45 protein-coding genes and 7 tRNA genes (1 of these 52 running past the window's edge) are annotated in these 57,671 nt (G+C 60.8%); 42 read left to right on the top strand and 10 right to left on the bottom strand.

Translation table 11 applies throughout. The features are described 5' to 3' along the window. Nucleotides 1–620, top strand: the 3' portion of a protein-coding gene (gene pvdP / locus AC4IHP_RS23190; protein ID WP_490832859.1) for a pyoverdine maturation tyrosinase PvdP. 1,006 nt of this gene lie to the left of the window's left edge; 620 of the gene's 1,626 nt are visible here — the last part of the coding sequence; the start codon falls outside the window, past its left edge; its stop codon occupies nt 618–620. A 1,310-nt stretch (nt 621–1,930) separates the two neighbouring features. Here the strand turns inward: pvdP and AC4IHP_RS23185 are convergent. Genes AC4IHP_RS23185 through AC4IHP_RS23175 form a run of 3 tightly spaced genes read right to left on the bottom strand, consistent with a single transcriptional unit; the run spans nt 1,931 to nt 6,467 of the window. Further along, nucleotides 1,931–3,325, bottom strand: coding sequence for an efflux transporter outer membrane subunit (locus AC4IHP_RS23185; RefSeq protein ID WP_490832858.1), 1,395 nt, complete (start codon nt 3,323–3,325; stop codon nt 1,931–1,933). A 7-nt stretch (nt 3,326–3,332) separates the two neighbouring features. Then, complete coding sequence (locus tag AC4IHP_RS23180; RefSeq protein ID WP_490832857.1) at nt 3,333–5,303, bottom strand: MacB family efflux pump subunit; 1,971 nt, start codon at nt 5,301–5,303, stop codon at nt 3,333–3,335. Next, nucleotides 5,304–6,467: an efflux RND transporter periplasmic adaptor subunit gene (locus tag AC4IHP_RS23175; RefSeq protein WP_490832856.1), complete on the bottom strand. Its 1,164-nt coding sequence runs from the start codon at nt 6,465–6,467 to the stop codon at nt 5,304–5,306. It lies immediately after the preceding gene. Between the two features lie 279 nt (nt 6,468–6,746). On the opposite strand from AC4IHP_RS23175, the gene AC4IHP_RS23170 reads away from it, so the two are divergent. The 10 genes from AC4IHP_RS23170 to AC4IHP_RS23125 all read left to right on the top strand — a co-directional run bounded on the left by AC4IHP_RS23170 (nt 6,747) and on the right by AC4IHP_RS23125 (nt 21,103). Then, a complete protein-coding gene (locus tag AC4IHP_RS23170) occupies nt 6,747–7,229 on the top strand; it encodes a sigma-70 family RNA polymerase sigma factor (protein ID WP_041478511.1) in 483 nt (160 codons plus the stop codon). Nucleotides 7,230–7,362: 133 nt separating this feature from the next. After that, on the top strand, nt 7,363–8,700 hold the full coding sequence (locus AC4IHP_RS23165; protein WP_460117901.1) for a lysine N(6)-hydroxylase/L-ornithine N(5)-oxygenase family protein: 1,338 nt from the start codon (nt 7,363–7,365) through the stop codon (nt 8,698–8,700). A 556-nt stretch (nt 8,701–9,256) separates the two neighbouring features. After that, the gene (gene mgtA / locus AC4IHP_RS23160) at nt 9,257–11,956 is read left to right on the top strand and encodes a magnesium-translocating P-type ATPase (protein ID WP_490832855.1); all 2,700 of its coding nucleotides are present in this window, start codon (nt 9,257–9,259) and stop codon (nt 11,954–11,956) included. Nucleotides 11,957–12,186: 230 nt separating this feature from the next. Then, on the top strand, nt 12,187–12,621 hold the full coding sequence (locus tag AC4IHP_RS23155) for a chemotaxis protein CheY (protein ID WP_490832854.1): 435 nt from the start codon (nt 12,187–12,189) through the stop codon (nt 12,619–12,621). A gap of 125 nt (nt 12,622–12,746) precedes the next feature. Continuing rightward, complete coding sequence (locus AC4IHP_RS23150; protein WP_460117907.1) at nt 12,747–13,379, top strand: response regulator; 633 nt, start codon at nt 12,747–12,749, stop codon at nt 13,377–13,379. 10 nt (nt 13,380–13,389) lie between these two features. Further along, a complete protein-coding gene (locus AC4IHP_RS23145) occupies nt 13,390–16,596 on the top strand; it encodes a transporter substrate-binding domain-containing protein (protein WP_490832853.1) in 3,207 nt (1,068 codons plus the stop codon). A 158-nt stretch (nt 16,597–16,754) separates the two neighbouring features. Continuing rightward, nucleotides 16,755–17,621, top strand: a complete 867-nt coding sequence (locus AC4IHP_RS23140) for a pirin family protein (protein WP_460117911.1) — start codon at nt 16,755–16,757, stop codon at nt 17,619–17,621. A 226-nt stretch (nt 17,622–17,847) separates the two neighbouring features. Next, on the top strand, nt 17,848–19,290 hold the full coding sequence (locus AC4IHP_RS23135) for a mechanosensitive ion channel domain-containing protein (RefSeq protein ID WP_490832852.1): 1,443 nt from the start codon (nt 17,848–17,850) through the stop codon (nt 19,288–19,290). A gap of 83 nt (nt 19,291–19,373) precedes the next feature. Continuing rightward, on the top strand, nt 19,374–20,168 hold the full coding sequence (gene xth / locus AC4IHP_RS23130) for an exodeoxyribonuclease III (protein ID WP_490832851.1): 795 nt from the start codon (nt 19,374–19,376) through the stop codon (nt 20,166–20,168). A 101-nt stretch (nt 20,169–20,269) separates the two neighbouring features. Continuing rightward, nucleotides 20,270–21,103 (top strand): arylamine N-acetyltransferase family protein, encoded by an 834-nt coding sequence (locus AC4IHP_RS23125; protein WP_490832850.1) that lies wholly within the window; start codon nt 20,270–20,272, stop codon nt 21,101–21,103. Here the strand turns inward: AC4IHP_RS23125 and AC4IHP_RS23120 are convergent. Both AC4IHP_RS23120 and AC4IHP_RS23115 read right to left on the bottom strand, forming a co-directional pair. Next, nucleotides 21,100–21,435, bottom strand: a complete 336-nt coding sequence (locus AC4IHP_RS23120; protein WP_490832849.1) for a BrnA antitoxin family protein — start codon at nt 21,433–21,435, stop codon at nt 21,100–21,102. The genes AC4IHP_RS23125 and AC4IHP_RS23120 overlap by 4 nt on opposite strands. 3 nt (nt 21,436–21,438) lie before the next feature. Further along, a complete protein-coding gene (locus tag AC4IHP_RS23115) occupies nt 21,439–21,723 on the bottom strand; it encodes a BrnT family toxin (RefSeq protein ID WP_490832848.1) in 285 nt (94 codons plus the stop codon). 252 nt (nt 21,724–21,975) lie between these two features. On the opposite strand from AC4IHP_RS23115, the gene AC4IHP_RS23110 reads away from it, so the two are divergent. After that, on the top strand, nt 21,976–23,499 hold the full coding sequence (locus AC4IHP_RS23110; RefSeq protein WP_490832847.1) for a nucleobase:cation symporter-2 family protein: 1,524 nt from the start codon (nt 21,976–21,978) through the stop codon (nt 23,497–23,499). A 113-nt stretch (nt 23,500–23,612) separates the two neighbouring features. On the opposite strand, the gene AC4IHP_RS23105 is transcribed toward AC4IHP_RS23110, so the two are convergent. After that, a tRNA-Asn gene (locus AC4IHP_RS23105) sits at nt 23,613–23,688 on the bottom strand. A 219-nt stretch (nt 23,689–23,907) separates the two neighbouring features. On the opposite strand from AC4IHP_RS23105, the gene AC4IHP_RS23100 reads away from it, so the two are divergent. Beyond that, complete coding sequence (locus tag AC4IHP_RS23100; RefSeq protein WP_024012377.1) at nt 23,908–24,138, top strand: hypothetical protein; 231 nt, start codon at nt 23,908–23,910, stop codon at nt 24,136–24,138. Here the strand turns inward: AC4IHP_RS23100 and AC4IHP_RS23095 are convergent. After that, a complete protein-coding gene (locus tag AC4IHP_RS23095; RefSeq protein ID WP_016773917.1) occupies nt 24,135–24,335 on the bottom strand; it encodes a hypothetical protein in 201 nt (66 codons plus the stop codon). The genes AC4IHP_RS23100 and AC4IHP_RS23095 overlap by 4 nt on opposite strands. Nucleotides 24,336–24,564: 229 nt before the next feature. Beyond that, entirely contained in the window at nt 24,565–25,761 is a 1,197-nt protein-coding gene (locus AC4IHP_RS23090) for an amino acid aminotransferase (protein ID WP_490832846.1), read from the bottom strand. Between the two features lie 337 nt (nt 25,762–26,098). Between AC4IHP_RS23090 and uvrB the strand changes: the two genes are divergently transcribed. From uvrB to AC4IHP_RS23035, 11 genes are all read left to right on the top strand, one after another. Further along, nucleotides 26,099–28,114, top strand: a complete 2,016-nt coding sequence (gene uvrB, locus AC4IHP_RS23085) for an excinuclease ABC subunit UvrB (protein WP_016773919.1) — start codon at nt 26,099–26,101, stop codon at nt 28,112–28,114. Between the two features lie 215 nt (nt 28,115–28,329). Continuing rightward, on the top strand, nt 28,330–29,811 hold the full coding sequence (gene gltX / locus AC4IHP_RS23080; RefSeq protein ID WP_397479065.1) for a glutamate--tRNA ligase: 1,482 nt from the start codon (nt 28,330–28,332) through the stop codon (nt 29,809–29,811). Between the two features lie 245 nt (nt 29,812–30,056). Next, nucleotides 30,057–30,132, top strand: a tRNA-Ala gene (locus AC4IHP_RS23075). 79 nt (nt 30,133–30,211) lie between these two features. Next, nucleotides 30,212–30,287, top strand: a tRNA-Glu gene (locus tag AC4IHP_RS23070). 53 nt (nt 30,288–30,340) lie between these two features. Beyond that, a tRNA-Ala gene (locus AC4IHP_RS23065) sits at nt 30,341–30,416 on the top strand. An 80-nt stretch (nt 30,417–30,496) separates the two neighbouring features. Further along, a tRNA-Glu gene (locus AC4IHP_RS23060) sits at nt 30,497–30,572 on the top strand. A 181-nt stretch (nt 30,573–30,753) separates the two neighbouring features. Continuing rightward, nucleotides 30,754–31,293 (top strand): TetR/AcrR family transcriptional regulator, encoded by a 540-nt coding sequence (locus tag AC4IHP_RS23055; protein ID WP_039762033.1) that lies wholly within the window; start codon nt 30,754–30,756, stop codon nt 31,291–31,293. Between the two features lie 30 nt (nt 31,294–31,323). Continuing rightward, nucleotides 31,324–32,157, top strand: a complete 834-nt coding sequence (locus AC4IHP_RS23050) for an alpha/beta fold hydrolase (protein WP_016773922.1) — start codon at nt 31,324–31,326, stop codon at nt 32,155–32,157. Between the two features lie 46 nt (nt 32,158–32,203). Next, nucleotides 32,204–32,641: an acyl-CoA thioesterase gene (locus AC4IHP_RS23045; RefSeq protein ID WP_122610307.1), complete on the top strand. Its 438-nt coding sequence runs from the start codon at nt 32,204–32,206 to the stop codon at nt 32,639–32,641. A gap of 173 nt (nt 32,642–32,814) precedes the next feature. Further along, nucleotides 32,815–33,774, top strand: coding sequence for a tRNA dihydrouridine synthase (locus AC4IHP_RS23040; RefSeq protein WP_490832845.1), 960 nt, complete (start codon nt 32,815–32,817; stop codon nt 33,772–33,774). A 119-nt stretch (nt 33,775–33,893) separates the two neighbouring features. Continuing rightward, the gene (locus tag AC4IHP_RS23035; RefSeq protein ID WP_039762036.1) at nt 33,894–34,337 is read left to right on the top strand and encodes an Hsp20 family protein; all 444 of its coding nucleotides are present in this window, start codon (nt 33,894–33,896) and stop codon (nt 34,335–34,337) included. Nucleotides 34,338–34,386: 49 nt separating this feature from the next. Here the strand turns inward: AC4IHP_RS23035 and AC4IHP_RS23030 are convergent, their stop codons facing one another. Both AC4IHP_RS23030 and AC4IHP_RS23025 read right to left on the bottom strand, forming a co-directional pair. Beyond that, a complete protein-coding gene (locus AC4IHP_RS23030; protein ID WP_490832844.1) occupies nt 34,387–37,665 on the bottom strand; it encodes a PAS domain S-box protein in 3,279 nt (1,092 codons plus the stop codon). A 63-nt stretch (nt 37,666–37,728) separates the two neighbouring features. Then, nucleotides 37,729–38,619 carry a LysR family transcriptional regulator gene (locus AC4IHP_RS23025; protein ID WP_285409039.1) on the bottom strand — a complete coding sequence of 297 codons (891 nt, stop codon included), beginning with the start codon at nt 38,617–38,619 and terminating at the stop codon, nt 37,729–37,731. 139 nt (nt 38,620–38,758) lie between these two features. On the opposite strand from AC4IHP_RS23025, the gene leuC reads away from it, so the two are divergent. The 18 genes from leuC (at nt 38,759) to AC4IHP_RS22935 (ending at nt 57,671) form a co-directional block, all read left to right on the top strand. Continuing rightward, nucleotides 38,759–40,189 (top strand): 3-isopropylmalate dehydratase large subunit, encoded by a 1,431-nt coding sequence (gene leuC, locus AC4IHP_RS23020; RefSeq protein ID WP_041478531.1) that lies wholly within the window; start codon nt 38,759–38,761, stop codon nt 40,187–40,189. Between the two features lie 2 nt (nt 40,190–40,191). After that, nucleotides 40,192–40,836: a 3-isopropylmalate dehydratase small subunit gene (gene leuD / locus AC4IHP_RS23015; RefSeq protein ID WP_024012386.1), complete on the top strand. Its 645-nt coding sequence runs from the start codon at nt 40,192–40,194 to the stop codon at nt 40,834–40,836. Between the two features lie 132 nt (nt 40,837–40,968). Beyond that, entirely contained in the window at nt 40,969–41,736 is a 768-nt protein-coding gene (locus AC4IHP_RS23010) for a class I SAM-dependent methyltransferase (protein WP_490832843.1), read from the top strand. Between the two features lie 55 nt (nt 41,737–41,791). After that, on the top strand, nt 41,792–42,874 hold the full coding sequence (gene leuB, locus AC4IHP_RS23005) for a 3-isopropylmalate dehydrogenase (protein WP_460117937.1): 1,083 nt from the start codon (nt 41,792–41,794) through the stop codon (nt 42,872–42,874). Nucleotides 42,875–42,940: 66 nt separating this feature from the next. Next, nucleotides 42,941–44,053 (top strand): aspartate-semialdehyde dehydrogenase, encoded by a 1,113-nt coding sequence (gene asd, locus AC4IHP_RS23000; RefSeq protein ID WP_071171651.1) that lies wholly within the window; start codon nt 42,941–42,943, stop codon nt 44,051–44,053. A gap of 246 nt (nt 44,054–44,299) precedes the next feature. Further along, on the top strand, nt 44,300–45,310 hold the full coding sequence (locus AC4IHP_RS22995; RefSeq protein WP_122506453.1) for an aspartate-semialdehyde dehydrogenase: 1,011 nt from the start codon (nt 44,300–44,302) through the stop codon (nt 45,308–45,310). 209 nt (nt 45,311–45,519) lie between these two features. Further along, nucleotides 45,520–48,183 (top strand): motility hub landmark protein FimV, encoded by a 2,664-nt coding sequence (locus AC4IHP_RS22990; RefSeq protein WP_490832842.1) that lies wholly within the window; start codon nt 45,520–45,522, stop codon nt 48,181–48,183. Between the two features lie 266 nt (nt 48,184–48,449). Further along, the gene (truA, locus tag AC4IHP_RS22985; RefSeq protein ID WP_181424119.1) at nt 48,450–49,274 is read left to right on the top strand and encodes a tRNA pseudouridine(38-40) synthase TruA; all 825 of its coding nucleotides are present in this window, start codon (nt 48,450–48,452) and stop codon (nt 49,272–49,274) included. A gap of 64 nt (nt 49,275–49,338) precedes the next feature. Next, a complete protein-coding gene (locus AC4IHP_RS22980; protein WP_490832841.1) occupies nt 49,339–49,971 on the top strand; it encodes a phosphoribosylanthranilate isomerase in 633 nt (210 codons plus the stop codon). Nucleotides 49,972–50,170: 199 nt separating this feature from the next. Then, nucleotides 50,171–51,091: an acetyl-CoA carboxylase, carboxyltransferase subunit beta gene (accD, locus tag AC4IHP_RS22975; protein ID WP_016773939.1), complete on the top strand. Its 921-nt coding sequence runs from the start codon at nt 50,171–50,173 to the stop codon at nt 51,089–51,091. Continuing rightward, nucleotides 51,088–52,395 carry a bifunctional tetrahydrofolate synthase/dihydrofolate synthase gene (gene folC / locus AC4IHP_RS22970; protein ID WP_460117946.1) on the top strand — a complete coding sequence of 436 codons (1,308 nt, stop codon included), beginning with the start codon at nt 51,088–51,090 and terminating at the stop codon, nt 52,393–52,395. Before accD ends, folC begins: the two co-directional genes overlap by 4 nt. Next, on the top strand, nt 52,379–53,029 hold the full coding sequence (locus AC4IHP_RS22965) for an SPOR domain-containing protein (RefSeq protein ID WP_460117948.1): 651 nt from the start codon (nt 52,379–52,381) through the stop codon (nt 53,027–53,029). The genes folC and AC4IHP_RS22965 overlap by 17 nt, the downstream gene beginning before the upstream one ends. Nucleotides 53,030–53,127: 98 nt before the next feature. After that, nucleotides 53,128–53,688 carry a CvpA family protein gene (locus tag AC4IHP_RS22960; protein WP_016773942.1) on the top strand — a complete coding sequence of 187 codons (561 nt, stop codon included), beginning with the start codon at nt 53,128–53,130 and terminating at the stop codon, nt 53,686–53,688. A gap of 41 nt (nt 53,689–53,729) precedes the next feature. After that, a complete protein-coding gene (purF, locus tag AC4IHP_RS22955; RefSeq protein WP_003226416.1) occupies nt 53,730–55,235 on the top strand; it encodes an amidophosphoribosyltransferase in 1,506 nt (501 codons plus the stop codon). Between the two features lie 71 nt (nt 55,236–55,306). Then, on the top strand, nt 55,307–56,518 hold the full coding sequence (locus AC4IHP_RS22950) for an O-succinylhomoserine sulfhydrylase (RefSeq protein WP_490832840.1): 1,212 nt from the start codon (nt 55,307–55,309) through the stop codon (nt 56,516–56,518). Next, nucleotides 56,515–57,291, top strand: coding sequence for an SDR family oxidoreductase (locus AC4IHP_RS22945; RefSeq protein ID WP_263469561.1), 777 nt, complete (start codon nt 56,515–56,517; stop codon nt 57,289–57,291). Before AC4IHP_RS22950 ends, AC4IHP_RS22945 begins: the two co-directional genes overlap by 4 nt. 175 nt (nt 57,292–57,466) lie before the next feature. After that, nucleotides 57,467–57,542 (top strand) — tRNA-Val (locus tag AC4IHP_RS22940). A 55-nt stretch (nt 57,543–57,597) separates the two neighbouring features. Continuing rightward, nucleotides 57,598–57,671: transfer RNA gene (locus tag AC4IHP_RS22935), tRNA-Asp, on the top strand.

The raw sequence follows: 57,671 nt of genomic DNA, 5'->3' as shown, positions 1-57,671 counted from the left end.
CGGCGGAGACTTTCCAGAGTAATTTCCTGGTCTGGGAATCGCAGTACCGTGATCCGCGTTATTTGTCGAAATTGACCCTTGGCCAGTTCGGTTCGGAAGTCGAACTGGGCCTGCACGACTGGCTGCACATGCGCTGGGCTTCGGTGGCGCGTGACCCGTCCAACGACATTCCGGTGCCGATGGCGCGCGATCAGGCGGATTTCGCGGCGCGCTGGTATGCGCCGGAAAACGACTTTCTCGGTGATCCGTTTTCCTCCCATGTAAACCCGGTGTTCTGGCGCTTTCACGGCTGGATCGATGATCGCCTGGAAGACTGGTTTCGCGCCCATGAACGCTTTCATCCGGGTGAAGTGAGTCGTTTGGAAGTGAACGGCGTGCCATGGTTTGCAGCGGGACGCTGGGTGGAAGTCGCCGATCCCTGGCTCGGCCCCGACACCCACGGCTGCAGCACCGTACCCGGCCTGCAGGTCGGACGTTCAGTGGAGATGGACCCGGAAACCATGAAGCTGGCGCTGCGCATCACCTTCGGCGACGAAGACAACATGACCGAGCTGTTCCGCAAAGTGCCACAGCGCCCTTGGTATGCACGGCACCTGAAGGTCAAGGGCCGACAGCTTTAGATCGCTTCAACACACACTCTGAATTGATCGCAATCCCTTTGTGGGAGTGAGCCTGCTCGCTAAAGCGGTGTGTCATCCAGTGCATCATTGCCTGACATGGCCTCTTCGCGAGCAAGCCCGCTCCCACAGGGGGCTTCGTTGCGCCGTAGATTTTGATTTACTCGCAGGTCAATTGTGGGAGCGGGCTTGCTCGCGAAAGCGGTGTGTCATTCAGATGCATCATTGCCTGACACGGCCTCTTCGCGAGCAGGCTCGCTCCCACAGAGTGGGCATGGTCGAGCGAGGGTTTTGGCCTGACCCGAATTTCATTGTGGGAGCGGGCTTGCTCGCGAAAGCGGTAGGTCATCCATTACATCTTTGACTGACACGGCCTCTTCGCGAGCAGGCTCGCTCCCACAGAGTGGGCATGGTCGAGGCGAAGTATTTGGCCTGGCCCGAATTTCATTGTGGGAGCGAGCCTGCTCGCGAATGCGGTGTGTCATCCATTACATCATTGCCTGACACGACCTCCTCGCGAGCAGGCTCGCTCCCAAAGAGTGGGCATGGTCGGGGCGAGGGTTTTGGCCTGACCCGAATTTCATTGTGGGAGCGGGCTTGCTCGCGAATGCGGTGTGTCATCCAGCGCATCATTGCCTGACACGGCCTCTTCGCGAGCAGGCTCGCTCCCACAGGGGGGCATGGTCGGGGGCGAGGGTTTTGGCCTGGCCCGAATTTCATTGTGGGAGCGGGCTTGCTCGCGAAAGCGGTGGGTCATCCAGTGCATCATTGCCTGACACGCCACTTCGCGAGCAGGCTCGCTCCCACAGGGGGGCATGGTCGGGGCGAGGGTTTTGGCCTGACCCGAATTTCATTGTGGGAGCGGGCTTGCTCGCGAATGCGGTGGGTCATCCAGTGCATCAATGCCTGACACGGCCTCTTCGCGAGCAGGCTCGCTCCCACAGAGTGAGCATGGTCGGGGCGAAGTATTTGGCCTGACCCGAATTTCATTGTGGGAGCGGGCTTGCTCGCGAATGCGGTGTGTCATCCATTACATCATTGCCTGACACGGCCTCTTCGCGAGCAGGCTCGCTCCCACAGAGTGGGCATGGTCGGGGCGAAGGTTTTGGCCTGACACGAACTTCATTGTGGGAGCGGGCTTGCTCGCGAATGCGGTGTGTCATCCATTACATCTTTGACTGACACGACCTCTTCGCGAGCAGGCTCGCTCCCACAGAGTGGGCATGGTCGGGGCGAGGGTTTTGGCCTGGCCCGAATTTCATTGTGGGAGCGGGCTTGCTCGCGAAGACGTCAGTGCAGTCGACGCGTTGCCCTCAGATCACCTCCCAGCCGCCCCCCAGAGCTTTGTACAAGGCGATGCTCGCCTGCAGGCGCGACAGGCGCAGTTGCACGTTCAGGTCTTGCGCGGCATACAGCGTGCGCTGGGTTTGCAGGACGGTGAGCAGGTCTTCGGCGCCGGCCTGGTAGCGGCTCTGGGCGATGTCGAAGGCGGTCTGTGCCTGATTCAGTTCTTCGCTTTGCCATTGCCGCTGTTCGTCGAGGCCACGGATGCTGCTGAGGGCTTTTTCGACGTCGGCGAAGCCGTTGATGATTGCCCCGCGATAGGTCTCCAGCAGCTCATCCTGTCGCGCCTTGGCCTTGTCGCGTTCGGCGCTGAGGCGGCCGTTGTTGAAGATCGGCGCGGTCAGCCCCGAGGACAGGTTGTAGAACGTCGTGCGCAGCAGGTCAGCGGCCAGATCAGCGCCGCTGCCGAGACTGGCGGTCAGGGTGACTTTCGGCAGCATCGCGGCGCGGGCGACGGTGACATCCGCCTGGGCTGCTGCGAGTCTGGCCTCGGCGCTGGCAATGTCCGGGCGGCGGCTGAGCAAGTCGCTCGGCACGCCACTGGCGATGTCCGGCCAATGCAATTGGGCGAAGGATTGCTTGGGCAACGGCAACGTTTGCACCGGTTGGCCGAGCAGGGCGGCGAGGCTGATCAGTGCTTCGCGGGCCTGTTGTTGCACCAGCGGCAGGCGGCGCTGTTGTTCGGCCACCAGACTTTTCTGCTGGGCCAGTTCCAGCGCGGTGGCGCTGCCGGCGTCGAAACGGGTCTGCACCAGATGCAGCACATTTTGCGCATTGGCCAGATTGAGTTCGGCAATGCGCGCCTGCTCACGCAAGGCCAGGGCCTGGGTGTAACTGTTGGCGACGCCACTGAGCAAGGTCAGCTCGACGGTGGCGCGGTCGAACTCGCTGGCCTGCACACCGAACACCGCACTGTCGCGGGCGGCACGCTTGCCGCCCCAGAAGTCGATTTCGTAACTGGCGCTGAGCTCGGCATCGTAATAATCCAGCGAGCGATTCTCGGGACTGACATCCAGCTGGCTGTAGCCCTTGCCGTGAATCAGCTTCTGCCGGTTGGCGTTGAGCCCGGCCTTGAGCTCGGGCAGCAGCGGGGCGCCGGCAATGGTTGCGCTGGCCTCGGCCTGTCTGACTCGCGCCACGGCGGCGGCGAGGTCGTAGCTGCCCAGGCGCGCCTGTTCCACCAGCCGCTCCAGTTCGGTGCTGCCGAATTGCGTCCACCATTGCCGATTGCTCTGCAGCGCGCCATGGTTGGCGGCGGACTGCCACGCGCTCGGTGGCTGCACGCCGCTGTCCAGGCGTGGCGCCGGGCTGCTGCAGGCCGCCAGTAACAGGCTGGCGGCGAGGAACGTCAGTCGCACTTTCATAGGTCGATCATTCACTGGTAAGGGCCGTGACCGGGTCGAGCCGGGCAGCTTTGCGGGCCGGCATAAAGCCGAAAATGACACCGGTGACCAGCGCACAGGCAAACGCGCCGACCACCGCCAGCGCTTGAAAGGCGATCGCTACGCCGCTGAGCAGCAACACGCCGCCGACCAGCAGCGCCAGGCCGATCCCGGCGATTCCGCCGACCACCGAGAGCATCAAGGCTTCAGTGAGAAACTGACGGAGGATATCGCGCTGACGTGCGCCGGTGGCCATGCGAATACCGATCTCGCGGGTACGTTCGCGTACTGTCATGAGCATGATGTTCATCACGCCGATACCGCCGACCAGCAGGGAAATCGCTGCAATCGCCCCCAGCATCAGCGACAGCGTGCCTTGCGTGCGCGCTTCGGCCTGGATCATCGCGGCATTGTTGGTCAGCTCGAAATCCTTCTTGCCGTGGTGCCGACGCAGCATCGCCTGCTCGATGGCCTGTTCGGCGTCCTTGACCTTGCGCGCATCCTTGGCCGCGATCACCACGTATTGCGGGTTGCGACTGCCGAACAGGCGCGTGCTCGCCGCCGAATAGGGCACGGCGATGCGGTTGTCGCTATCGGAGTCGCCGGAGCTGGCGCCTTTTTCGGCGAGCACGCCGAGGATCTGGAATGGCACGTTTTCGATGAGGATGTATTGGCCGATGGGGTCGGCGACATCCTTGAGCAATTTGTCGCGGACCTTGGTGCCGATCACCGCGACGGCGGCGGCGCTGTCCTCGTCGGCCTGGGTGAAGTAGCTGCCCTGAATCACCGGCCAGTTGAAAATCTGCGGAAAATTGGTGTCATTGCCGCCGACGTAACTGCTGTGGTCGGCGTTGCCAAAGCGCACCCCGGCGGTCGAGCCGTTAACCGGCATGATCCGCTCCACCTCGGGCAGGGCGGACAGTTCGGCAACATCGTCGAGGGTGATGATGCCCTCCGGTGTACGCGGGTTCGGCGCCGAGCCGCTGAGGTAAATGATGTTGGAGCCGAACGCGCCCATTTGCGCCATGACCTGACGCTTGCTGCCTTCGCCGACGGCGAGCATGACCACTACCGAGGCCACGCCAATGACTATGCCCAGCAAGGTCAGCGCCGTGCGAAAGCGATTGATCCACATCACTCGCCACGCCGCTTGTACGGCGTCAACCAGTTCGCCTTTCCAGGCGCCGGTCTGGCTGCTGCCGTTGCTCAGGCGCTGGCGCAGGTCGACCGCTTGCAGCGCCCCGGGATTGGCCGCAGGCGGCGCCGACGCGTGCTCGGCGCTGTCACTGATGATCAGGCCGTCGCGGATTTCGATGATGCGTTTGGCCCGTTGCGCCACTTCGCGGTCATGGGTAATGAGGATCACCACATGGCCCTGATCGGCGAGTTCGTCGAGCAGGGTCATGACCTCAGCGCCGCTGTGGCTGTCGAGGGCGCCGGTCGGCTCGTCGGCGAGGATGATATGGCCGCCGTTCATCAGCGCACGGGCAATCGACACCCGCTGTTGCTGGCCGCCGGAAAGCTGATGCGGACGGTTGCCGGTGCGAGTGCCGAGGCCGAGACGCTCCAGTAGCGCGTGAGCTCGGGCATGCCGCTCGGCGGCCGGGGTGCCGGCATAAATCGCCGGCATCTCGACGTTCTCCTGCGCCGAGCCTGACGGGATCAGGTGATAGCCCTGAAAGACAAAACCGAACGCTTCACGGCGCAGCCACGCCAGTTCATCGCTGTCCAGTTGCGCGACATTTTCCCCGGCGAACAGATACTCGCCGCTGGTGGGGCGGTCGAGGCAACCGAGGATGTTCATCAGTGTCGACTTGCCCGAACCGGAGGCGCCGACGATGGCAACGAACTCGCCGGCGTGGATCGACAGATCGATCCCGCGCAGCACCTCCACCAGTGGGCTGTCATCACCGCCGTAGGCTTTGCGGATCTGCCGCAAGTCGATCAGGGGCGTGTGCATTCAGCCTCCATGACCAGCGGCCGGCGCGCTGAGAATATGTTCGCCCTCGGCCAGACCTTCCAGCACCTGGGTGCGCAGGCGATCGTTGATGCCGGTGCGCACTTCCCGCGTTTGAATATCGCCGTTGGCGGCGACGATCTGCGCCCGCTGCCATTGCGGACGCGAACCCGGTTGCAGGGCGGCAGTCGGCACGGTCAGGGTGTCTTGCGCCTGTTGCGCGACGAAGAATACCTGGGCGGTCATGTCGGTCATCAGGCTGTGATCGGCGTTATCGACGTCGAGCAGCACGGTGTACAGCACCACCCGTTCGCTGCCGCTGCGGCCGCTGGTAGGACTGCCGCCCTGATTCTGTTCGAGCGGACGCGGCGGCACCGGCAGGATCTGCCGCACGGTGCTGCTCCAGCGTCGGGTGCCGCCGCTGAGGGTGGTGAAGTAGGCGGTCATGCCCGGTTTGACGTGGCCGATGTCGGCCTCCGAAACCTCTGCCCAGACCGTCATCGGGGAAAGCCGGGCGATGCGCAGGATCAGCGGGGTCTGTTGTTGCGCATTGAGGGTCTGGCCTTCGCGCGCACCGATGGCGACGACGGTCCCGCCCATTGGCGCATAGATGCGCGTGTAACCGAGTTCGGCCTCGTCACTGCGCAGGCTGGCCTGGGCCTGACGAATCTGCGCCCGGAACATGTCGATGCGTGCCTGGGTCGCACGGACCTCGGCGCGGGCGGTCTGCACGTCTTCCTCGCGGGTGGCGCCGCCGGCGGCGAGTTTCTGCTGGCGCTGGTATTTCTGCTGCGCCAGATCGTGCTGGGCACGTTGCTCCTGCAACTGCGCCTTGAGGTTTTCAATGGAGAAACGCCCGGCATCGAGCTTGGCTTGTTGCGTCGACGGGTCGATTTCCACCAGCAACTGACCTTCCTTCACCGTGTCGCCGGCCTCGACGTGAATCTTCTGAATCTGCCCCGAGGCCTGCGCGCCGACATCCACATAGCGGCGCGGTTGCAGGGTACCGAGCGCCGTCACACTGTTTTCGATATCGCCCCGGCTGACCTGCACAGTGGCGACTGAGTCGCGCCCGGGTGGCAACACTTGCCAGGCAGCAACGGCGATCACGGGAATCAGACAGAGGGCGGCGAACAACGCGCGGCGGGCGGGGCGGGGACGATTCATGCAGGGTTCCGGCCAGTGGTTGCGGTCCGTCGCAAGGCACGACAGACACAGGGGCTGTCCTGTAAACGAGGCATGCGCGATGGAATTTAGCCGCAGACACATCGAGTTACCGCACGCCGGCCAGCACTATTTGTCCGGGATATGGAATCAACTCTTTAAATCTATATGAGAATTACTATAAATTACGCACCTCAAGTTGCCACTATCTTGCTACTGCGTAATCCGCAGGTCTGATCAGTGCGCTCAAGGACAGAAACGGCATCGATGCGGTCGGGAGTCATGTTGGAAAACTACTATCGTGAGCTGGTGTGTTTCCTCAACGCCAGACTGGGCAACCGTCAGGTCGCCGAGGATGTGGTGCATGACGCCTACGTACGCGTGCTGGAGCGCTCCAGCGAAGTGCCGATCGAACAACCCCGGGCCTTCCTTTATCGCACCGCTTTGAACCTGGTTATCGACGATCACCGCCGCAACGCGCTGCGTCAGGTCGAATCGCTGGACGTGCTCGATAACGAAGAGCGCTATTTCACTCCCTCGCCTCACGGCACCCTTGATCACGGACAGCGCCTGGAAATGCTCCAGCGCGCACTGGCCGAGCTGCCGCCGCTGTGCCGCGACAGTTTTCTGCTGCGCAAGATCGAAGGCCTGTCCCATCCGGAAATCGCCCAGACCCTCGGCATCTCCCGGGCGCTGGTGGAAAAACACATCGTCAACGCCATGAAACATTGCCGCTTGCGCATCCAGCAATGGGATGGCCAGTGATCCGCGCCGGTTAAATTTCCTTCCATCGTCCTCGTTCCTACTCAACAGACGACCTGCTGACCTGATTCAGGCCGGTCAGGCCACCCAGGCTTTATTTCCCCGCGTTGAGGGGTTCATCCAGAGGACACTGGAAATGACACAGGCAATTGCATCGCCCATCGTTCACGACCTGATCGGCGTCGGTTTCGGCCCTTCGAACCTGGCACTGGCCATCGCACTGCAGGAGCGCGGCGCCACCCAGGGCGAACTGGATGTGCTGTTCCTCGACAAGCAGGCCACTTACAGCTGGCACGGCAACACCTTGTCGACGCAGAGCGAACTGCAGATTTCCTTCCTCAAGGACCTGGTGACCCTGCGCAATCCGACCAGCCCGTACTCATTCGTCAATTACCTCAAGCACCACGGACGTCTGGTCGACTTCATCAACCTCGGCACGTTCTATCCCTGCCGCATGGAGTACAACGACTACCTGCGCTGGGTCGCCGGGCAGTTCACCGAGCAGAGCCGTTACGGTGAAGAAGTGCAGTTCATCGAACCGGTGTTGCACAACCAGCAGGTTGAAGCGTTGCGGGTAATTTCCCGGGGCAGCGACGGCCAGCAGTTCGTGCGCACCACGCGTTCGGTGGTGGTCAGCGCTGGCGGCACGCCGCGTATTCCGGAGGCGTTCAAAGCACTGAAGGGCGATCATCGGGTGTTCCACCATTCGCAGTATCTGTCGCAGATGGCCAGGCAGCCGTGCGTGAACAATCAACCGATGAGCATCGCCATCATCGGTGGCGGGCAGAGCGCGGCGGAAGCCTTTATCGACCTGAATGATTCATTCCCGTCGGTGCAGGTCGACATGATCCTGCGTGGTTCGGCGTTGAAACCTGCGGATGACAGCCCGTTCGTCAACGAAGTGTTCTCGCCGGAATTCACTGATCTGGTGTTCCAGCAGAACAGCGTCGAGCGCGAGCGTCTGGTCAACGAGTACCACAACACCAACTATTCGGTGGTCGACATCGACCTGATCGAACGCATCTACGGCATCTTCTATCGGCAGAAGGTTTCCGGGATTGCCCGTCATGCGTTCCGCACCTTGACCACCGTCGAGAGCGCCACCGCCACGGCAAACGGCATCGAACTGGCCGTGCGCAACAACGCCACCGGCGAAGTCACGGTACGGATTTACGACGCCGTGGTACTGGCCACCGGTTACGAGCGGCAGATGCACCGCAAGTTGCTCGCGCCGCTGGAGGAATATCTCGGCGAATTCGAAGTCGATCGCAATTACAAGCTGATCACCGACGAGCGCTGCAAGGCCGGCATTTATATGCAGGGCTTCTGCCAGGCCAGCCATGGCCTGAGCGATACGCTGCTGTCGGTGCTGCCGATTCGCGCCGATGAAATCGCTGGCTCGCTGTATGAGCATGGCAAACAGCGCGGGCACAGCCGTTCGGTGGCGGAGCTGTTGTTGGCCACTGCCAGCTGAGTTCTGCTGCGCCTGTCATACCGCTTTCGCGAGCAGGCTCGCTCCCACAATGGTTCTGTGAACGCAGTGCAAAATGTGGGAGCGAGCCTGCTCGCGAAGGGGCCATGGATAGCCCCGCATATCCTGAATCTGAACCCTTCCTGAACACCCCTCACATTCCCCGAATACACCTCTTCCAGCCGTTTCGCTGCGGGCGTAAGCTGCGCGCGTTTTCATCAATTGCGGAGACCCACAGTGGGTACTTGTTCGAGTGACAGTTGTCGGCCGGTCTCGATTACCGGCAGATTCTCGGCAAGATAACGCGCAGCCTCTCCTGCCGTTGTCTCGCCGTAACAGCGAGCAGCGGCATCCCGTGTACGACCCGTTCCGGATCGTGTCTCGACGTCCTTCTCATCGACGCTGAACCAAGCGTGATGGCGACATCAGTCGTCATCGCAGCCTATCGACACGCCTGTTTCTGACCGGCGTGCCATGCCTTGCCGTGCCGGTTTTCCCGGTGCCAGGGCGCGGCGGTACCTGCTCGACGGTTGCCCGGCTGACCACAGGGGACACAGCCATGAAACTCACGCTCAAGGAATTTTTCGCAGGCTTTCTGCGCAGCCGCCACATCGCCCGGCACTTCCGTCGTCTGGCGTTGCTGGATTCGATCAATGACACCAGGGTCAGCCGTGAAGTGCCGCCGACGCTGGCCAACACGCTGGTCGCTGCCGCCGATGCCGAAAGCGCTGCGTTGTTGTCGTCACTGGGCACGCACGGCGAGGGGCTCACCGAGGTCGAGGCCGATGCACTGCGCGCGCAACACGGCCTCAACGAAGTCGAACATGAGCAGCCGCTGCCGTGGTGGACCCATCTGTGGCACTGCTACAAAAACCCGTTCAACCTGCTGCTGACCTTGCTCGCGGTGATCTCCTGGCTGACCGAAGACCTCAAGGCCGCCGTGGTGATTTTCTCCATGGTGGTGCTGTCGACACTGCTGCGCTTCTGGCAGGAGAGCAAATCCAATCAGGCCGCCGATGCGCTCAAAGCCATGGTCAGCAACACCGCCACGGTGCTGCGCCGGGATGCGCCACGGCGGGAATTGCCGATCAGGCAACTGGTGCCCGGCGATCTCATCGTGCTCTCGGCCGGCGACATGATTCCCGCCGATTGCCGCGTGCTCAGCGCCAAGGATCTGTTCGTCAGCCAGGCCGCGATGACCGGTGAGTCGATGCCGGTGGAGAAATTTACCCACCAGACCGATCGCGACACGCGTAACCCACTGGAGCTGGACAACATTCTGTTCATGGGCACCAACGTTGTCTCCGGCAGCGCGATTGCGCTGATTCTCACCACCGGCAACAGCACCTATTTCGGCGCGCTGGCGCAACGGGTCGGCGCGACCGACCGGGCGGTGACCTCGTTCCAGCAGGGCGTCAACAAGGTCAGCTGGCTGCTGATCCGCTTCATGTTCGTCATGGCGCCGCTGGTGCTGTTCATCAACGGTTTCACCAAGGGTGACTGGACCGAAGCGCTGCTGTTCGCGCTTTCGATTGCCGTCGGCCTGACCCCGGAAATGTTGCCGATGATCGTCACCTCGACCTTGGCCAAAGGCGCCGTATTTCTGTCGCGCAAAAAAGTCATCGTCAAACGCCTCGACGCGATCCAGAACTTCGGCGCCATGGACGTGCTGTGCACAGACAAGACCGGAACCCTGACGCAGGACAAGATCTTTTTGGCGCGTAATGTCGATGTCTGGGGCGAAGACAGCGACGAAGTGCTGGAGCTGGCCTACCTCAACAGCTACTACCAGACCGGCCTGAAAAACCTGCTGGATGTCGCCGTGCTCGAGCACGTGGAAATCCATCGCGAATTGAAAGTCGGCAGCGCCTTTCGCAAGGTCGATGAGATCCCCTTCGACTTCAATCGCCGGCGCATGTCGGTGGTGGTTGAGGGGCGCGCTCAGCCACATCAACTGATCTGCAAAGGTGCGGTGGAAGAAGTGCTGGCGGTGTGCAGCCGCGTGCGTCACGGCGAGGTCGATGAAGTCTTGAGCGATGAGTTGCTGGTGCGGATTCGCCAGGTCACCGGCGCTTTCAACGCCGAAGGTCTGCGCGTGGTGGCGGTCGCGGCTCGCTCAATGCCAGCAGGCCGCGAGATTTACAGCCTGGCCGATGAACAGGAATTGACGCTGATCGGTTACGTGGCGTTCCTCGATCCACCGAAGGAAAGCACCGCGCCAGCGCTCAAGGCCTTGGCCGAGCATGGCGTGGCGGTCAAGGTGCTGACCGGTGACAACGAACTGGTGACGGCGAAGATCTGCCGCGAGGTCGGCCTCGCCCAACAGGGTCTGCTGCGGGGCAATGACATTGAGCGCATGAGCGACAGCGAACTGGCCGTGACGGTCGAGACGACCAACGTCTTCGCCAGACTCACGCCGTCGCACAAGGAGCGCATCGTCCGGGTGCTCAAGGGCAACGGCCATGTGGTCGGGTTCATGGGCGATGGCATCAACGACGCGCCCGCGCTGCGCACCGCTGACATCGGCATTTCCGTGGACAGCGCGGTGGACATCGCCAAGGAAGCGGCGGATATCATCCTGTTGGAAAAAAGCCTGATGGTGCTGGAGGAGGGCGTGCTCGAAGGGCGGCGCACCTTCGCCAACATGCTCAAGTACATCAAGATGACCGCCAGTTCCAACTTCGGCAACGTGTTCTCGGTGCTGGTTGCCAGCGCGTTCATCCCGTTTCTGCCAATGCTGCCGATGCACCTGCTGGTACAGAACCTGCTCTACGACATTTCGCAGATCGCCATTCCGTTCGATAACGTCGACGACGAGATGCTGAAACAGCCGCAGCGCTGGCAGCCGGGTGACGTCGGGCGCTTCATGCTGTTCTTCGGTCCGATCAGTTCGATCTTCGACATCACGACTTTCGCCTTGATGTGGTATGTGTTCGACGCCAACACCCCGGATCACCAGACGCTGTTCCAGTCCGGCTGGTTCGTGGTCGGTCTGCTGACCCAGACGCTGATCGTGCACATGATCCGCACGCCGAAGATTCCGTTTCTGCAGAGCCGCGCCGCCATGCCGCTGCTGGTCATGACCGGGGTCATCATGGCGGTCGGCATCTTCCTGCCAATGGGTCCGCTGGCGCATTACTTCAAATTACAGGCGCTGCCGTCGCTGTATTTCGTGTTTCTGCCAATGATTCTGCTGGCGTACATGGCGCTCACCCAAGCCGTCAAAGGCTTCTACATCCGCCGGTTCGGCTGGCAATAACCGCCATGGAATGCTTTCCCCTGTGGGAGCGAGCCTGCTCGCGAAGGCGTCGTGTCAGTCAGTACATCTCTGACTGGTATAGCCCCTTCGCGAGCAGGCTCGCTCCCACAGGGGATATTGGTGCGTCTGGGGCGCCGGATGAATGGCCTGCTTTTTAGGAAAAGTCCTACAGAGTCATCCTCGGCGCTTGCGTAGTCTTGCCCTCCCCAAACCTCACCGGGAGAATGACCATGAGCAACAAAGCGTTGCGCATCCTGATCGCCGACCCGCAGCATTTTCACCGCATGAAGATCGAACGCCTGTTCAACGCGCTCGGCTACTACCGCGTAGCCCCGGTGCAGAATCTCGGCGAATTGTTGACCCTGGTCGACTACGGCTGCGAGCCGTTCGATGTGCTGGTAATCAATGCCGAACTGGCGGCAGGCGCTCTCGACTTGCAGGGCTTTGTCCTCGATAACCAGCAAGTTCGCCATGCTCTGATCTACAACGAACCGTCAGCACCATTGCAGGACGATGCCGGGTTCGCTCAGGAAAACGTGCAGATCAGCCCGGCGCCACTGCCAAATGCACAACTCATCGGGCAGGTGATGGCGGGGGTCGAAGCAGCCGGCGAAGACCACGCCACACCTGACTTGCATTGGTTGTTACGCCATGCCAATGCATAAAAAACCAATCTGCACAACTGTCAGACCTGACAGGTGCTCTTTATGGCCGTCCATGTAACAGTGCCGGCGCAGCCACCGACTCCGGAACAGAATGTTGCGGTGTCTTCGATTTTGCAGGAGTGTCAATGAAGTCAGCGCTGATCGTCGATGATCATCCAGTTGTGCGCGCGGCCATTCGAATCGTCCTGCAGGCTCAAGGCTTTACCCTGATTCATGAAGCCTCCAGTGGCAATGAAGTCGTGCCATTGATTTGCGCGCATGATCCACACCTGGTTGTGCTCGATCTGGGTCTGGGATCGATGGACGGGCTCGAAGTGCTGACGCGAATCCAGATCAAGGCGCCGACGGCGCGCTGCCGGGTGCTGGTATTCAGCATGCATGAGCCCACGCATTATCAAGAGCGCTGCCTGCGTGCCGGGGCGAGGGGTTACGTTACCAAGAGCAATCAGCTGACTCTGCTGCACGAAGCGATCAAGGCACTGATGTCCGGCCACACTTATTTCTCCGCGTTGCCCAATACCAGCGGTCTGTACAACGCCGTGCAACGCACTGAAAAGGAGCTGATCGCTCAGCTGTCCGATCGAGAGTTATGCATTTTCGTGAACCTGGCGCTGGGCAAACCGAACAAATCTATCGCCCAGGAGATGCACTTGAGTCACAAGACCGTCAGCACCTACAAGACCCGCATGATGGCGAAACTTTGCCTGGGGTCACTGGTGCTCCTGCGTGAGTTCGCCAAGCGCAATCACTTGATCTGAGTGCCCCGACATGACGCAGGGACTGCGGATTTTATGGCTGTGGCTGGGGCTCGCAGGCTCGGTCTGGGCGGCTGGCCAGCCGCAGACCCTGGAAGTGCTCGCCCGCCTCGAACCGGGGAGTATTCAGGTCCGCCTCGATGATGCTGAGCGTCAGTGGCTGCGCGAGCATCCAGTATTGCGCATGGGCATCTCCGGTCCGGATTACCCGCCCTTCGAGATCACCCGCAATCAGCATGAGCTGGAAGGGCTGACCGCAGATTACGCCGATCTGCTGGCGCAACTGCTGGGCATCAGGATTGAAGTGCGGCGCTTCGCTGATCGGCCGGCACTGATGGCGGCACTCAAGCGCGGGGATGTCGATTTGCTGGGCACCTCGAACAGTTTCGAGGCGGCGGATCCGGCGTTCATTCTGTCGCGGCCCTACGCTGACGATCAGCCGATGCTGATCACGCGCCACGACGAGAAGGTATCCGCCGAGCTGACGACCAGACGCATCGCCATGGTCGAAGACTACCTGCCGCTGGCCCATGTTCAGGCGTTCTACCCCGGCGCTCAGGTGCAGCTCTATGCTTCAGCCATGGATGCACTCGGCGCGGTCGCCTTCGGTGCTGACGATGTGTACCTGGGCGACTTCATCAGCGCCAACTATCTGATCAACACCAATTATCGCAACGACCTGCAATTGGCCGGGCCGGCGGGGCTCGACGCCAATCCGTTCGCTTTTGCGTTGTTGCGCAGCGACCTGGTACTCAAACGCATCGTCGACAAAGCCTTGCTGGCCGTGCCCATGGAGCGTCGGCAACTGATCGAACAGCGCTGGAGTGTCGGCCTCGCCGAGATGGCCGAGCAGTCCCGGGTACAACTCAGTGCCGCCGAACAGCAGTGGCTCGATCAGCACCCGGTGGTGCGCGTGGGCGCGGTCGAAGACTTTGCACCGTTGGCGTTTTTCGATGGCGACGGGCGCTTCAATGGGCTGGCGGCGCAGTTGCTGAGCCTGATTGCGCAGCGCAGTGGCCTGCATTTCGAGATCGTGCGCGGCAGCTCGCTCAACGACCAGTTCGAGCAACTGCAGGCCGGTGCGCTCGATGTTTTGCCAGTAGTGACACCGAGCACCGAGCGTGAAACGCAACTGCAATTCACCCGCGCCTATCTGAACAATCCGTTTGTACTGGTCAGCGCGGCGAACGGGCAACATCCATTGCCGCTCGACGACCTGGCGGGCAAACGCCTGGCCATCTATCGCGGCCACCCATTGCGTGATTACCTGCTGCAACGCGTGCCCGGTCTGCGTCTGGTCGAGGTCAAAAGCCCCGCCGAAGGCATGGCGCTGATCGCCAGAGGACAGGTCGACGTAACCGTGAGCTCGTTGTTGGTGGCGCGTTTTCTGATTGCCCGGCAGTACCGCGACCGCCTGCGTATTACCGGCACCGTTGGCGATCAGCCGGCGCGCATCGCCCTCGCTACCGCACCTCGCTCGGCGTTACTGCACTCGATCCTGAACAAGGCGTTGCTGAGCATCGCGCCGCAGCAAATGGATGAACTGGTCGAGCGCTGGAGCCACGATGTGGTGGTGGAGGACAGCTATTGGTCGCGCCATCGCCGCGAGATTCTGTTTGGTTTTGCCGGCGCGGCAGGCTTGCTGGTGCTGGCCTTGATCTGGATCGGCTGGCAACGCCGGCAGATTCAGCAGCGCCAGCAATGGTTGTTGCAACTGCAACAGGCCAAGGACGCGGCAGAGGAGGCCAATCGGGCCAAAAGCACTTTTCTGGCGACCATGAGCCATGAGATCCGCACGCCGATGAACGCCTTGATCGGCATGCTCGAACTGGCCCTCAAGCGCGCAGAGGAGGGCGTCACCGACCGCTTGGCAATTCAGGTAGCGTCGAATGCTGGCCAGCAATTACTGGCGTTGATTGGCGACATTCTCGATATCGCGCGCATCGAGTCGGGGCATTTGTCCCTCGCCCCCGAACGAGCCAATCTACGCGAAACGGTGTTATCGGTATGCCGAGTGTTCGAAGGGCTGGCGCGGCAGAAGCGCCTGATGTGGCACATCGAACTTGATCCGCGCGCTGACGTGGATGTGTCGATCGATCCGACGCGATTCAAACAGGTGCTATCGAACCTGTTGAGCAATGCGATCAAATTCACCGAGGCAGGCGAGGTCGGCCTGCGGCTGCAGATTCTGGCGACATCGGACGTGCAAGTGGATGTGCAGGTGCTGATTGAAGACAGCGGCATCGGTATAAGCGTCGAAGATCAAAAGCGCCTGTTCAGTCCGTTCGTTCAAGCGAGCAACAGCCTCCAAGCGGCACGCAGCGGTTCCGGCCTGGGGCTGGTGATCAGCCGCAACCTCTGCGACAGGATGGGCGGCACGTTGTGCCTCGACAGTGACCTGGGGCAAGGCACGCGCGTGGAAATCAACCTGCAATTGCCGCTGCTGACCGCAATCACCACCACTCCGGCAACGCCCGAGGCCGCGCCCCTCACCTGTGTATTGAACGTGCTGGTGGTGGATGATCACCCGGTCAACCGCTTGCTGATGTGCTGGCAACTGAGCGAACTGGGGCATCGCACGGTAGACGTCGGCGATGGCGAACAGGGTCTGGACCGCTGGCGAACCCAGGCCTTCGATGTGGTGATCACCGACTGCAACATGCCGCAACGCAATGGCTATGAACTGGCGCGCAGCATTCGTGATGAAGAGGCCGTCACGGGCCGCAGTCCGTGCCTGATTCTCGGTTTCACTGCAAATGCGCAGATTGAAGAACGCCTGCGCTGTCTGGATGCCGGCATGGATGGCTGTCTGTTCAAACCGATTCGCTTGCATGATCTGGCTGAAGCCCTGAAAGGCGCTCGCCGTTGCGAGCCGCACGAAGATCAACAGCCCGGCACCGAGCCCGTCGAGATTGATCTGAGTGCCCTGGAACAGATGGCCGGTGCCGATCACTCGCTGATCGAACGCTTGCGCAAGCAGGTCGGCAAAAGCCTTCGCGACGATCTGCAAGCTCTGGACCAGTTGCCGATTGCCGATCGCAACGGTTTGCGCGAATTGGCCCACCACATCAAGGGCGGCGCGCAGATGGTCGGGGCCGCGCGGGTTGTTGCGGCATGTGCAGATCTGGAACGGACTTGCCGAGACAGTGAACACGCGGCTGTCGAGAGTGCCATCGACAAGTTGCGCGAAGCCATGCGTGGCCTGGCGCAGTGTCTCTGAGCCAATGCAGTCTGCGGTGGGAGCGAGCCTGCTCGCGAATAGCGCACCGCTAAATCAATTGTTCTACTTATGGAACACTCCAGCCGGTTTTAACCCTCTAGTCGAATATTCGATATGCCCTTAGGCTTAATCCAATGAATTCCCACATTGGAGACCCCATGAAAAACATCATCGGCATCTACACCAGCCCTCGCGGCCATTGGGTCGGCGATGGTTTCCCGGTACGCACGCTATTTTCCTACGACAACCTGGGCAAGCACATCAGCCCGTTTCTGCTGCTCGATCACGCCGGACCTGCCGAATTCACTCCGACCACTGAACAGCGTGGCGTCGGCCAGCACCCGCACCGTGGTTTCGAGACCGTGACCATCGTCTACGACGGTGAAGTGCAGCATCGTGATTCCACTGGCAGTGGCGGCACCATCGGCCCGGGTGATGTGCAGTGGATGACGGCGGCGTCCGGGATCCTCCATGAGGAATTTCACTCGGAAAACTTCGCCAGAACCGGCGGCAAGCTGGAAATGGTCCAGCTGTGGGTCAACCTGCCGGCCAAGGATAAAATGGCCGCGCCGGGTTATCAGACCATTCTCGACCGGGATATTCCGAACATCACGCTCAAGGACGACGCCGGCAGCCTGCGGCTGATCGCCGGTGAATTCGACGGGCACACCGGCCCTTCGCGGACGTTCACGCCGATCGATGTCTGGGATCTGCGTCTGAATGCCGGCAAGTTGCTGACGCTGAGTCTGCATGAAGGTCGCAATAGCGCACTGGTGGTGTTGAAGGGCTCGGTGCAGGTTAACGGTGCGGAATCGGTAGGGGTAGGGCAGTTGGCGCTGTTCGAACGCGACGGTGATCGACTCACTCTCCAGGCCAGCGAGGACGCGGTGGTGTTGCTGCTCAGTGGCGAGCCGATCGACGAACCGATCGTCGGCCATGGCCCGTTCGTGATGAACACCGAGCAGGAAATCCACCAGGCTTTTGCCGACTTCCAGTCCGGACGCTTTGGCCGGATGCACGCCTGACGCTGAGCTTTACTGGCAACTGAAACGCCCCTGTGGGAGCGAGCCTGCTCGCGAATGCTCTGATCAGTCCAAGCGGTAGTGACTGCCAGGACGCCTTCGCGAGCAGGCTCGCTCCCACAGGTTTTTCAGCGTTTTCGAGACGCTGTTCATCCGCCGAAATCAATTGCTCCTACACTGTGCCAATCTGTGCGATCTTCTCGCGATTGGCCCTTGTCGGAGTTGTTTGATGCTGTCTCTGCTGACCGAACATCCGTTGTTTTGCGCATTGATCCTGATCCTGCTCGATCTGGGCCTGTGGCGGCTGATCAGCTCTCGCGGCAGCGAATGGAAACTGCTGGTGCGGGTGCTGATTTTTGCCCTGTTCAGCATTGTTCTGTTCAACGAAGGCCTCAACCCGATGGAGCCGGCGCCGTGGGCTGACAACGTGCCGCTGCATCTGGCGGCGACCGGGTTGCAGATCGGTTGGTGGCTGTTTGGCGCGCGCACCCTGACGGTGTTGATCGGCGCGGTGATGATGCAACGGGTCGGCCACACCGGCAGGCTATTGCAGGACTTGCTTGGGGCAGTGATCTTCCTGATCGCGATCATTGCGGCGCTGGCCTACGTTTTGGATTTGCCGGTCAAAGGCGTGCTGGCAACCTCCGGTGCGTTGGCAATCATTGTCGGTCTGGCCTTGCAGAGCACGTTGAGCGACGTGTTTTCCGGCATCGTCCTCAACACCACCAAGCCCTATCAACTCGATGACTGGATCTCCATCGACGGCACCGAGGGCCGCGTTACCGACATCGACTGGCGCGCCACGCGTCTGCAGACCAGCCAGGGCAGCATGGCCGTGATTCCCAACTCGCTGGCGGCGAAAGCCAAAATCATCAACTTCAGTCGGCCGAGCAATATGTTCGGCGTTTCGGTCAGCGTGCCCGTCAGCCCCCATGCCCGGCCCAGTTCGGTGATCGAGGCACTGGAGCGGGCGATGCAGGGCTGCCGGCAATTGCTCGACACACCGGCGCCCAGCGTGTCGTTGAAGAGTTCTGCCAGCGGCGGAGCTGAATACGAAATCAGCGGGTTTGTTGCCTCGATGGGCGAGAAGCGCGTGGTGCGCAATCAGTTGTTCGACCTGGCCTACCGACATTTGCAGGCCTCCGGGGTCAATCTGCTGTCGAGCAACGAGACCAGCGCCGCGCCACACTTGTCGCGGCCACGAGCACTGCTGGAAAGCTCGCCGATTTTCTCGACCCTGCGCGAGGAAGAAAAAGACACCTTCAGCCAGAACATGACCCTGCAGACTTTCCGCGCCGGCGAAACGATTCTCGCGGGCGGGGAGGTCAGCGATCATTTGTTCATCATTGAATCCGGGGTGGTTTCGGTGACGCTCAAGCGCCATGGTGCGCCCCTGGAGTCCGGGCGCATGGGGCCGGGCGAGGTGATCGGCGAGGCCGGGATTCTTTCCGACACCGCGCTGCCGGCGGACTTTTCGGCGAAGACTTTCTGCGCGCTGTATCGCATCGAGAAGTCCTACCTGAAACCGTGCCTGGACGCGCGTCATGACATCCACGATGCGATGCAGGCGTTGCTCGATTTCCGCCTGCACAAGGCGCAGTCGCTGACCGAGGACGCGCCCGTGGTCGCGCCGAAAAGAGGCTTCCTGCAGTGGCTGCGTAATCGCGTCTGAGCTCTCGCGTTGTCATTCGATGCAACCTGCGCGGCGTTCTCAGGGTCACAATTTCCAATCCCACCGGGCAGGAGTTGCGGACGATGAAAAACCTGCGAATCGCCACCTTCAACGTCAATGGCATGCGGGCGCGGCTGCCGAATCTGCTGGAATGGCTCATGCGCGAGCAGCCGGACATCGTCTGCCTGCAAGAGCTCAAGTCCGTCGACAGCGCATTTCCCGCCGCCGAACTGGAGGCAGCCGGTTACGGCGCGATCTGGCAGGGCCAGGCGTCATGGAATGGTGTGGCGATTCTGGCGCGCGATGCGCAGCCGCTGGAGAGTCGACGCGGTTTGCCCGGCGATGCCGATGACACGCACAGCCGCTATATCGAAGCGGCGGTGCACGGCGTGCTGGTCGGTTGCCTGTATCTGCCCAACGGCAACCCGCAGCCGGGGCCGAAATTCGATTACAAACTGGCCTGGTTCGAGCGCCTGATCAATTACGCAAAAGACTTGCAGAGCAGCGATCACCCGGTGGTGCTCGCCGGTGACTTCAATGTTGTGCCAACCGACATGGACATCTACAACACCCGATCCTGGCTCAAGGATGCCTTGTTGCAACCCGAAAGCCGCGAGTGCTACCAGCGGCTGCTGGATCAGGGCTGGACCGATTCCCTGCGCCACGTGTATCCCGAAGAGCGCCTCTACACCTTCTGGGATTACTTTCGTAATCATTGGCAAACCAACTCTGGTCTGCGCATCGACCATTTGCTGCTCAACCCGGCATTGAGCCCCTATCTGCATGACGCCGGCGTCGACGCCTGGGTGCGCAACGAACCCCACGCCAGTGACCATGCGCCGACATGGATTCGAATCGGCTCGCGGAAAAAGCGCTGAGCGGGCGATTGGCGAAATCAATTGTCGAAAGCTGTGCCTGATCCCGTATACAGGGCAACATCCACGCAGTGTTCTGCGGCCCTATGCATAAGGATCGAGCAATGAGTGCGCCACGGCTGACCACTACCAATCTGTACCTGCAACGTCTGGGTTTCGATGCGCCGCCGCCACCGACGCTGGAAACCTTGCGCCAGATGCAACTGCGCCACACCGCCGAGTTTGTTTTCGAAAATCTGGCAACGGTCAGTGGAGTGCCGGTGTTGATCGACCTGGACTCCATCGAAAGCAAGGTCCTGCGGCAAGGGCGGGGCGGCTACTGCTATGAGCTCAATCATTTGTTCTATGCGCTGCTGCTTGAACTGGGGTTTGAGGCACGCGGGATCAGTGGTCGCGTGGTGATGAATCAGCCGGAAGGCAGTTGGACAGCGCGCACGCATCGCTTGAGCCTGGTCACCATCGAGGACACTCGCTATATCGCCGACGTTGGCTTCGGCGGCATGGTGCCGACCGCACCGCTATTGCTTGACAGTGAAGATGAGCAACCCACCCCGCACGAACCTTACCGCATCGACAAACAAATGGATGGCTACCTGCTGCGCGCCAAAGTCGCGGGCGAGTGGCGGCCGATGTACCTGTTCGATTTGCAGCGCCAGGAACACATCGACTACAGCGTCGGCAACTGGTACGTCTCCACCCATCCCGAGTCACCTTTTGCCCAGCGCCTGATGGTCGCGCGCACCGGCGCTGGCTGGCGCAAGACCCTGAACAACGGCAGTTTCGCCATTCATCATATGGGCACTGACAGTGAGCGGCGCGAGGTGGCGGACGTCGACGAACTGATGGAGTTGCTGCGCCGCGAGTTTGACCTTCAGGTGCCTGATTCACCGCGTGTACGGCAAGCGCTGGCTAGGGTCATCGCGCCGGTGTCTGTCTAGGGCTTTACGTCAGGCTCCAGCACGCGACGGATTTCGCCAATGGCCGCTGATAGCTTTCGCTCGAGACTCTTGAGATCGGTGGCGGTGATGCCTTTCTTGAATTGCCCCGTCAGACCTGAATCGTCAGCGCTTTCCTGCTGGCGTGGGCCATCAAGCAGAGCATGGCGCAGGGTGTTGTTGATCACAGTCTGGTAGCCGAAGCCCTCGGTTTCTGCGGCGGTACGCGCCGCTTCGATCACCGCGTCATCAAGCATGATGGTGATGCGGGTCTTGCCCTTGTTCGGCGCTACTGCGCCGCGTTTACCTGCGCAAAAGTCATATTCGTCTTTCATCGGTCAAGCCTCCTGAAAATACGCGCGCCGTTCGCTGGGTGTGGCGAGACGTGCGGAAATGATTCGAACAACATTGGCTTCGCAATAGCTGTAAGCAACGGCAAGCACACGACCTTTGGCATCGAGGCCGAGGGTGATCCAGCGTTGTTCGTCATGGTCGTTGTCCTCAAGTGTAAGTGCGCGTTCGTCATGGAAAACCGGTTCGGCTTCGGCGAGGCTGATGCCTTTGTGCTTGAGTTTGTTGGCTGCGTTTTTGCTTTTGTCGTACTGAATCTTGAATGACTTCATTATGCATACTTTATATGTATAAAAAAGAGCGCGACTACACCGTCGGTCGCCGTGAACACTTCAGCCTAGTGGGCACTGGCGCGAGCGCAGCGGGGATGTGTTGCCGAATTTGTTGGGGCAAGAAGCGCAGGCTAGAAGGTTGGATGGCTACCTAACCATTATGTGACTGACAAGTTGTATACAACTCTATGGACATTTGTCCTGAGTATTGAATACAGTGTGCGCATAACAAAAACCAGGGAACCCCCCACCATGAAAACGCCCCATGTTTCACACCAACGGCCCGAGGATGAAAACCTCGGGGTCGGCGCGAATATGGCTTACGGCCTGCAACATGTTCTGACCATGTACGGCGGTATCGTTGCGGTGCCACTGATCATTGGCCAGGCGGCCGGTCTGTCGCCGGCGGACATTGGTCTGTTGATTGCTGCTTCATTGTTTGCGGGGGGGCTGGCGACGTTGCTGCAAACCCTGGGTCTGCCGTTTTTTGGCTGTCAGCTGCCGCTGGTCCAGGGCGTATCGTTCTCCGGCGTGGCGACCATGGTCGCGATCGTCAGCAGTGGCGGGGAGGGCGGTTTCCAATCGGTGCTGGGCGCGGTGATTGCCGCCTCGTTGATCGGCTTGCTGATCACGCCGGTATTCTCACGCATCACCAAGTTCTTTCCGCCGCTGGTCACTGGCATTGTGATCACCACCATCGGCCTGACGCTGATGCCGGTGGCTGCACGCTGGGCGATGGGTGGCAACAGCCACGCGCCGGACTTCGGCAGCATGCAGAACATCGGTCTGGCGGCGGTCACGCTGGTGCTGGTGTTGCTGCTGAGCAAGGTTGGCAGCTCGACCATTTCTCGGCTGTCGATTCTGCTGGCCATGGTCATCGGCACGGTGCTGGCGGTATTCCTCGGCATGGCGGATTTCTCCAGCGTCACCACCGGGCCCATGTTCGGCTTCCCGACGCCGTTCCACTTCGGCATGCCGACCTTCCATTTCGCCGCGATTCTGTCGATGTGCATTGTGGTCATGGTGACCCTGGTTGAAACCTCGGCCGACATCCTCGCCGTCGGTGAGATCATCGGCACCAAGGTTGACTCAAAGCGTTTGGGCAACGGTCTGCGCGCCGACATGCTGTCGAGCATGTTTGCGCCGATCTTCGGTTCGTTTACGCAAAGTGCTTTCGCGCAGAACGTCGGTCTGGTGGCGGTGACCGGGATCAAGAGCCGATTCGTGGTCGCTACCGGCGGGTTGTTCCTGGTGGTGCTCGGCCTGCTGCCGTTCATGGGCCGGGTGATTGCTGCCGTACCGACTTCGGTCCTTGGCGGCGCCGGGATCGTGCTGTTCGGCACCGTGGCAGCCAGCGGCATTCGCACCTTGTCGAAGGTGGACTATCGCAACAACGTCAACCTGATCATCGTTGCCACCTCGATCGGTTTCGGCATGATCCCGATCGCCGCGCCGAACTTCTACGATCATTTCCCGAGCTGGTTCGCGACGATTTTCCATTCGGGCATCAGTTCGTCGGCAATCATGGCGATCCTGCTCAACCTGGCGTTCAACCACTTCACGACCGGCAACTCGGATCAACAGTCGGTGTTCGCCGCCGCGGAAGAGCGCACCCTGCGCTACCGCGATCTGGCCGCGCTGCGTGAAGGCGACTACTTCAGCGACGGCAAGCTGCATGATTGCGATGGCAAGGAAGTGCCGGTGATCGAGCCGGATGACCACGACCATGGCCACGGCGCGCCGAAGCTGCAGGTAAAAAGCAGCGAACATGTCTGACAGCTGCTGTTGAAACAGAAAAGGCCGATCTGCCCACGCAGATCGGCCTTTTGGTATTTTTCGAGCACCCACAAAAAAGCCCCTGAACCTTGCGATTCAGGGGCTTTGGTATTTGGCTCCACAACCTGGACTCGAACCAGGGACCCAGTGATTAACAGTCACTTGCTCTACCAACTGAGCTATTGCGGAATTGGTGCGTATGTTACTGATTCAAAAAGAGAAGTCAAGCTCGGCCTGGCAACTTTTGTAATTCAGCGGGACGGACGGCATTTTGTCAGCGATTGGCGGTTACCAGAAAGGCCTCGGAGGTCTACCATGGCAGCCCGGAAGTGGTCACACGCGCTGCCGGCCATTCGCCGCAAAGGTACGCGCCATGAATCAAATCACTCGCAACACCGAGGTGTTCGCATGAGCACTGCACAGATCAGCTTGCCCAAAGGGATCGGCCCGCACGCCGAAAAACTTTTCGATGCAATCACCGGGGCAAGCACCGCCGAAGAACTGAATCGCGCAGGCGGCAAGGCTGAAGGTTTCGTCCTCGGTCTGGAAAGCAGCAAGGCCATCAAGAGCCAGGTCGCCGAATCGCTGTATGTGATTTACGACGATGCTGCCACTCAACGCTCGGCCGAACTGGCTTAACTGCCGAAGGTAATCGTGCCGAGCATGAGCTTGGCATAGGCCGCCGTCGCCGCCAGTTGCACCAGCCACAGGGCCAGGCCACCGAGAAATACTCCGGTGGCGACTTGCAGCACCAGGCTCTTTTCACGCTTGGCCGGAGCGCGCGGGATGAAATCGTCCAGGTCGTCACGGTCAGCGCGCAGGTTGTCGTTTTTCATTTGGATTCTCTTCAATAATCTCGGGTATACACAAAGCCGGTAGGAGCAGCGGAACGCTGCGATCTTTTGATCTTGATCTTAAAAACAAGATCAAAAGATCGCGGCCTCGTTTCACTCGTCAGCTCCTACGGTTGGATTTGTGTGCAGTCTAGAGGTTGCAAGGCGTTTTCTCAGACAAATAAAAACGGGAAGCCGTGCAAGGCTTCCCGTTTTTCATCGCGCGCCGAAATCAGATGACCTGAACGATCGCGTCCGTCACAGCCTTGATGTTGCTCTGGTTCAGCGCAGCCACGCAGATGCGACCAGTGTCCAGAGCGTAGATGCCGAACTCGTTACGCAGGCGATGCACTTGTTCAGTGGTCAGGCCGGAGTAGGAGAACATCCCACGCTGACGACCGACGAAGCTGAAATCGCGACCCGGGGCTTTTTCCGCCAGCAGGGCAACCATCTGCTCGCGCATGCCGCGAATGCGCAGACGCATTTCGGCCAGCTCGGCTTCCCATTGTGCGCGCAGTTCCGGGCTGTTCAGCACCGCAGCAACGATGCTGGCGCCGTGGGTCGGCGGGTTGGAGTAGTTGGTGCGGATCACGCGCTTGACCTGCGACAGCACGCGGGCGCTTTCTTCTTTCGATTCGCTGATGATCGACAGCGCGCCAACGCGCTCGCCGTACAGCGAGAACGACTTGGAGAACGAGCTCGAGACGAAGAAGGTCAGGCCGGACTCAGCAAACAGGCGCACAGCGGCGGCGTCTTCATCGATGCCGTCGCCGAAGCCCTGATAAGCCATGTCAAGGAACGGCACGTGACCTTTGGCCTTGACCACTTCCAGCACCTTGTTCCAGTCCGCCGGGGTCAGGTCGACGCCGGTCGGGTTGTGGCAGCAGGCGTGCAGGACAACGATCGAGCCGTTCGGCAGGGCGTTGAGGTCGTCGAGCATGCCGGCACGGTTCACGTCGTGGGTGGCAGCGTCGTAGTAACGGTAGTTCTGCACCGGGAAACCCGCGGTTTCGAACAGCGCGCGGTGGTTTTCCCAGCTCGGGTCGCTGATCGCCACGACGGCGTTCGGCAGCAGTTGCTTGAGGAAGTCGGCACCGATTTTCAGTGCGCCGGTCCCGCCGACGGCTTGAGTGGTGATGACCCGACCGGCGCTGATCAGCGGCGAGTCGCTGCCGAACAGTAGTTTCTGCACGGCCTGGTCGTAGGCAGCGATGCCATCGATCGGCAGGTAACCGCGCGAAGCGTGTTGAGCGACGCGAATCGTCTCGGCTTCGATCACCGCGCGCAGCAGTGGAATTCGCCCCTCTTCGTTGCAGTACACGCCCACGCCCAGGTTGACCTTGGTGGTCCGGGTATCGGCGTTGAATGCTTCGTTGAGGCCCAGGATTGGATCGCGGGGTGCCATTTCGACAGCGGAGAACAGGCTCATTATTACGGCGGCTCTGAATGGAGAGTGGAGGGACGTGTAGCGCTCCAGCCGAATGCACTAGAGCGGTGCACAAACGGGGAGCTAGTATAGAGGCCATCACCGCGCAATGGCGACAGGCGAATCGGCTTTTGCGGCAAGTTTTTCCGATTATTTCTTGACCGTTAGTCGATTGACTTTGTCAGATTCTTTACCGGATGTAGGACGTTTGCCTTGAAAGGTCAGGCAATCGCCACCACATTCAGCACAATCCAGGTTTTTTCTTGCGCGACATCGGTCGTTTGCGGTCGTCCTCGTGGTGCCCCGTCTGATGCGGAGCGCCGCGATTCCAGAGGTGTGTATGTCGGAATTCCAGCTAGTCACCCGCTTCGAGCCCGCCGGCGATCAGCCGGAAGCCATTCGCCAATTGGTTGAGGGCATTGACGCCGGGCTGGCGCACCAGACACTGCTCGGTGTGACCGGTTCGGGCAAGACCTTCAGCATCGCCAACGTCATCTCGCAGGTACAGCGTCCGACGCTGGTGCTGGCGCCGAACAAGACCCTGGCTGCGCAGCTGTACGGAGAGTTCAAGGCGTTCTTCCCGAACAACGCGGTGGAATACTTCGTTTCCTACTACGATTACTACCAGCCTGAAGCGTATGTGCCGTCGTCCGACACCTTCATCGAGAAGGACGCGTCGATCAACGACCACATCGAGCAGATGCGGCTGTCCGCGACCAAGGCGTTGCTGGAACGCAAGGACGCGATCATCGTCACCACGGTCTCGTGCATCTACGGTCTGGGCAGTCCGGAAACCTATCTGAAAATGGTCCTGCATGTTGATCGCGGCGACAAGCTCGATCAGCGCGCGCTCCTACGGCGCCTGGCCGACCTGCAATACACTCGCAACGACATGGATTTTGCCCGGGCGACGTTCCGAGTTCGCGGTGACGTGATCGATATTTTCCCGGCGGAATCCGATCTGGAAGCGATCCGCATCGAGCTGTTCGATGACGAGGTCGAGAGCATTTCCGCTTTCGATCCGCTGACCGGCGAAGTCATCCGCAAGATGCCGCGCTTCACTTTCTATCCGAAGAGTCACTACGTGACGCCTCGGGAAACCCTGCTCGACGCCATCGAAGGCATCAAGGTCGAATTGCAGGAGCGCCTCGAATACCTGCGCAGCAACAACAAACTGGTGGAAGCCCAGCGTCTGGAGCAGCGCACGCGTTTTGACCTGGAGATGATCCTCGAACTGGGTTACTGCAACGGCATCGAAAACTACTCGCGCTATCTGTCCGGGCGTCCGTCCGGCGCGGCACCGCCTACCCTTTATGACTACCTGCCCGCCGACGCCTTGCTGGTGATCGACGAATCCCACGTCAGCGTGCCGCAGGTCGGCGCGATGTATAAGGGTGACCGTTCGCGTAAAGAGACGCTGGTCGAGTACGGCTTCCGCCTGCCCTCGGCGCTGGATAATCGGCCCATGCGTTTCGACGAGTGGGAAGGGGTCAGCCCGCAGACCATTTTCGTTTCCGCGACCCCCGGCAACTACGAAGCCGAGCACGCCGGGCGTGTGGTTGAGCAGGTGGTGCGGCCGACCGGCCTGGTCGACCCGCAGGTTGAAGTGCGGCCGGCGCTGACTCAGGTCGATGACTTGCTTTCGGAAATCACCAAGCGCGTGGCGATCGAAGAGCGGGTGCTGGTCACCACGCTGACCAAGCGCATGGCCGAAGACCTGACCGATTACCTCGCCGACCACGGCGTGCGCGTGCGTTACCTGCACTCGGACATCGACACCGTGGAGCGCGTCGAGATCATCCGCGACTTGCGCCTCGGCGTGTTCGATGTGCTGGTCGGGATCAACCTGCTGCGTGAAGGCCTCGACATGCCGGAAGTGTCGCTGGTGGCGATTCTCGATGCCGACAAGGAAGGCTTCCTGCGTTCCGAGCGCTCGTTGATCCAGACCATCGGTCGCGCGGCGCGTAACCTCAATGGCCGGGCGATTCTCTACGCCGATCGCATGACCGGTTCGATGGAGCGCGCGATTGGCGAGACCGAGCGGCGCCGCGAGAAACAGATCGCTTTCAACCTTGAGAACGGCATCACCCCGAAAGGCGTGATCAAGGATGTTGCCGACATCATGGAAGGCGCCACCGTGCCCGGTTCGCGCAGCAAGAAGCGCAAAGGCATGGCCAAGGCCGCCGAAGAAAACGCCAAGTACGAAGCCGAACTGCGCTCGCCAAGCGAAATCACCAAACGCATCCGCGCGCTGGAAGAGAAGATGTACCAACTGGCGCGGGATCTGGAATTCGAGGCAGCGGCGCAGATGCGCGACGAGATTGCCAAGCTGCGCGAGCGATTACTGACCGTTTGATCTTCATCGCCTTGCCGGGCCTCTTCGCGAGCAGGCTCGCTCCCACAGAGCAATTGTGTATCCCTGTGGGAGCGAGCCTGCTCGCGAATGGCCTTCACACAATCGGCAGGCCTTAGGGCATCGGCTTAAATACCCTGCCCGCTGGAGCGGGGCGGGTGTCGCCTGTTACCATTCGCCGCTTGATTGTTCTGCTCTTCATTTTTTCGAGACAAGCCATGACCACCGTCCGCACTCGCATCGCGCCATCGCCTACCGGGGACCCCCACGTAGGTACCGCTTACATCGCATTGTTCAACTACTGCTTTGCCAAGCAGCATGGCGGTGAGTTCATCCTGCGCATCGAAGACACCGATCAGTTGCGTTCGACCCGCGAGTCCGAACAGCAGATCTTCGACGCCCTGCGCTGGCTCGGTATCGACTGGAGCGAAGGCCCGGACGTCGGCGGCCCGCACGGCCCATATCGGCAGAGCGAGCGCGGCGATATCTATCAGAAGTACTGCCAGCAACTGGTCGACATGGGCCATGCGTTCCCGTGCTTCTGCACGGCCGAAGAACTCGATCAGATGCGCGCCGAGCAAATGGCTCGCGGCGAAACTCCGCGCTACGACGGCCGCGCACTGCTGCTGTCGAAGGAAGAAGTCGCTGCGCGCCTGGCCGCTGGCGAACCACACGTGATCCGCATGAAAGTGCCGAGCGAAGGCGTCTGCGTGGTGCCGGACATGCTGCGTGGCGACGTCGAGATCCCGTGGGATCGCATGGACATGCAAGTGCTGATGAAGACCGACGGCCTGCCAACGTACTTCCTCGCCAACGTCGTCGACGATCACCTGATGGGCATCACTCATGTCCTGCGTGGCGAAGAATGGCTGCCATCGGCACCGAAACTGATTCTGCTTTACGAGTACTTCGGCTGGGAACAACCAGAGCTGTGCTACATGCCACTGCTGCGTAACCCGGACAAGAGCAAGCTGTCCAAGCGCAAGAATCCGACCTCGGTGACGTTCTACGAGCGCATGGGCTTCATGCCGGAAGCCATGCTCAACTACCTCGGGCGCATGGGCTGGTCGATGCCGGACGAGCGCGAGAAGTTCTCGCTGCAGGAAATGGTCGACAACTTCGACCTCAAGCGCGTTTCCCTCGGCGGGCCGATCTTCGACATCGAGAAATTGTCGTGGCTCAACGGCCAGTGGCTGCGCGATCTGCCGGTGGAAGAGTTTGCCGCGCGCGTGCAGAAGTGGGCGTTCAACTCTGAATACATGATGAAGATCGCGCCGCATGTGCAGGGTCGCGTCGAAACGTTCAGCCAGGTCGCACCGCTGGCGGGGTTCTTTTTCGCTGGCGGCGTTAACCCGGACGCCAAGCTGTTTGAGTCGAAAAAGCTCTCCGGCGATCAGGTTCGTCAGTTGATGCAGTTGATCCTGTGGAAACTGGAAAGCCTGCGGCAGTGGGAGAAGGACAGCATCACCGCGACGATCCAGGCGGTGGTCGAATCCCTCGAGCTGAAACTGCGCGATGCGATGCCGTTGATGTTTGCTGCGATCACCGGGCAGGCCAGTTCGGTGTCGGTACTCGATGCGATGGAAATCCTCGGCCCGGACCTGACCCGTTACCGTCTGCGTCAGGCGATCGACCTGCTGGGCGGCGTGTCGAAGAAAGAAAACAAAGAGTGGGAAAAGCTCTTGGGCGCCATCGCCTGATTGCTTTTGCTTCTTTGTAGGAGCTGCCGCAGGCTGCGATCTTTTGTTCTTGTTTTCAAAAGGCAAAGTCAAAAGATCGCAGGCTGCGCCAGCTCCTCCAGGTCCGCCCGCGTTGCAAACCTCCCGGTTTTACGGGGGAGGGCGGTAAGTGATTGTTATCCCGACAAAAAATTTTGAAATTTTTCAAAAATAAGTTTGACAGGCTTTCGATACGCCCTTAAGATTCGCCCCGTCCTCAGCGATGAGGGGCTATAGCTCAGCTGGGAGAGCGCTTGCATGGCATGCAAGAGGTCGACGGTTCGATCCCGTCTAGCTCCACCAATTTACACTTCAAGGTCTGGCCACACCGGCCTTGAAGCGATCAGCACTCAGCGTTGATCAGTTGTATAGAAGGGTTTGCGTCCCCTTCGTCTAGTGGCCTAGGACACCGCCCTTTCACGGCGGTAACAGGGGTTCGAGTCCCCTAGGGGACGCCAGTTTTACAGAAGTGATGTTGCAAGAGATCACTCCGCCGCGAGGCGAAAAATCCGGGGCTATAGCTCAGCTGGGAGAGCGCCTGCATGGCATGCAGGAGGTCAGCGGTTCGATCCCGCTTAGCTCCACCAATTTTACAGTTCAAGGTCTGGCCACACCGGCCTTGAATCGATCAGCTCTCAGCACTGATCAGTTGTATAGAAGGGTTTGTGTCCCCTTCGTCTAGTGGCCTAGGACACCGCCCTTTCACGGCGGTAACAGGGGTTCGAGTCCCCTAGGGGACGCCACGATTACCCGCTCTGCGGGATTTATAAGGGTCATTCAATTATTGAATGGCCCTTTTGTTTGTCTGGCGTTTGGCCAACTCTCCTTTTTCCTTACACTGCGCTTCAGACCAGCGGTCATATTCATGACTTGCGGAATATTATTATGCGAATAATATTCTAGTCGTAATATTCGGAGGCAACGATGAACGATAAAAAAGCTCAAACCCGCGAACGCATCCTCAAGGCTGCCAGTGCTGCGCTGATACAGCGTGGTCCGGCGGATCCTAGCGTGGGCGAAGTGATGGGCGCAGCCGGCCTGACTGTCGGCGGCTTCTATGCGCACTTCGAAAGCAAGGACGCAATGATGCTCGAAGCGTTCAAACAGCTGCTGGGCCGCCGTCGCGACCTGATTGCCGACATGGATGCCGATCTGACCGGCGAAGAGCGTCGAGCCTTGGTTGCCGCGTTCTACCTGTCGCGCAAACACCGGGATTCAAGCGACGCGGCGTGCCCGATTCCGGCTTCGATTGGTGAGTTGGGGCGTTTGCCGGAATCGTTCCGCATCGCGTTGAACGAGCATCTGGAGCTAATGGTCGCGCAACTGGCGGCCAGCCCCGAAGACACCGACAAGGCTCTGGCCGATGTTGCGCTGATGGTGGGGGGGCTGGCTCTGGCAAGAGCGCTGGGCCCGGGAGAGTTATCCGATCGATTGCTGCGCGCCGCCAAGTCGGCGGTGCGTTGACCTGAAGGCAACACGCCTGAGGAGAGAGCGATGAACGCGTTGAAGTGGGTTCGTGGCGTTAACGGTACCTTGGGCTGGTTTGCACCGAAACTGGTGGCGAGCAAAATGCGTCTGGCGTTCATGACGCCTCGCGCGCTACCGCTGCGGGACTGGGAGCTGCCGCTGCTGGCCAGCTCCGAACGCATCACGTTGCGCTTCGGCCTGTCGGCGCTGCGCTGGGGCCAAGGCCCTACGGTGCTGCTGATGCATGGTTGGGAAGGGCGGCCAACGCAATTCGCTTCGTTGATAAACGCTCTGGTCGATGCCGGCTATACCGTCGTCGCGCTCGACGGTCCGGCCCACGGTCGCTCCCCAGGGCGAGAAGCCAATGTCGTGCTGTTCGCCCGCGCCATGCTCGAAGCCGCTGCCGAATTGCCGCCGCTGCAAGCGGTTATCGGCCATTCCATGGGCGGCGCCAGCGCGATGCTCGCCGTGCAATTGGGCCTGCGCACCGAAACCCTGGTCAGCATCGCCGCACCGTCGCGGATTCTAGGCGTGCTGCGCGGTTTCGCGCGCATGGTCGGCATGCCGCCGCGCGCGCGTTCGGCGTTTATCCGCCAAGTCGAGCAGGACGTCGGCATGCGCGCCGCGACGCTGGACGTGGCCCACTATCAACTGGATATGCCCGGGCTGATCGTGCATGCCGAGGACGACAATTTTGTCTCGGTCAAAGAATCACAATTGATTCACGAAGCCTGGTTCGACAGCCGCCTGCTGCGCCTGGAAAGCGGTGGCCATCAACGCGTGCTGGCCGACCCTCGCGTGATTGATGGCGTGTTATCACTGCTCGCCGGTCGCAGCCTTCAAGCGCGCCAATCGGCCTGAGCTCCGTTACACTGCCCCGGTTGAATATTTTGACCGGGAGTGGGGTATGGGCTGGGATCGGGCAACGCCGTTTACCATTGATCTGCAAGTAGGCGCCGAAGACATCGACGGGCTCGGGCACGCCAATAACGCCGTGTACGTCACCTGGCTCGAGCGCTGCGCCTGGCGCCATTCGCAGCGCCTCGGCCTGGACCTGGTCGAATACCGGCGGCTGGACCGGGCAATGGCGGTTGTGCGCCACGAAATCGATTACCTGGCCGCCGCCTATGAAGGTGATGAATTGCAACTGGCGACCTGGATCGTTGATTGGGATCAGCGCCTGAAAATGACTCGACATTTCCAGCTCAAGCGCCCCAGTGACAACGCCACGCTGTTGCGCGCACAGACCACGTTTGTCTGCATCGAACTGTCGACCGGCAAGCCCAAGCGTATGCCGGCGGAATTTATCGAAGGCTATGGCCCGGCGATCCTGACTCCAGCCTGACCCGGTCTGGTAGGAGCTGCCGAAGGCTGCGATCTTTTGATTTTGCTTTTTGCGAATCAAGATCAAGATCAAGATCAAAAGATCGCAGCCTTCGGCAGCTCCTACAAGGGATCTGCGGTTTTGTGCGATATCCAGTAAACTGCCGCACGTTTTTCTTCAAGTAGTGTTTCCCCATGCAAATTGCTCTGGCGCCCATGGAAGGGTTGGTCGACGACATCCTGCGCGACGTGCTGACCCGCGTTGGCGGCATCGACTGGTGCGTGACCGAATTCATTCGGGTCAACGACCAGTTGCTCACCCCGGCGTACTTTCACAAGTTCGGCCCCGAGTTGCTCAACGGTGCCCGCACTGCGTCCGGTGTGCCGCTGCGGGTGCAATTGCTCGGTTCCGATCCGGTGTGCCTGGCGGAAAACGCTGCGCTGGCCTGCGAACTCGGCTCGGAAGTGATCGATCTCAACTTCGGCTGCCCGGCCAAGACCGTCAACAAATCCCGTGGCGGGGCCGTGCTGCTCAAGGAGCCGGAGTTGCTCAACCAGATCGTCGAGCACGTCCGTCGCGCCGTGCCGGCGCGTATTCCGGTTACCGCCAAGATGCGCCTGGGTTTCGACAGTCCTGACGGTTCGCTGGTCTGCGCCACGGCGCTGGCCGAAGGCGGGGCAGAGCACATCGTCGTACATGCGCGGACGAAAATGGACGGCTACAAACCACCGGCGCATTGGGAGTGGATCCCGCGTGTGCAGGACGTGGTCAAGGTGCCGGTGTTTGCCAACGGGGATATCTGGAGCGTCGAAGACTGGCGTCGTTGCCGCGAAATCAGCGGTGTCGAAGACATCATGCTCGGTCGTGGCCTGGTTTCTCGTCCGGATCTGGCCCGGCAAATCGCTGCCGCTCGGGCCGGCGAGGAGGTCATTGAAATGACTTGGGCCGAACTGATGCCGCTGATTCAGGACTTCTGGCTGCAGGCCAAAGCGCAGATGACCGCCCGGCAATCGCCCGGTCGTCTCAAGCAATGGCTGGCCATGCTGACGCGCAACTACCCGGAAGCCGCCGAGCTTTTCACCGTTCTGCGCCGCGAAACCGAGCCGGATCAAGTCTCGCGTCTGCTCGGATTGCCGCTCGTCGAGGCCGCATAAAAAATCTCAAAATAATCTCTTGAAATCAAAACAGCGGTCCCTATCTAAGGGTTACGCGATGCCGAATTCGGGTCGCGGAGACACAAAACCTTGCTGATTGTTTTCAGGAGATTTGAATCATGAGTACTGCATTTTCTCTCGCGCCACTGTTCCGTTCCTCGGTAGGTTTCGACCGTTTCAACGACCTGTTCGAAACCGCCCTGCGCAACGAGCCAGGCAGCAGCTACCCACCCTACAACGTCGAAAAACACGGTGATGACCAATACCGTATCGTCGTCGCGGCCGCCGGTTTCCAGGAAGAAGACCTGGACCTGCAAGTCGAGAAGGGTGTGCTGACCATCAGTGGCGGCAAGCGTGACACTGACGAAAGCGTCACGTTCTTGCATCAAGGCATCGCCCAGCGAGCCTTCAAGCTGTCGTTCCGTCTGGCCGATCACATCGAGATCAAGGACGCTGCCCTGCGCAACGGCCTGCTGAGCATCGACCTGCTTCGTGTGATCCCGGAAGAAGCGAAAGCCAAGCGCATCCCGATCAATGGAGCGCAGCAGCCCGTCCTGCAATAACGTCGGGCAACAAAAAGGGCGCCAGTGATGGCGCCCTTTTTTGTGTCCGCTATTCGAGCAGTTTTTTCAGATCCTCCAATCCCACCGGCCGGCTGTGCAGATAGCCCTGATACAAATGGCAGTCCAACCCCTGCAAAAACGCCAACTGCTCCGGCGTCTCCACGCCTTCGGCAATCACTTCCAATTCCAAGCTGCGCGCCATCGCGACAATTGCGCGAATAATCTCGGCAACATTGGAGTCGGTGGTCGCATCGCGGATGAACGACTGGTCGATCTTCAGGGTGTCTACCGGCAGACGCTTCAAATAAGTCAGCGACGAATAACCGGTGCCGAAATCGTCCATGGCGAAGCTCACGCCGAGCTTTTTCAAGCGGCGCATTTTGCTGATGGTGTCTTCCAGATTCTGGATGACGATGCCTTCGGTGATTTCCAGTTTCAGCAGCGAGCAGGGCAGGCCGTGGCTGATCATGCTGTGTTCGATGCGTTCGACGAAATCGTTCTGGCGGAACTGTCGGGGGCTGATGTTCACGCACAGGCTGAAGTTGAGCGGGTCGACCAGTTTCAGTGCGATCAATTGTTTGAAGGCGTTGCAGGCTTCATCGAGGATCCACGTGCCGACTTCGAGAATCAGGCCGCTGTCTTCCAGCACTTTGATGAATTCAGTAGGCGATTGCGCGCCGAGCTCGGGGTGATTCCAGCGCACCAGGGCTTCGGCGCCGATGATGCGGTTGTCGCGGGCATCGACCTGTGGCTGAAAGTGCACGTTGAACTCGCCGCGCGACAGCGCAAGACGCAGGTCGGTCTCCATACGCAGGCGTTCGCTCGCCGCTTTCTGCATGGTGTTGTGATACATCTGCGTGGTGTTGCGCCCGGAATCCTTGGCCCGGTACAGGGCGATGTCGGCGCGTTTGAGCAGGTCGGTCGGGGTCGAGCCGTGATCGGGGATCAGCGCGACGCCAATGCTCGGCGTCACTTGCAGGCGCTGGCCATCAAGGAACATCGGCTCCGAAAGCAATTCGCGAATGGTGTCGGCCAGCGCGCGCACTTGTTCGCTGACTTCACTGCGCGAACCTTCGAGGCCGCTGAGCAACACCACAAACTCATCGCCACCGAGGCGCGCCACCGTGTCTTCCATGCGCACGCTGGCTTCGAGCCGCGCGGTAATGATTTTCAGCACGGTGTCGCCGACCGGGTGGCCGAGGGAGTCGTTGATGTGCTTGAAGTGATCAAGGTCGAGAAACAGCAAGGCGCCACGCAGATTGTGGCGCTTGAGCAGGGCGATCTGCTGACTCAGGCGATCCATCAGCAGGGCGCGGTTGGGCAGGTTGGTCAGCGGGTCGTGATAGGCCAGGTGACGAATCTGCGCTTCGGCGTTCTTCAACAGGCTGACATCGCGCGCGGTCAGCAGCAGGCACGCGGTTTCATTGAGGGTGATCGGCTCGACCGAGACTTCCACCGTGAGCAATTCGCCGCGCTTGTTGCGCCCGAGCATTTCCTGATGATGCACGCGGCCCTTGATCTGCAGTTCGGCGAGCAAGGTCGAGCGTTGTTTCTCTTCGGCCCAGATCCCCACCTGATAAACGGTTTTGCCCACCACTTCGTCGGCGCGGTAGCCGGTGAGGCGACAGAAACCGTCGTTGACCTCCAGATAACGCCCGGTGTCGCGCTCGGTGATGGTGATGGCGTCGGGGCTGGAGTGGAACGCCTTGGCGAATTTTTCTTCGCTGGCCTTCAGCGCCGCTTCCGAGCGTTGTTGCTGGGTGATGTCGCGCAGGGTGGTGACGATGCACGGCTGGTCGCCGACGCTGATCTGCCGGCTGGAAATCACGCAGGTCAGCGACTGGCCGTCCTTGTGCTGAACCAGAATGGCCACGTTGCTCAGGCCTTGTTCGCGAATTACCCGTTCGATGCGTTGCAGGCTTTTTGCCGAGGCGTCCCACAGGCCGATCTCTTCGGCGGTGTGGCCAATCACATCGGCGGCGCTCCAGCCAAAGGTCTGGCTGAAGCTCGAGTTGATCTCGATGAATTCTCCGGTTTCCTGGCGCGTGACGCAGATCGGATCGGGGCTGACCTGAAACAGCGTGGCGAATTTCTCTTCCGAGGCCACCAGACGCTGCTCGCGCTCGACCTGATCGGTGATGTCCAGCAACGTGCCGGCCATGCGCAGCGGTGCGCCGTTGTCGTCGCGATAGAGACGCGCGCGGCTTTCCAGATAGCGCGAGCTGCCGTCGGGCAGTTGCACGCGATAGGTCAGTTGATAATTGCCGGCGGGGCCCTCGCGCAGGCTGCGGTAGGCGTCGCGCATGCTGTCGCGCTCCTCGCCCGGCACGCCTTCGAAAAACTCCTCGAATGATTCATGAAATGGGATCGGCTCGAGCCCGTGCAGTTGCGCGGCGCGCGCCGAGCCGTAAAGCATGCCGCTGGGGATGTGCCAGTCCCAGGTGCCGAGTTGCGCTGAATCCAGCGCCAGGTCGAGGCGTTCCTGGCTGTCCTTCAAGGCCAGTTCGGCGGCTTTGCGTTCAGTGGTGTCGAGGAATGTGCTGAGCAGATAGGGCTGGCCTTCGAGTTCGACCTTCTGCGCGCTGAGGATGCCGTCGTGCACCTGGCCGTTGCTGGCGCGGAACTGCACTTCCATGCTGATCAGCTCGCCCTTGGCTTTGGTTTTCTTCACCAGTTCGGCGCGTTGCTCGGGATGCACCCACAGGCCCAGTTCCAGGGTGGTGCGGCCAATTGCGCTTTGCACCGGCCAGCCGAACAGGCTTTCGAAATACTGGTTGGCCTCGCTGATCAGACCGTCATCCTGACGGGTCAGCAGAACCATGTTCGGGCACAGGTGGAAAAGTGTCGCGAAACGTTTCTCCGAGCTGCTCAGGGCCTGCTCGCGCTGGCGTTGGTGGGTGATTTCACGAATCACCCCGATCATTCGGGGCCGGCCGTTCTTGTCTGGCAGCAGGCTGCCGCTGATCTCCAGCCAGTGCAGGCTGCCGTCGGGCCAGCGGATGCGGTGATGCATCGCCTGCTCCAGCGGGGCGCCGGCAATCACCGCGTGGAAGGCACGCACGGTTTTCGCGCGGTCCTCCGGCGGCAACAGGTCGAGGTATTCAAGGTCTGCCGGAAGCGGCTGTCGTGGATCAAACCCGAACAACGCCTGAGTGCCCCGCGACCAACTGATCTGCCCGCGCTCGATGTCCCAATACCAGGCACCGAGCCGCGCGCCGTTGAGCGCGGCGAGCAATTGCGGCGCGCTTTCCCAGCTCTGCTCGGAGTGTCGCGGATCTACAGCCTGGATTCGCGGCATCGGCGGAATTCGGTCAACAGATTTCGGCATTGTCAGCGGGCCTTGAGCTGAGTGGCGTTAGGCACAGGAGCGGCTCTATAGGAGTAGCACAAGTCAGGCCGGAGTCCCTGGCCGATCGATCTGTGCATCCAGCAGGGCCATGAAGGCTCTTGCTGCATTCGATAGCGTCCGTTCGGTGTGCAAGATATAGCCTAGCTGGCGAGTGAGCTGTATGCCCGGCAATGCGATGCTTGCCACCTGTTCGTCGAGCATGGTGCGCGGCAGCACGCTCCAGGCCAGGCCAATGGAGACCATCATCTTGATGGTTTCCAGATAGTTGGTGCTCATGGCGATGTTCGGCGTGAGGCCTTGGGCTTCGAACAAACGCTGGACGATATGATGAGTAAAGGTGTTGCCGCCGGGGAAAACCGCCGGATGACCGGCAATGTCCGCCAGACTGACGACGCCGTTGTTGATCAGCGAATGCTCCGGGGCGACGACGAAATCCAGCGGGTCGTCCCATACCGGCGTGGCTTTGACCAGGGTATGCGGCTCTGGCGCGAGGGTGATGACCGCCAGTTCAGCGCGGCCGTGGAGAATTTCCTCGTAGGCAACTTCCGAATCCAGGAACTGAATATCCAGCGCAACCTGTGGGTAGCGGCGGGTGAACTCCCTTAATAGAGGCGGCAAACGGTGCAGGCCGATGTGGTGACTGGTGGCCAGGGTCAGGCGACCGCTGACTTCACCGGTCAGATTGGTCAGGGCGCGGCGGGTGTCGTCGAGCACATTGAGAATCTGATAAGCCCTCGGCAGCAGGGCGCGCCCGGCCTCGGTCAGGCCGACTTCTCGGCCCAATCGGTCGAACAGACGCACCTTCAATTGCTGCTCGAGTCCGGCAATGCGCTTGCTGATCGCCGGTTGTGTCAGATGAAGGCGTTCGCCAGCGCCGGAGAAGCTGCCGGTCTCGGCGATGGCAATAAAAGCGTTGAGGTTAGCCAAGTCCATGTCGCATTCCAGTTGGTTATCCAAAGCATAAAAAATATGAATTTGAGTTATTTAATCTAACCCCATAGGATCGGCCTCACAAGCCAAAGGGTTATTGATAAGCCCAGGGCATAGAAACAAGCTGATGAGGAACCGTCTGATGGCCGGCAAAACGCTCTACGACAAGCTCTGGGATTCGCATTTGGTCAAGCAGCGCGACGATGGCTCGGCGCTGATCTACATCGATCGTCACATCATCCACGAAGTGACTTCGCCGCAAGCCTTCGAAGGCCTGCGTCTGGCCGGGCGCAAGCCATGGCGCATCGATGCCAACATTGCGACCCCGGACCACAACGTACCGACCACCCCGGAGCGCAAGGGCGGCATCGAAGCCATTGCCGATCAGGTTTCGCGTTTGCAGGTGCAGACCCTCGACGACAATTGCGATGAATACGGCATCGTCGAATTCAAGATGAACGACGTGCGTCAGGGCATCGTTCACGTGATTAGCCCGGAGCAGGGCGCGACCCTGCCGGGCATGACCGTGGTTTGCGGCGACTCGCACACCTCGACCCACGGCGCATTCGGCGCATTGGCCCACGGCATCGGCACCTCCGAGGTCGAGCACGTGCTCGCCACCCAGTGTCTCGTCGCCAAGAAAATGAAAAACATGCTGGTGCGCGTCGAAGGCCAATTGCCGTTCGGCGTGACCGCCAAGGACATCGTCCTTGCGGTGATCGGCAAGATCGGCACCGCCGGCGGCAATGGCCACGCCATCGAATTTGCCGGCAGCGCGATCCGCGATCTGTCCGTCGAAGGCCGCATGACCATCTGCAACATGTCCATCGAAGCCGGCGCCCGCGTCGGCCTGGTGGCGGCGGACCAGAAGACCATCGACTACGTCAAAGGTCGTCCATTCGCGCCGAAAGGCGAGCAGTGGGACATGGCCGTCGAAGCCTGGAAAGACCTGGTTTCCGACGCCGATGCCAAGTTCGACACCGTGGTCGAGCTGGACGCTGCGCAAATCAAGCCGCAAGTCAGCTGGGGCACTTCCCCGGAGATGGTTCTGGCCGTTGATCAGAATGTGCCGGACCCGGCCAAGGAAATGGATCTGGTCAAGCGCGACTCGATCGTCCGCGCCTTGAAATACATGGGTTTGACCGCCAATCAGGCGATCACCGACATTCAGCTCGATCGCGTGTTCATCGGTTCCTGCACCAACTCGCGCATTGAAGACTTGCGCGCCGCTGCGGTGATCGCCAAGGGCCGCAAGGTCGCCTCGACCATCAAGCAGGCGATCGTCGTGCCGGGCTCGGGTCTGGTCAAGGCGCAGGCCGAAGCCGAAGGCCTCGACAAGATTTTCCTCGAAGCCGGTTTCGAATGGCGTGAGCCGGGCTGCTCGATGTGCCTGGCGATGAACCCGGACCGTTTGGAGTCCGGCGAGCATTGCGCGTCGACTTCCAACCGTAACTTCGAAGGCCGTCAGGGCGCCGGTGGCCGTACCCACCTGGTCAGCCCGGCGATGGCAGCGGCGGCAGCGGTGAACGGCCGGTTCATCGACGTTCGTGAATTGATCCAAGGAGCACAGTAAAGATGAAGGCATTTACTCAGCACACTGGTCTTGTCGCGCCTCTGGATCGTGCCAACGTCGACACCGATCAGATCATTCCCAAGCAGTTTTTGAAGTCGATCAAGCGCACCGGCTTCGGTCCGAACCTGTTCGACGAGTGGCGTTATCTGGATGTCGGCCAGCCGTATCAGGACAACTCCAAGCGCCCGTTGAACAAGGATTTCGTCCTCAACGCCGAGCGTTATCAGGGTGCCAGCGTATTGCTCGCCCGCGAGAACTTCGGCTGCGGCTCGAGCCGTGAGCACGCGCCGTGGGCGCTGGAAGAGTACGGTTTCCGCAGCATCATCGCGCCGAGCTACGCCGACATCTTCTTCAACAACAGTTTCAAGAACGGCCTGCTGCCGATCATTCTCAGCGATGCAGAAGTTGATGAACTGTTTAAGCAGGTTGAAGCCGAGCCGGGTTATCAATTGCAGATCGACTTGCAGGCGCAGACCGTGACCCGCCCGGATGGCAAGGTGTACAGCTTTGAGATCGATGCGTTCCGCAAGCACTGCCTGCTCAATGGTCTGGACGATATCGGCCTGACCTTGCAGGACGGCGATGCGATTGCGACGTTCGAGGCCAAGCATCGGGTTAGTCAGCCGTGGTTGTTTCGCGACGCCTGATTTGAGATTGATGTAGTCGGGGCTGGCCCCTTCGCGAGCAGGCTCGCTCCCACCTTGGAGTGCATTCCCCTGTGGGAGCGAGCCTGCTCGCGAAGACGGCAGCGCAAACAACATAGATACCAGGATGTGACCATGACCAGCACCGCCCAACACACTCAGGTCGTACAAAAGCAATTCGGTGAACAGGCCGCCGCCTACCTGAGCAGCGCCGTGCACGCTCAAGGCACCGAATTCGCATTGCTACAGGCTGAGCTGGCCGGGCAGGGCGAGGCTCGTGTACTGGACTTGGGTTGCGGCGCAGGCCATGTCAGTTTCCACGTCGCTCCATTGGTCAAGGAAGTGGTCGCCTACGACCTGTCGCAACAAATGCTCGACGTGGTTGCCGGCGCTGCCGTCGATCGCGGCTTAGGCAACATCGTTACCGTCAAGGGCGCAGCCGAGCGCTTGCCGTTCGCCGATGGCGAGTTCGATTTCGTGTTCAGCCGGTATTCGGCGCATCACTGGAGCGACCTTGGCCTGGCGTTGCGCGAAGTACGCCGGGTGCTGAAGCCAGGCGGCGTGGCGGCGTTCGTTGATGTGTTGTCACCGGGCAGTCCATTGTTCGACACTTACCTGCAAAGCGTTGAGGTGCTGCGCGACACCAGCCATGTGCGCGACTACTCCGCCGCCGAGTGGCTGCGCCAGGTCAGCGAGGCCGGTCTGCAGGTGCGCAGCACCACCCGTCAGCGCCTGCGTCTGGAGTACGGCAGTTGGGTCGAGCGCATGCGCACGCCTGAAGTGATGCGCGCGGCGATCCGCCAGTTGCAGCAGTCGATGGGCAATGAAGTGCGTGAGTATTTTGAGATCGATGCCGACGGCTCGTTCAGTACCGATGTGATCGTACTGATGGCCGAGCGCTAAGAATTTTTCCCGGCGCGCCTTTCAGTGGCGCACCGCTTGAAGACACGAGGAAAGCATGAGCAAGCAGATTCTGATTCTCCCGGGTGACGGTATTGGTCCGGAAATCATGGCCGAAGCGGTCAAGGTGCTGGAATTGGCCAATGACAAGTACAGCCTGGGCTTCGAGTTGAGCCACGACGTGATCGGTGGTGCGGCCATCGACAAGCACGGCGTGCCGCTGGCCGACGAAACCCTCGATCGTGCCCGTGCTGCCGATGCCGTGCTGCTCGGCGCGGTCGGTGGTCCGAAATGGGACACTATCGAGCGTGACATCCGCCCTGAGCGCGGTCTGCTGAAGATTCGTGCGCAACTGGGCCTGTTCGGCAACTTGCGTCCGGCGATTCTGTATCCGCAGCTGGCCGATGCGTCGAGCCTGAAGCCGGAAATCGTTGCCGGCCTGGACATCCTCATCGTCCGTGAGCTGACTGGCGGCATCTACTTCGGCGCGCCGCGTGGCACCCGTACGCTGGACAATGGCGAGCGTCAGTCCTACGACACCCTGCCGTACAGCGAAAGCGAAATCCGCCGCATCGCTCGTGTCGGTTTCGACATGGCCATGGTGCGTGGCAAGAAACTCTGCTCGGTGGACAAGGCCAACGTGCTGGCGTCCAGCCAACTGTGGCGTGAAATTGTCGAAGAAGTGGCCAAGGATTACCCGCAAGTCGAACTGAGCCACATGTACGTCGACAACGCCGCCATGCAACTGGTGCGCGCACCCAAGCAGTTCGACGTGATCGTCACCGACAACATGTTCGGCGACATCCTCTCCGACGAAGCGTCGATGCTCACCGGTTCGATCGGCATGCTGCCTTCGGCCTCGCTGGATTCCAACAACAAGGGCATGTACGAGCCGTGCCACGGTTCGGCCCCGGACATTGCCGGTAAAGGCATTGCCAACCCGCTGGCGACGATCCTGTCGGTGTCGATGATGCTGCGTTACAGCTTCAATCTGCACGACGCTGCCGATGCCATCGAAAAAGCCGTCAGCGTCGTGCTCGATCAGGGCTTGCGCACCGGCGACATCCACTCCGCCGGTTGTACCAAAGTCGGTACGCAGGAAATGGGCGACGCAGTAGTCGCCGCGCTGCGGAATCTGTAATCTCTCGGGCCCGCTGCGAAATTCAATACAAAGCAGCGGCCCACTTTTCAAGAAGGTGTAGTTGCGATGAAACGTGTAGGTCTGATCGGTTGGCGCGGGATGGTCGGTTCCGTGCTCATGCAGCGGATGCTGGAAGAGCAGGATTTCGATCTAATCGAGCCGGTGTTTTTCACCACTTCCAACGTCGGTGGCCAAGGCCCGTCCGTGGGCAAGGACATTGCTCCGCTCAAGGACGCTTACAGCATTGACGAGCTGAAGACCCTCGACGTGATCCTGACCTGCCAGGGCGGCGACTACACCAGCGAAGTATTCCCCAAGCTGCGCGAAGCCGGCTGGCAGGGTTACTGGATCGACGCGGCGTCGAGCCTGCGCATGAACGATGACGCGGTGATCATTCTCGACCCGGTCAACCGCAAGGTCATCGACCAGCAACTGGACGCGGGCACCAAGAACTACATCGGCGGCAACTGCACCGTCAGCCTGATGCTGATGGGCCTGGGCGGTCTGTTCGAGGCCGGTCTGGTCGAATGGATGAGCGCCATGACCTATCAGGCGGCCTCCGGTGCCGGCGCGCAGAACATGCGTGAACTGATCAAGCAGATGGGCGCGACCCACGCCGCTGTCGCCGATCAACTGGCCGACCCGGCGAGCGCGATCCTCGACATCGACCGTCGCGTGGCCGAGGCCATGCGCAGCGAAGCGTACCCGACCGAAAACTTCGGTGTACCGCTGGCCGGCAGCCTGATCCCGTGGATCGACAAGGAACTGCCGAACGGCCAGAGCCGCGAAGAGTGGAAGGCCCAGGCCGAGACCAACAAGATTCTCGGTCGCTTCAAGAGCCCGATCCCGGTCGACGGCATCTGCGTGCGCATCGGCGCCATGCGCTGCCACAGCCAGGCGCTGACCATCAAGCTGAACAAAGACGTACCGATTGCCGATATCGAAGGGCTGATCAGCCAGCACAACCCGTGGGTCAAGCTGGTACCGAACAACCGTGAGATCAGCATGCAGGAGCTGAGCCCGACCAAGGTCACCGGTACCCTGAATGTACCGGTCGGTCGTCTGCGCAAGCTGAACATGGGTTCGCAATTCGTCGGTGCCTTCACCGTCGGCGACCAACTGCTGTGGGGCGCGGCCGAACCGCTGCGCCGCATGCTGCGGATCCTGCTGGAGCGTTGATCGCTTGAAGTTGTGAAAGAGCCCGCGCCTTGTGAGAGGTGCGGGTTTTTTTATGCCAAGGATTTCTCCGGTGTCTGTGCTGCCGTCTTCGCGAGCAGGCTCGCTCCCACATTGAAACGCGGTCTCCTGTGGGAGCGAGCCTGCTCGCGAAAGGGCTGGTACAGCCGCCGCAAATCCCGCAGAAATTGCCTGTGCGCCACCCACCCGGTAAAGTGCCGCTCCCCCCGTTTTGCCAGAGGTAGCTCCATGACCCAGACTTTCGATATCGCCGTTATCGGCGCCACCGGTACTGTCGGCGAAACCCTCGTACAGATTCTCGAAGAGCGCGATTTCCCGGTCGGCAATCTGCACCTGTTGGCCAGCAGTGAGTCGGCCGGCAGCTCGGTGCTGTTCCGCAACAAAAACGTACGTGTGCGCGAGGTCGACGAGTTCGATTTCAGCAAAGTCAGACTGGTGTTTTTCGCTGCCGGCGCTGCGGTGTCGCTGAGCTACGCCGCTCGCGCCCATGCTGCCGGTTGCTCGTTGATCGACCTGTCCGGCGCGTTGCCTGCGGATCAGGCGCCACAAGTGGTGCCCGAGGCCAATGCCGATATTCTCGCCAGTCTGAAAAGCCCATTCCAGGTCAGCAGCCCAAGCCCGTCGGCCACTACGCTTGCAGTGGTGCTGGCGCCGCTGCTTGATCTGCTCGATCTGCAATACGTCAACGTCACCGCCAACCTGGCCGTTTCCGCCCAAGGTCGTGAGGCGGTCACCGAACTCGCGCGGCAGACTGCCGAGCTGCTGAACATGCGTCCGCTGGAGCCGACTTTCTTTGATCGGCAAATGGCTTTCAACCTGCTGGCCCAGGTCGGCACGCCGGATGCCCAGGGTCACACGCTGCTGGAAAAGCGTCTGGTACGCGAGTTGCGCCAGGTGCTGGCAAAACCTTTATTGAAGATTTCTGCCACTTGCGTTCAAGCCCCGGTGTTTTTTGGCGATAGCTTTAGCGTGACCTTGCAGTCAGGCAGCGCTGTTGACCTGGAAAAGGTCAACGCCGCGCTCGAGGCTGCACCGGGCATCGAGCTGGTCGAGGCCGGCGATTATCCGACCGCTGTCGGCGATGCGGTGGGGCAGGACGTGGTCTACGTCGGCCGCGTGCGCAGTGGTGTCGACGACCCGGCGGAACTAAATCTTTGGCTGACGTCAGATAACGTACGCAAAGGCGCGGCGCTCAATGCCGTGCAACTGGCTGAGTTGTTGATAAAAGACCTGCTGTAAAAGATACTTGGCAACAATTTGTCGACTGATTCTAGGTGAGCGCTATGCTTGCCCGAAGCACGTCGATGACGAGTCACCCTCCGGGACTTTCCGGGGCAGCACAGAAATGATCGCGCGCGGCGACCCTCGTCGTCGCGTGCAATGCCTTACGGCAGCGGTATTCAAAAGCTTCTCGCTGGCCGAGGAACGTTCAAACAAAGGATGAGGCTATGGTTCAAGTTCGCAAACTGGTGTTAGCAATAGCGGCCGCCTCGGCGCTGTCCTCCGGTATGGCGCATGCCCTCGGGCTCGGGGAGCTGACCCTGAAGTCGACCCTGAACCAGCCGTTGGTGGCTGAAATCGAGCTGCTCGACGTCAAGGATCTCACTGCCGCCGAGGTGGTGCCGAGCCTGGCTTCCCCTGAAGATTTCGCCAAGGCCGGCGTCGATCGTCAGGCTTTTCTCAATGACCTGACGTTCACCCCGGTGCTCAACGCCAACGGCAAAAGCGTGTTGCGCGTGACCTCGAGCCAACCGCTGTCGGAACCGATGGTGAAGTTCCTCGTGCAGGTGATGTGGCCCAATGGCCGCCTGCTGCGTGATTACAGCGTGCTGCTCGATCCGTCGAAGTTCTCGCCGCAGACCGCTGACGCTGCCGCGCAACCGGCGCCGTCACAGACCATCACTGCGCCAACCACTGGCGCCACCCATCGCAATCAATACACCACCACGCCGCGCGACACCCTGTGGGAAATCGCCGCGAAGGCGCGCAATGGCGGCTCGGTGCAGCAGACCATGCTGGCGATTCAGGCGCTCAATCCGAATGCCTTTATCGACGGCAACATCAACCGCCTGAAAACCGGTCAGGTGTTGCGTCTGCCGGACCCGGTGCAAAGCACCGCGTTGCCGCAATCGGCAGCCATCGCTGAAGTGGCGGCGCAGAACGAAGCCTGGCGTCAGGGCCGTCGTTACGTGGCCAAGCCTGGCACCGGTCAGCAGCAGTTGGATGCGACCAATCGTGGCCGAGGCAACACGGGGGCGGCGCCCAATACTCAGGACAACCTGAGCCTGGTCTCGGCGGAAAGCGCCAAGCCCGGCGCAAAAGGCCCGGCGGGCGACGCCAAGGCACTGAGCAACAAACTGGCAATCACTCAGGAAAACCTCGACACGACCCGTCGTGACAACGAGGAACTGAAAAGCCGCATGGCTGATCTGCAGAGCCAGTTGGACAAGCTGCAAAAACTCATCGAGCTGAAGAACAATCAATTGGCGAAGATGCAGGCCGACGGCGCTGGCGCCGGCGCTGCGCCTGGCGCCAACGGTGCTGTGCCGCCGGTGCCGGCGATCACTGCCGAACTGGCCGCGACACCGCCTGCCACTCCGGCCGACGCCGCAGCGGCCTCACCAACTCCCGAATCGGCCATCGCGCCGCCAGCGGAAACCCCGGTTGAGCCAGTCGTCGAGCCGGTGGTCGAAACCACGCCGCCTGCTGCCGACGATGACAAAGCCTTCAACGAACTGCTGACCAATCCGATCCTGCTCGGCCTGATCGGCGGCGGTGCGGTGGTTCTGCTGCTTCTGCTGTTGCTGTTGGCGCGCCGTCGCAAAGCCCAGCAGGAAGCCGAAAAGCACCTGCGCATGGCCCGCGCTCTGGCTGAAGAGCAAGAGTTCTCCGCTGAGCAGGATCTGCCGGAAAGCAGCTTCTCTGGCCTGGAAACTCCAGCGGCCAGCGTCAAACTCAATACGCCCGCTCCGGCACCTGCGCCAACTCCAGCACCGGTCGTCGCTCCGGTGGTGATGGCTGCGCCGATTGCCGCGCCTCTGGTGGCCCCGGCCGGCGAACGCTCTGATGACGTGCTCGACAAAGCGCAATCGCACATCAATGCCGGTCGCCTGAATCAAGCCGCCGCGCTGTTGGAAGAAGGCGTCAGCCTCGAGCCGGAACGCAGCGATCTGCGCCTGAAGCTGATGGAAGTCTACGGCCAGCAGGGCGACCGCGATGCGTTCGTCGCGCAAGAGCGTCAACTGGTGGCCAACGGCGACAACTTCGCCAAGGTTGAAGCACTGAAAAGCCGCTTCCCGGCCATGGCGGTGGTCGCTGCCGGTGGGCTGGCGGCTGCCGCCGTCGCTGCCGAGCTGGACGCGCAGTACGTCAAGGAATTGTTGCAGGACGAGCCACAAGCGCCTGAGGCTGCCGCTGACGATCTCGACACGGCGTTCGATTTGAGCCTGGACGATCTCGACAACATCACCCCGGTCGATCCTGCGCCAGTGGCCGAGCCAGAAGCGCCGGTCGAGCTCGACGCGTTCCCGGCTGAAGACGATCTGAGCTTCGCCTCGGTGCTGCAAGAGCAGACCGAGATGAAAGACAATCTCGACGATCTGTCGGACTTCGATCTGGACATGGATCTCGGCGCCGAACCATCGCCGGCCACGTTGGCTGAAGATGACTTCCTGCTGGATCTGGACGACGGCGTGAAGGACTTGCACCCGGTCGAAACGCCGGTAGTTGCTGACGTGCCGCAGGACGACCTGGAGCTGCCAGCCGATTTCGACCTGTCACTGGCCGACGAAATGGACAGCAACCCAGCCGCCGAGCCGGACGCCTTCGCGGCCGAGCTGGACGACGTCAATGCCGAGCTGGATCGCCTGTCGCAAAGCATGGCCGAGCCGAGCTTCACCGAAGCGGACGCTGCGTTGGGTGACGATCTGGGCGAAGACGATTTCGACTTCCTCGCCGGCACTGACGAAGCCGCGACCAAACTCGATCTGGCCCAGGCCTACATCGACATGGGCGACGCCGACGGTGCGCGTGACATCCTCAACGAAGTGTTGACCGAGGGTGATGAGAAGCAGCGGGGCGAGGCCAAGGAAATGCTTTCCAACCTGGCATAAGTTCAGCGGTAAACGATAAGCGGCAGCCCGGTGGGGCTGCCGTTTTTGTTTGTGCCGAATTCTGCGGTGTCTGATCGATTGCTTTCGCGAGCAGGCTCGCTCCCACAGGGGGACGCATTGCAAATGTGGGAGCGAGCCTGCTCGCGAAGAGGGCGGTACTGCCGATAGAGAACTCTGGCATCCCCAGCCCACCGCCTTATAATGCCCGCCTTTGCAAATCAGCAGGCTGTCCCATCTTGGCAAACATAGATAACCCGGTCGCCGAAATGGCGCCCGACGGCTTTTACCGTGTAGCGCTGGGCGTTGAGTACAAAGGCTCGCGCTACAGCGGCTGGCAGCGGCAGCTGACCGGCGTGGCAACGGTGCAGGAAGAGCTTGAAAAAGCCCTGTCGAAAGTCGCCAATTCGCCGGTTTCCCTGCAATGCGCCGGGCGTACCGATGCCGGCGTGCATGCCTGCGGCCAAGTGGTGCACTTTGACACTCAAGTTGATCGCTCGCTGAAAGCCTGGGTCATGGGCGCCAACATCAATCTGCCCCATGACATCAGCGTCAGCTGGGCCAAGGTCATGCCGGCGCATTTTCACGCGCGGTTCAAAGCCATTGCCCGGCGTTATCGCTACGTGATCTACAACGACCAGATCCGCCCGGCGCATCTCAACGAAGAAATCACTTGGAATCATCGCCCGCTTGACGCCGAGCGCATGGCCGAGGCGGCGCAGTACCTGATCGGTACCCACGATTTCAGCGCGTTCCGGGCCGGTCAATGCCAGGCCAAGTCGCCGATCAAGAAGATGCATCACCTGCGCGTGACCCGTCACGGCAAGATGATCGTGCTCGACATTCGTGCCAATGCCTTCCTGCATCACATGGTGCGCAATATTGCCGGTGTGCTGATGACCATCGGTGCCGGGGAGCGCCCGGTGGAGTGGATGAAGGAAGTGCTGGAGAGTCGCGAGCGCCGCTCCGGCGGGGTGACGGCGCATCCGTACGGGCTGTATCTGGTACAGGTCGAGTACCACGACGAATTCCCGTTGCCAGAGCGTTTTATCGGGCCACATTTCCTTACGGGTTTCTCCGAACTTGACGGCTGACGCCCTCGAACGCTTTTGTTACCATCCGGGACGTTTTCGGATTTTGCCTTGAGGTTTTCCTGACATGTCAGCCGTTCGCAGCAAGATCTGCGGCATTACCCGCATCGAAGATGCGCTGGCCGCCGTCGAAGCCGGCGCCGATGCGATTGGTCTGGTGTTCTACGCCAAGAGCCCGCGTGCAGTGAACGTGCAGCAGGCAAGGGCGATCATCAAGGCGTTGCCGCCGTTCGTCACCACCGTGGGGCTGTTCGTCAATGCCAGTCGTTGCGAGCTGGGAGAAATCCTCGATGCGGTGCCGCTGGATCTGCTGCAATTCCATGGCGACGAAAGCGCGGAGGAGTGCGAAGGCTGGCATCGTCCGTACATCAAAGCACTGCGAGTCAAGGCTGGCGATGACATTGCCGCCGCCTGCGATGCCTTTCCCGGCGCCAGTGGCGTACTGCTCGACACGTATGTCGAAGGGGTGCCCGGCGGAACCGGCGAGGCGTTTGACTGGTCACTGATTCCGCAACGCCTGAGCAAGCCGCTGATTCTGGCCGGTGGCCTGACGCCGGAGAACGTTGCCGGCGCGGTGGCACAGGTCAAGCCCTACGCGGTGGATGTCAGCGGCGGGGTAGAGGCGAGCAAAGGCATCAAGGATCACCACAAGATTCGCGCATTCATCAACGCGGTGCGCGGCAATACATCGTCGATGTGACGGCTGGCAGTCTGCGGCCGTCCATCAATGCACTTGCACAAAGCAGGCGCGGCTGAGGGTTGCTGAATCGTACGCAGGTCATGTTTCGCGCTGACCGCGACTCTTCATCGATCATCGCCACACACATGAATTTAGCTCAAGGGCATACGCGGGGCTGCGAACCAGAGCGTTCGGGCCGCCGGTACTGGAGAAAGAAAGCATGAGCAACTGGTTAGTAGACAAACTGATCCCTTCGATCATGCGCTCGGAGGTCAAGAAGAGCTCGGTGCCTGAAGGTCTGTGGCACAAATGCCCATCCTGCGAGGCGGTGTTGTACCGTCCGGAGCTGGAAAAGACCCTGGACGTTTGCCCCAAGTGCAACCACCACATGCGCATTGGCGCACGTGCGCGCATCGACATTTTCCTCGATCCGGAAGGCCGCAACGAACTGGGTGCTGACCTGGAGCCGGTTGACCGTCTGAAATTCCGCGACGGCAAGAAGTACAAGGATCGCCTGGTTGCTGCGCAGAAGCAGACCGGCGAAAAAGACGCGCTGATTTCGGTCAGCGGTACCCTGCTGGGCATGCCGGTGGTAGTTTCGGCGTTCGAATTCAACTTCATGGGCGGTTCCATGGGCGCCATCGTCGGTGAGCGCTTCGTGCGCGCTGCCAACTACGCACTGGAAAATCGCTGCCCGATGATCTGCTTCGCCGCCTCCGGTGGTGCACGCATGCAGGAAGCGCTGATCTCGCTGATGCAGATGGCCAAGACCTCGGCCGTGCTGGCGCGCCTGCGTGAAGAAGGCATTCCATTCATTTCCGTACTGACCGACCCGGTCTACGGTGGTGTTTCCGCCAGTCTGGCGATGCTTGGCGACGTCATCGTTGGCGAGCCGAAAGCCCTGATCGGCTTCGCCGGTCCACGTGTCATCGAGCAGACCGTGCGCGAGAAACTGCCGGAAGGCTTCCAGCGCAGCGAATTCCTGCTGGAGCACGGCGCCATCGACATGATTATTCACCGTCAGGAACTGCGCCCGCGTCTGGGTAACCTGCTGGCGCAGATGACCGGCAAGCCGACGCCGAAATTCGTCGCCGCGCCAATCGAGCCGATCGTGGTACCGCCGGTGCCTGCCAACGTATGACCCAGCGCACCCTTGGTGAATGGCTCGCCTACCTCGAGCAGTTGCATCCGTCGGCCATCGACATGGGCCTGGAGCGTTCGCAACAGGTAGCGTCCCGCATGGGGCTGGGCCAGCCGGCGCCTCGGGTGATCACGGTCACCGGCACCAACGGCAAGGGTTCGACCTGCGCGTTCGTGGCTTCGTTGCTGCGTGCCCAGGGCCTGAGCGTTGGTGTCTATAATTCTCCGCACCTGCTGCGTTACAACGAGCGGGTGCAGCTCAACGGCGTCGAAGCCACTGACGCGCAGCTCTGCGAAGCCTTTGCTGCGGTCGAGGCGGGCCGCGGCGAGACTTCCCTGACTTACTTCGAAATGGGCACTCTGGCAGCGTTCTGGCTGTTTCAGCAGTCTGCGCTTGACGCTGTAGTGCTTGAAGTGGGTTTGGGTGGGCGTCTGGACACGGTCAATGTGGTCGATGCCGATATCGCGCTGGTCACTAGCATTGGCGTCGATCATGCCGATTATCTAGGCGATACCCGCGAGTCCGTAGCCTTCGAGAAGGCCGGAATCTTCCGCCAGGGCAAGCCCGCTTTGTGTGGCGATCTGAATCCTCCGCAACCACTGCTCGACAAGGCACGCGAACTGGCGTGTCCGTTTTTCCTGCGTGGACGCGATTTCGATCTTGGCATCACCGAGCAGCATTGGCAGTGGCGCGGTACCGATGCGCAGGGCCAGGCGGTCGAACTGCGTGACTTGCCGCTGCTCGATCTGCCGATGGAGAACGCCGCGCTGGCGTTGCAGGCCTATCTGCTGACAGGGTTGCCGTGGAATGCCGCACAGATTGTCCCTGCATTGCAGGCGACACGCGTGGTCGGACGCCTCGATCGTCGTTCGTTCGAGTGGAATGGCAAGCGCCTGAATCTGTTGCTGGACGTCGGTCACAATCCGCATGCCGCTGAATATCTTGCGCGTCGTCTGGCGGCGCGGCCGCCGGCTGGCAAGCGCCTGGCGGTGTTCGGCCTGCTGGCGGACAAGGATCTCGATGGTGTTGTTGGCGAATTGAATGCTAGTGTCGCGCATTGGGCTGTCGCACCGCTGGATTCGCCGCGCGCGCGTCCGGTGGCTGAACTTGAGGCAGTGCTGCAGAACCTTGGTGCTTCGGTTACGTCCTATGCCAGCGTTGCGGCCGCTCTGGAAGGGCAGTGCGCAGTTGCGACCAGCGACGACGAGATTCTCTTGTTCGGATCATTTTATTGTGTCGCCGAGGCCCTTGAATGGCTGGCCCGGCGCTCCACGGAGGAAGCGGCAAATGGCTTTGCTGGATAAAGCGTACAAGCAGCGCATGGTCGGCGCTTTGGTGCTGGTGGCGCTGGCGGTGATCTTCCTGCCGATGCTGTTTTCCCGCCAGGACGAGCAGCGTCAGGTGACCGTCGAGGCCCCGGCTGCGCCTCAACCCTCGGCCATGCCGCAAGTGCAAATGGACCCGGTGGCTGTACCTGAGCCGCAGGCTTTGCCGCAAGAGCCGGTGCCGACCGACGAAGAAGTTGCTGAAGAAACCGCGCCGGCCGCACCGGCGGCTCCGGCACCGACCATCCCTGCGCAGATCGCCCGCCCGGCAACGCCGCCACCGGTGGCCAAGCCGATTCCGGCGCCGGCTCAGCCGATCACATCCGCAACCAGCAAGCCTGACACCACGCAGAGCCGCGTCGATGCGAACGGTCTGTCGGTAAGCTGGTCGGTGCAACTGGCCAGTCTGTCGAGTCGTGCCAGCGCCGAAAGCCTGCAGAAGAACCTGCGCAGCCAGGGTTACAACGCGTATATCCGTTCGGCCGATGGCAAGAATCGGGTTTTCGTCGGTCCGCTGATCGAGCGTGCCGAAGCCGATCGTCTGCGCGATCTGCTCAGCCGTCAGCAGAACCTCAAAGGCTTCGTTGTCCGTTTTCAGCCTGAACGTGGCTGAAATCTATCACCTCGATTGAAAAGCACTGACAATCGCAGCTTACCGACAGCCATGCGCTCTGCTAAAATGCGCCGCCTTATCCGTCTGTAGGCTGCACTGTGCCATTTACCTGGGTTGACTGGGCGATCGTTGCAATCATCGCCATCTCCGCATTGATCAGTCTGAGCCGCGGCTTCGTGAAAGAAGCATTATCGCTGCTGACCTGGATCATCGCAGGAGCGGTTGCCTGGATGTTTGGTGGCTCACTGTCCGAGTACCTCGCCGGATACATCGAAACCCCATCGGCTCGCGTGATTGCGGGCTGTGCCATCATGTTTGTCGCCACACTGATCGTGGGCGCAATGATCAATTATCTTATCGGCGAGTTGGTTCGCGTCACCGGGTTATCCGGGACCGATCGATTCCTCGGCATGGCCTTCGGCGCAGCGCGTGGCGTGTTGCTGGTGGTCGTGGCGGTCGGGCTGTTGAGCCTGGGGCCGGTACAGCAGGACGGGTGGTGGAAAGAATCACAGCTCGTGCCCAAGTTTCTATTGGTCGCCGACTGGTCCAAAAACCTGATACTCGGGTGGAGCAGTCAGTGGCTTGCCAGCGGAATCAGCGTACCCGCTGAGATTCCGTTCAAGGAGCAGCTCTTGCCGACGGCGAAAACGCCTCAGTGAGTGTTGCTCAGTTCAGATCCATTAAGTAGGGGTTGCGTCGCATGTGTGGCATCGTCGGTATCGTCGGTAAGTCGAACGTCAATCAGGCGCTGTATGACGCGCTAACCGTGCTCCAGCACCGCGGCCAGGACGCTGCCGGTATCGTGACCAGCCATGATGGCCGGTTGTTCCTGCGCAAGGATAATGGCCTGGTGCGTGACGTGTTCCAGCAGCGTCACATGCAGCGTCTGGTCGGCCACATGGGTATCGGCCACGTCCGTTACCCGACTGCCGGCAGCTCGACGTCGGCCGAAGCCCAGCCGTTCTACGTCAACTCGCCTTACGGCATCACCCTGGCGCACAACGGTAACCTGACCAACGTTGAACAGTTGGCCAAAGAGATCTACGAATCCGATCTGCGTCACGTCAACACCAGTTCCGACTCGGAAGTGCTGCTCAACGTCTTCGCCCACGAGCTGGCCCAGCGCGGCAAGCTGCAGCCGACCGAAGAAGACGTGTTCGCCGCCGTGACCGACGTGCACAACCGTTGCGTGGGTGGCTACGCCGTCGTTGCGATGATCACCGGTTACGGCATCGTTGGTTTCCGCGACCCGCACGGCATCCGTCCGATCGTGTTCGGCCAGCGTCATACCGACGAAGGCGTCGAGTACATGATTGCCTCGGAAAGCGTTTCGCTGGACGTGCTCGGGTTCACCCTGATCCGCGACCTCGCCCCGGGCGAAGCGGTGTACATCACTGAAGACGGCAAGCTGCACACCCGTCAGTGCGCAACCAACCCGTCGCTGACTCCGTGCATTTTCGAACACGTCTACCTGGCGCGTCCGGACTCGATCATCGACGGCGTCTCGGTGTACAAGGCGCGTCTGCGCATGGGTGAGAAGCTCGCCGAGAAGATCCTGCGCGAGCGCCCTGAGCACGACATCGACGTGGTCATCCCGATTCCGGACACCAGCCGTACTGCAGCGCTGGAACTGGCCAATCACCTGGGCGTGAAATTCCGCGAAGGCTTCGTCAAGAACCGTTACATCGGTCGCACCTTCATCATGCCGGGCCAGGCTGCGCGCAAGAAGTCGGTACGCCAGAAGCTCAACGCCATCGAGCTGGAATTCCGTGGCAAGAACGTCATGCTTGTCGATGACTCGATCGTGCGTGGCACCACCTGCAAGCAGATCATCCAGATGGCCCGCGAAGCCGGTGCGAAAAACGTCTACTTCTGCTCGGCGGCACCTGCAGTGCGCTTTCCGAACGTCTACGGTATCGACATGCCAAGCGCCCACGAACTGATCGCCCACAACCGTTCGACCCAGGACGTGGCTGATCTGATCGGCGCCGACTGGCTGATCTATCAGGACCTGCCTGACTTGATCGAAGCGGTCGGCGGCGGCAAGATCAAGATCGAAAACTTCGATTGCGCGGTATTCGATGGCAAGTACGTGACCGGTGACGTCGACGAGGCTTACCTGGACAAGATCGAACAGGCGCGCAACGATGCCTCGAAGGTCAAGACCCAGGCAGTCAGTGCGATCATCGATCTGTACAACAACTGAGTTTCCACCGGCCCTGAGGGGCCGGTTTTGTATCTGATATTTATTGTTCGAGAACAGCAAGGAGAGACAGCATGAGTCAGGAATGGGATGCCGGTCGGCTGGACAGCGACCTCGAAGGCGTAGCGTTCGATACCCTGGCCGTCCGTGCCGGTCAGCACCGCACGCCGGAAGGCGAGCACGGTGATCCGATGTTCTTCACCTCCAGCTACGTGTTCCGCACCGCTGCCGATGCGGCGGCGCGCTTTGCCGGCGAAGTGCCGGGTAACGTCTACTCGCGTTACACCAACCCGACCGTGCGCGCATTCGAAGAGCGCATTGCCGCGCTGGAAGGCGCCGAGCAAGCCGTCGCCACGGCAACCGGCATGGCCGCGATCATGGCGGTGGTGATGAGCCTGTGCAGCGCGGGCGATCACGTGCTGGTGTCGCGCAGCGTGTTCGGCTCGACCATCAGCCTGTTCGAGAAGTATTTCAAACGCTTCGGCGTCGAAGTCGATTACGTACCGCTGGCCGATCTGTCGGCCTGGGATGCGGCAATCAAATCCAACACCAAACTGCTTTTTGTCGAATCGCCGTCCAATCCGTTGGCCGAACTGGTGGATATCGCCGCGCTGGCAGAAATCGCTCATGCCAAGGGCGCGCACCTGGTGGTCGACAACTGCTTCTGCACCCCGGCGTTGCAGCAGCCGCTGAAGCTGGGCGCGGACATTGTCGTGCACTCGGCGACCAAGTTCATCGACGGTCAGGGCCGCTGCATGGGCGGCGTTGTCGCCGGTCGCAGCGAACAGATGAAAGAAGTAGTCGGCTTCCTGCGGACCGCCGGGCCGACCCTCAGCCCGTTCAATGCGTGGATCTTCCTCAAAGGGCTCGAGACGCTCAACCTGCGCATGAAAGCTCATTGCGCCAACGCTCAGGCGCTGGCCGAATGGCTGGAGCAGCAGGACGGCATCGAGAAAGTCCATTACGCCGGTCTCAAGAGCCATCCGCAGCACGAGTTGGCCCAGCGCCAGCAGAAGGGCTTCGGTGCGGTGGTCAGCTTCGAGGTCAGGGGCGGCAAAGAAGGCGCCTGGCGCTTTATCGATGCCACGCGGTTGATTTCGATCACCGCCAATCTCGGCGACAGCAAAACCACCATCACCCATCCGAGCACTACCTCCCACGGCCGTCTGGCGCCGCAGGAGCGTGAAGCGGCAGGCATTCGTGACAGCCTGATCCGCGTCGCGGTCGGTCTGGAAGATGTGGCTGACCTGCAAGCCGACCTGGCGCGCGGTCTGGCGGCGTTGTGATCGAGTTGTCCACACCGGCGGCCAATACCCATGGCCGCGTGGCGCTGGTCACTGGCGCTGCGCGCGGCATTGGCCTCGGAATTGCCGCCTGGCTGATCAGCGAAGGCTGGCAGGTGGTGCTGACCGATCTCGATCGGGCACGTGGTTCTAAAGTGGCGAAGGTGCTCGGCGAGAACGCCTGGTTCATCGCCATGGACGTCGCAGACGAAAATCAGGTCGCGCTGGGCGTGGCCGAGGTATTGGGGCAGTTTGGTCGCCTCGATGCGCTGGTCTGCAACGCAGCGGTGGCCGATCCGCACAACATCACTCTGGAAAGCCTCGATCTGGCGTATTGGAATCGGGTGCTGGCGGTGAATCTGAGCGGGCCGATGTTGCTGGCCAAGCACTGTGCGCCTTATCTGCGTGCGCACAACGGTTCGATCGTCAATCTGGCCTCGACCCGTGCGCGACAGTCGGAGGCGGACTCCGAGGCGTATGCGGCGAGCAAGGGCGGGCTGTTGGCGCTGACCCATGCGCTGGCAATCAGCCTTGGACCGGAAATCCGCGTGAACGCAGTCAGTCCCGGCTGGATTGATGCGCGTGATCCCTCAGTGCGTCGCGCCGAACCTTTGGCCGATGCCGATCATGCCCAGCATCCGGCGGGCAGGGTAGGGACGGTCGAGGACGTGGCGGCGATGGTGGCGTGGTTGCTGTCGAGAAATGCCGGCTTTGTCACCGGCCAGGAATTCGTTGTCGATGGCGGCATGACCAAGAAAATGATTTACGAGCAGTGAAGTTAGCTTCGAGCTTCAAGCTGCAAGCTAAAGCAAGACGCTGATGTGCCTGCTTTAGGTGATCCTGCTTTTTCTTGCAGCTTGCAGCTAAAACCCGTTTTTGAAAAAAACTCCAATCCTGCTATTGACTTAGCTTCGCCACCTGCGTAAATTTCGCGGCCTCGGAGATGCAAACGGGTGATTAGCTCAGCTGGGAGAGCGTCTGCCTTACAAGCAGAATGTCGGCGGTTCGATCCCGTCATCACCCACCACTCCTGAGAAGCTTGCGCAAGCAAGAGAGTAGGCTGAAAGTGCCTGCACCGACGCGCAGCGGTAGTTCAGTCGGTTAGAATACCGGCCTGTCACGCCGGGGGTCGCGGGTTCGAGTCCCGTCCGCTGCG

It is taken from the genome of Pseudomonas sp. UF-293 (assembly GCF_058245595.1).
Note: the sequence above shows the minus strand (reverse complement) of the source record. Positions and strands in the feature narration are given on the sequence as shown.

Bases quoted from the DNA above. Each gene is read 5' to 3' on its own strand.
- folC (WP_460117946.1), top strand. From the start codon at position 51,088: ATGACCCAGCGCACCCTTGGTGAATGGCTCGCCTACCTCGAGCAGTTG.
- AC4IHP_RS23165 (WP_460117901.1), top strand. From the start codon at position 7,363: ATGACACAGGCAATTGCATCGCCCATCGTTCACGACCTGATCGGCGTC.
- uvrB (WP_016773919.1), top strand. From the start codon at position 26,099: ATGTCGGAATTCCAGCTAGTCACCCGCTTCGAGCCCGCCGGCGATCAG.
- AC4IHP_RS23025 (WP_285409039.1), bottom strand. From the start codon at position 38,619: ATGGACTTGGCTAACCTCAACGCTTTTATTGCCATCGCCGAGACCGGC.
- AC4IHP_RS23055 (WP_039762033.1), top strand. From the start codon at position 30,754: ATGAACGATAAAAAAGCTCAAACCCGCGAACGCATCCTCAAGGCTGCC.
- AC4IHP_RS23120 (WP_490832849.1), bottom strand. From the start codon at position 21,435: ATGAAAGACGAATATGACTTTTGCGCAGGTAAACGCGGCGCAGTAGCG.
- AC4IHP_RS23180 (WP_490832857.1), bottom strand. From the start codon at position 5,303: ATGCACACGCCCCTGATCGACTTGCGGCAGATCCGCAAAGCCTACGGC.
- purF (WP_003226416.1), top strand. From the start codon at position 53,730: ATGTGTGGCATCGTCGGTATCGTCGGTAAGTCGAACGTCAATCAGGCG.
- gltX (WP_397479065.1), top strand. From the start codon at position 28,330: ATGACCACCGTCCGCACTCGCATCGCGCCATCGCCTACCGGGGACCCC.
- AC4IHP_RS23035 (WP_039762036.1), top strand. From the start codon at position 33,894: ATGAGTACTGCATTTTCTCTCGCGCCACTGTTCCGTTCCTCGGTAGGT.
- AC4IHP_RS23150 (WP_460117907.1), top strand. From the start codon at position 12,747: ATGAAGTCAGCGCTGATCGTCGATGATCATCCAGTTGTGCGCGCGGCC.
- AC4IHP_RS23040 (WP_490832845.1), top strand. From the start codon at position 32,815: ATGCAAATTGCTCTGGCGCCCATGGAAGGGTTGGTCGACGACATCCTG.
- AC4IHP_RS23170 (WP_041478511.1), top strand. From the start codon at position 6,747: ATGTTGGAAAACTACTATCGTGAGCTGGTGTGTTTCCTCAACGCCAGA.
- AC4IHP_RS23095 (WP_016773917.1), bottom strand. From the start codon at position 24,335: ATGAAAAACGACAACCTGCGCGCTGACCGTGACGACCTGGACGATTTC.
- AC4IHP_RS23045 (WP_122610307.1), top strand. From the start codon at position 32,204: ATGGGCTGGGATCGGGCAACGCCGTTTACCATTGATCTGCAAGTAGGC.
- AC4IHP_RS23145 (WP_490832853.1), top strand. From the start codon at position 13,390: ATGACGCAGGGACTGCGGATTTTATGGCTGTGGCTGGGGCTCGCAGGC.
- AC4IHP_RS23090 (WP_490832846.1), bottom strand. From the start codon at position 25,761: ATGAGCCTGTTCTCCGCTGTCGAAATGGCACCCCGCGATCCAATCCTG.
- AC4IHP_RS23010 (WP_490832843.1), top strand. From the start codon at position 40,969: ATGACCAGCACCGCCCAACACACTCAGGTCGTACAAAAGCAATTCGGT.
- leuC (WP_041478531.1), top strand. From the start codon at position 38,759: ATGGCCGGCAAAACGCTCTACGACAAGCTCTGGGATTCGCATTTGGTC.
- AC4IHP_RS22965 (WP_460117948.1), top strand. From the start codon at position 52,379: ATGGCTTTGCTGGATAAAGCGTACAAGCAGCGCATGGTCGGCGCTTTG.
- AC4IHP_RS23125 (WP_490832850.1), top strand. From the start codon at position 20,270: ATGAGTGCGCCACGGCTGACCACTACCAATCTGTACCTGCAACGTCTG.
- AC4IHP_RS23185 (WP_490832858.1), bottom strand. From the start codon at position 3,325: ATGAAAGTGCGACTGACGTTCCTCGCCGCCAGCCTGTTACTGGCGGCC.
- AC4IHP_RS23140 (WP_460117911.1), top strand. From the start codon at position 16,755: ATGAAAAACATCATCGGCATCTACACCAGCCCTCGCGGCCATTGGGTC.
- xth (WP_490832851.1), top strand. From the start codon at position 19,374: ATGAAAAACCTGCGAATCGCCACCTTCAACGTCAATGGCATGCGGGCG.
- AC4IHP_RS23155 (WP_490832854.1), top strand. From the start codon at position 12,187: ATGAGCAACAAAGCGTTGCGCATCCTGATCGCCGACCCGCAGCATTTT.
- leuB (WP_460117937.1), top strand. From the start codon at position 41,792: ATGAGCAAGCAGATTCTGATTCTCCCGGGTGACGGTATTGGTCCGGAA.
- AC4IHP_RS22950 (WP_490832840.1), top strand. From the start codon at position 55,307: ATGAGTCAGGAATGGGATGCCGGTCGGCTGGACAGCGACCTCGAAGGC.
- AC4IHP_RS23100 (WP_024012377.1), top strand. From the start codon at position 23,908: ATGAGCACTGCACAGATCAGCTTGCCCAAAGGGATCGGCCCGCACGCC.
- AC4IHP_RS23110 (WP_490832847.1), top strand. From the start codon at position 21,976: ATGAAAACGCCCCATGTTTCACACCAACGGCCCGAGGATGAAAACCTC.
- AC4IHP_RS23030 (WP_490832844.1), bottom strand. From the start codon at position 37,665: ATGCCGAAATCTGTTGACCGAATTCCGCCGATGCCGCGAATCCAGGCT.
- AC4IHP_RS22995 (WP_122506453.1), top strand. From the start codon at position 44,300: ATGACCCAGACTTTCGATATCGCCGTTATCGGCGCCACCGGTACTGTC.
- asd (WP_071171651.1), top strand. From the start codon at position 42,941: ATGAAACGTGTAGGTCTGATCGGTTGGCGCGGGATGGTCGGTTCCGTG.
- AC4IHP_RS23135 (WP_490832852.1), top strand. From the start codon at position 17,848: ATGCTGTCTCTGCTGACCGAACATCCGTTGTTTTGCGCATTGATCCTG.
- accD (WP_016773939.1), top strand. From the start codon at position 50,171: ATGAGCAACTGGTTAGTAGACAAACTGATCCCTTCGATCATGCGCTCG.
- AC4IHP_RS23175 (WP_490832856.1), bottom strand. From the start codon at position 6,467: ATGAATCGTCCCCGCCCCGCCCGCCGCGCGTTGTTCGCCGCCCTCTGT.
- AC4IHP_RS22990 (WP_490832842.1), top strand. From the start codon at position 45,520: ATGGTTCAAGTTCGCAAACTGGTGTTAGCAATAGCGGCCGCCTCGGCG.
- AC4IHP_RS23115 (WP_490832848.1), bottom strand. From the start codon at position 21,723: ATGAAGTCATTCAAGATTCAGTACGACAAAAGCAAAAACGCAGCCAAC.
- leuD (WP_024012386.1), top strand. From the start codon at position 40,192: ATGAAGGCATTTACTCAGCACACTGGTCTTGTCGCGCCTCTGGATCGT.
- mgtA (WP_490832855.1), top strand. From the start codon at position 9,257: ATGAAACTCACGCTCAAGGAATTTTTCGCAGGCTTTCTGCGCAGCCGC.
- AC4IHP_RS23050 (WP_016773922.1), top strand. From the start codon at position 31,324: ATGAACGCGTTGAAGTGGGTTCGTGGCGTTAACGGTACCTTGGGCTGG.
- AC4IHP_RS22980 (WP_490832841.1), top strand. From the start codon at position 49,339: ATGTCAGCCGTTCGCAGCAAGATCTGCGGCATTACCCGCATCGAAGAT.
- truA (WP_181424119.1), top strand. From the start codon at position 48,450: ATGGCGCCCGACGGCTTTTACCGTGTAGCGCTGGGCGTTGAGTACAAA.